Consider the following 56843-nt stretch of genomic DNA (forward strand, 5'->3'; position numbering starts at 1 on the left):
GATCCCTCAATCCCACAAGATCAGCACGCTCAACGCCCACGGTCCTCGCAACTCCCACAGATCGCGGGTGTTGCGAGGACCGTTAGAACCCAAGCCCCACGGGTTGGGGCCTTCGCGCGTTTGTCAGGCCCGAGCTCGGTCGGCCGCCGCGGGGCGGTGGGCAGGCGCCTGCACGCTCCGGTCTCGTCCGGTCCCGTCCGGCCGCGAGGCGAGCTGGTCCGCGCCGCAGGACGGGCCGGGCGCCAAGGACGTCGTGAACCGTCCCCACCTCCCGTCCGCCCGCCGTGTCCGGAGCTCCGCTCGTCGGGGTGGCGGCCCGCGACCGCCACGGCACGCCGCCCGGGCTGCGCCGGTTCAGCCGCGGGCGGGAGTCCGACCTCGGGCAGCCGACCCTTCCCGTACGTCGCCGGGGGCTCCCTGTCGCGGAGTCCTCAGGGTGTGGGTGCGGTGAGGTACCGCTGGATCGTGGGGCCGACCCAATCGACGATCTCCTCGGGGCGGAGCGCCACGCTCGCCGGGAACCGCAGGACATAGCGCGTCAGGGCGAGCCCGAGCACGGTGGAGGCGCACAGGGCCGCCCGGGCCTGGGCCTGCTCCGGCTCGGGGCTCACCCGGCGGGCCAGCGGGATCAACTGGTCGCGCAGCACGCTCTGCGTGCGGTCGGCGACGGTCGGGTCGGTGACGCCGACCCGCAGCAGTGCGGTGAGTTCCTCGTTCTCCTCCCACAGGGTGAGGAAGTGGCGCACCAGCGTCCGGCCGATCTCCTCGCGCGGCTCGACGGGCAGGCCGGGCAGGCCGGGGTCGATCGAGACGGCCGCCGCGAACAGGCCGGCCTTGTTGCCGTAGTACCGCATCACCATCGACGGGTCGATCTGCGCGTCGCGCGCGATGGCCCGGATGGTCGCCTTCTCGTAGCCGTCGGCCGCGAACCGCTCGCGGGCTGCGGCGAGGATCGTCGAGCGGGTGGCGTCGGAACGCCGGGCGGCCTGTTGGTTCTCTGTGCTGCCGGTCATGCCAACGAATGTAGGCCAACGCTTGTTGACAGTCCAGGCTTCGCGGCTCTACGTTGGCCAACAAGCGTTGGCCAACAAGTGTTGGCAACAGCGCGCCGCCGAATCCGGTGCGGCGCCGGCCGGCCTCGGTGCCGGTGGACGACCGATAGCGAGAGGAAGGACCGACCATGGCCGAGTTGCGGAGCCTGGACCCGAGCACGCCGCTGTTCGCACAGGTCGAAGAGGAGACCGGGCCGATCGTCCTGGCCAACACCTTCGTCGTCCCGGAGGAGAGAGCCGAAGCGTTCCTGGCCCTCTTCCGCAGGCAGGCGGAGTTCATGGAGGCCCAGCCGGGGTTCGTCTCCCTGCAGATGCACAAGGGGACGGCAGGCAGCCGGCTCATGATGAACGTCGCGGTCTGGGAGTCGACCCGGGCGCTCGCCGCAGCGTTCGGCAACCCCGAGTTCCAGCGCATGGCCGCCGAATTCCCCGACGGCGTCGTGTCGTACCCGCACATCTTCGAGCGGACCGACGTCTGACGCGGCGGCTGCAGCCCAGGTGAGGGCAGTCGGAGCAGCCCTGCCCTCACCCGCCCCACCCGCGTCGGCCCGCGCCACCCGGCGCGTCCTCGGCCACCCGCCGAACCGCGCCCCCGAACCGCGCCCCCGGAACGAACCCCAAGGAGAAGCACCGTGACACTGAAGAACGTCAACACCGTCCTGGTCACCGTCGTGGCCCTGTTCGTCCTCTACCTCGGGCTGATCTTCGTCCTGGCCCCCGGATCCTTCACCCAGGGCGTCGGTCTGCCGCACCCGCCCGTCGGCGACGCCGGCGGCTTCCTCGTCATGAAGGGCAACCGCGAACTGGCGATGAGCCTGGTCATCGGCATCCTGCTCGTGACGGGCCACCGCCGCGCTCTGGGCTGGGTCCTGCTGATGGAAGCCGTCGCCCCGTTCGGAGACATGATCAACGTCCTGGCCCACCACGGCTCCCTCGCCGCCGCGTTCGGCATCCACGGCCTGACCTCGGCGCTGATCACGGCCACTGGACTACTGGTTCTCCGCGAGACCGGCAGGACCACCCGCCGAGCCCCCGTCCCGGCGTCCGCCGAACCGACCCTCCGATGACAGCGGCGGCTCCCTGGTCGTCATGGGCGTCCGCGACGTCTTCCCGGCAGTTGCTCCCGCTCCCCGAGCATGGCCACTGACCGCGGTCGTGGTCTCGGTTCCGGCCTCGTCCACCCCGTCCAGCCGGGTCCGGACAACGCCTGGTCACTTGTTCCACCGCAGGTCAGGACACCGTGCGGACCCCGGCGAACACCAAGCTGGGGAATTGGAAAGCGTGTTGGGGGCACCCCCTCACGAGTTCGAATCTCGTATCCTCCGCCTTCACGAAGGCCCGGACCGCACCACGCGGCCCGGGCCTTCGTCGTTCCGCCCTCACCGGTACGTGCTGCCTCCGACCGGCTTCGGCGGGACCCGTCCGTACGGGCGGGCAGGAACCGATCACTCCGACGGCCCGTCATCTCCACGGGGAACGCCGCAGGCTCGACGCCCCTTGCGCTCTTCACCGCCGAGGTCCGAGGAGATCCATGGTCGACACCGTCAACTCACTGGTCACCCGCGTTCACGAACTGCTGGTGGCACACCTGACCAACAGCGCCGCCGGGGTGGCGCCGGGGCGGGACGCCTCCTCGCTGCTGGGCGCGTTCCTCGGTGCCCCGCGGGCCGTCGACGTCGCCGCCGGCTTCCAGGACATCGTCGGGCGCGCCACGGCGCTCGGCCCCGAGGGCATGTGGCTCGCCGCCGCGGCCCACTCGAGCCTCAGCGGCCTGGCCCTCGCCCGCGGGCAGGCGGAGCAGGCGATCCTCCACCTCGAGGCCGCGGTGGCAGCCGGCTACAACGACTGCGTGGCGCTCCACATGGCCCCGACGCTTCCGCTGCACCACGACCCCCGCTTCCGAGCCCTGTACCAGCGGATGCGCATCACCCAAGCGGACCTCGACGAACTCTTCTGGCTGCACCAGGAACTGCAGACGGCGGTGCGGGAGGCCCAGAGCGCGACCGTCGACAACATCGGCCGCCTCGACACCGGGGTGTCCCTGCTCCCGCAGGCCCCCCTGCCCACCCGCGAACCGCACACCCCCGGCGTCCTGATCACCCGCATCGACCTCGCCGCGGTCCAGACGGCGCTCCAACAGGCCGCGATCAAGGCGGAGTTCCAGCGCAGCTCCGGCAACACCAGCCTCAGTCTCATCGACGACACCTGGGACCACCCCCGCGCCCGGCTCGACGCCTGGCACGCCGAGGAGCTGGAGACCCGGCGCATGCGGGCCGCCGCGGCCCGCGCTTTCGTCGAACGCCCCGGCGCCGGATCCACGCTCCTCCCCTGCCCGCCGCTGGGCTCGATCCGCTACCCGGCCTGAGGAGCGCCGAACGGCCGCGGTCGCCGAACGGCCGCGGTCGCCGAACGGCCGTGGTCGCCGGCGGGGCTCCCCCTCAGGAGGGAGGCACGGCCCCGCCCCGGCGGGATCCGCGATCCTCGCCGGCCCGGTTGACTCGGGGCATCGACGACCGGGGAGGCAACCATGCTGCGCGAACGAATCGGACGGCTGGCGGCACAGATCACCGCGGCGGCGCTGCTGGCCGGCACGGCCGCGGTGCCCGCCGCGGCGGCACAGGAGACGGGACCGGCCGACATCCGGGCGGCCATCGAGGCGGTTCCGGGCCTGCACATCGTGGAGGAGAGGCCGGCCGCGGCCGGGTTCCGCTTCTTCGTCCTGACCCTGCACCAGCCCGCCGACCACCGGCACCCCGAGAAGGGCGGCTTCGAGCAGCGCCTCACGCTCCTGCACCGGGGCACCGACCGACCGACCGTGCTGTACACCAGCGGCTACACCGTCTCGACCGCCCAGAGCCGCGTGGAACCGGCCGAACTGCTGGACGCCAACCAGGTGAGCACCGAGCAGAGGTTCTTCGGCACCTCCCGGCCCGAACCGGCGGACTGGGACGACCTCGACATCCAGCAGGCCGCGGCCGACCACCACCGGGTGGTCGAGGCGCTGCACCGGGTCTACCGGGCGGCCTGGATCTCCACCGGCGGCAGCAAGGGCGGCATGGCCACCGTCTACCACCGTCGCTTCTACCCGCAGGACGTGGCCGGCTCGGTCGCCTACTCCGCGCCGAACAACACCGACGACCGCGAGGACTCCGCCTACCTCGACTTCCTGCGCACCGTCGGCACCCCCGAGTGCCGCGGCGCCCTCCAGGCCGCCCAGCGGGCCCTGCTGGAACGCCGCACCACCCTGGTCGCCAGGTACCAGGCGTGGGCGGACTCCCGGGGAGACGGCTTCCAGCTGACCGGGAGTGCCGACAAGGCCTTCGAGATCGCCGTGCTGCGGGCACCGTTCATGTTCTGGCAGGGCCACGGACTGGCCGCCTGCCCGGCCGTGCCCGCTCCGGACGCCTCCGACGACGCGCTGTACGACTGGCTCTCCGGAATCGCCCAACTCCCGGTCTACACGGACTCGGTGGCGAACCAGTTCGTCCCGTACTTCTACCAGTTGGGCACCCAGCTGGGGTACTTCCCGGTCGAGACGGCCCACCTGGCCGACCTGCTCCGCTACCCCGGTGCCACCGAGCCGCGCAGCTTCGTCCCCCGCGACATCCCGTTGCACTACCGACCCCAGGCGATGCGCGACGTGGACCGCTGGGTCCGCACCCGCGGCGACCGGCTGATGTTCGTCAACGGCGGCGCCGACCCGTCGGTGGCCGAGCCGTTCCGGCTGGGCCAGGGCACCCGGGACTCCTATCTGTTCCAGGTGCCGGGGGGCACCCACGCGGCCCGCATCGCCCGGCTGCCCGCCGCCGAAGCCGCGACGGCCACCGCCACCCTCCGCCGCTGGGCGGGGATCTAGCGGCCACGAGCCCGGATCGCGGCTCCCTCCCCCGGTTCACGAAGGCTCCGACCGGTTCACCGGTCGGAGCCTTCGTCCTGTCCAGCCGAACAGCGAAGCGCCGGGGCCACCCTGCCGGCAGCGTCCGGCCACAGTCCCCGGGCGTCGCGAGCATCGATTACTGGAAGAAAAGGGAGACTAGTTCTCTCGGCAAGTCAAGACGAGTCACTGGACACGAAGACTTGCGCCATGCAAATATCAGTCGTCCGCCGGACGGCGGAGACACAGGGAGGGAATGGCATGTCGCAGGAACAGCAGCAGTTCATTTCGGTGCCGGTACCGAGCCAGCACGTCACGCAGGTGTACGCGCTCCTCGCGGAGCTCGCCGGAGTGACGGCGGGGGCATCGAAGGAGGGGACCGCCGGCCTGCCGGAGGACGGCGAATGGCCGTTCGTCGAGTGGAGCGTGCAGGACCTGCGCAGACTGACGGAGGACCAGCTGGACTCCGTGCAGACGGTCACCCGCGTACTGGACATCCTGGCCGAGCAGCCGGGCGGCCGGGTCAGTTACACGTCCCTCGTCGAGGCGCTCGATGTGGACCGCAAGCGCCTGCGCGGAGTCCTGTCCGCCTTCACCCGCGTCGTGCACAAGCACTACGGCCGACGGAACTGGCCGATGACGTGGGTGGAGGCCCTCAGCGACGAAGCCGAGTTCAAGTCCGAGTTCTTCTACACGGTGAACGAGACCATCGCCACGCGGTGGCGGGAGGTTCGCGCGCAGGGCTGACGACGGCTCGCATCCCGAGGCCCGGACCGCGACGTGCGGGCCGGGCCTCGGGCCTCGGAACTTCGATGTGCCGGAAGGGGGCGAGTGCCCCGGCGGAGGTGTCCGATTCGTTCAAGACCGGGCGGGTGGGGGGTGCCTAGCGTGGCGGGCATGGACAGTACTTCTGCACCGCGGTTCGCCTTCGTCGGGCTGGCCGTTTCGGACGTGGCGGCATCGGTCTCCTTCTACCGGCGGTTGGGGGTGGAGTTCCCCGAGGGGGTCGACGGGGAGGCTCACGTCGAGGGCGCGCTGCCGGGTGGGCCGCTGCTGGTGCTCGACGCCGAGGCCACCATCCGGTCGTTCCATCCCGGCTGGCAGCCGCCGAGCGGGGGCACCCGGAGCGCGCTGGCGTTCCGCTGCGCGAGCCCCGCAGAAGTGGACGTGCTGTACGGGGAGTTGACCGGCGCCGGGTACCACGGGGAGCTGAAGCCGTGGGACGCCTTCTGGGGGCAGCGGTACGCCGTGGTGCACGATCCGGACGGCAATGGGGTGGACCTGCTCGCACCGCTCTAGCCGGAGAGCAGGGCGGTCACCGTCATACCGGCCAACTCCCTGACGTCGCGCGCGAAATGGGCCTGGTCCGCGTAGCCGGTCCGGGCCGCCGTGTCGGCCAGCGGGACGCCGGAGCGGGCGAGCGCCAGGGCGCGCTGCATGCGCAGGATCCGGGCGAGGGTCTTGGGGCCGTAGCCGAAGGCGGCCAGTGAGCGGCGGTGGAGTTGGCGCGCGCCGAGGCCGACCGCACCGGCCGTCTCGGCGACGGACCGCCCGGTGGCGAGCGAACCGGCCACCGCGCGGATCAGCGGGTCCTCGGGCGGTGATTCGGCCGCCAGGCGCAGGGCCAGGACTTCCAGGGCGGCGGCCGGGTCGGGGGCGGCGTCGATGCGTCCGGTGAGGCGACGGACCTCGGCAGCGGGCCGTAGATCGGCCAACTCGACGCGGCGGTCCAACAGTTCGTGGGCGGGGACGCCGAGCAGGGCGGGGGCGGCGCCGGGCCGGAAGCGCACGCCGGCCCAGGGGCCGAGCAGGCCGGGGCCGGGGCGGAAGGCCCGGGTGTCCGGTCCGGCGACCAGCAGCCGGCCTTCCGTCCACAGCAGGTCCATGCAGCCGTCGGGGAGGACCGGTCCGGCGCCACTCGTGGGCCGCGGGGCCCGCTTCGTCCACACGACCGCGCCGGGCAGCCGGGACGGACGCTCCAGGTACGAGGCGGACGACGACTCCATGACGCGAGGCTACGCGCCGCGGGAGGAGCGGGCACGGACGCCGGTGGCCCGGCCGCGCGGAGCGGTCGGGGCCACCGGGCCGGAGGGGTGAGGGCCGGGCTCAGCCGACCGACTCGACCGCCGGTTCCGCCGGAGCTTCGGCTCCCGCGTCGGCGGCCTTCCGGCCGTCGCGCATCAGCACCAGGGTGAGCGCCGCGGCCGCGACGACCGCGATGCCTCCCACCGTGAAGGTGGTGGAGGTGGCGGTGTTGAACGCCTCCCGGGCCGTCGCGACCAGTCCGCCGTCCCCGGTGGAGCCGGCCACCGCGAGCGCGCCGGTGATGTCGTGGCGGGCGGCGGAGGGGGCGGCGGCGGGCATCGCCCCGGTGTAGGTGCTGGAGAGCACGGTGCCGAGGATGGCCACGCCGAGCGCCGCGCCGGACTGCTGGATGGTGTCGTTGAGCGCGGAGCCGACGCCGGCGTGCTCGCTCGGGATGGCGCCCATCAGCGCGTTGGCGGCGGCCGGCATGCCGAGGCCGGAGCCGATGCCGAGCACCAGCATGGCCAGGGCGACCTTGGTGAAGCCGTCGCCGACCGAGAGGGTGGCCAGCAGTCCGAAGCCGCCCGCGATGATCAGCATGCCGATCGAGGTGAGCACCCGCGCCGGGACCTTCTTGCCGAGCACCGCGCCGAGCGCGTTGAACACCAGCGAGGCGATGGCCAGCGGGATGAAGGCGAGGCCGGTGTCGGTGGGCGAGAACTCCAGCACGAACTGGAGGTGCTGGGTGAGGACCAGCATCAGCCCGCCGGTGGCGAAGGTCAGCAGGACGAGCGAGAAGCTGGCGCCGGTGAAGACCCGGTTGCGGAACAGGTTGAGCGGGACCATCGGCGAGTCGGTGCGGACCTGCCGGACGGCGAAGCCGGTCAGCGAGGCCACCGCGAGCAGGAGCGCGCCGAGGGTGCTCGCACTGGTGAAGCCGTCCCGGGGCAGCACGATGATCGTCCAGACCAGCGCCACCATGCCGACCATCGACAGCACCATGCCCGGCAGGTCGGGGCGGCGCCACGGTCCCTTGGACTCCGGCATCAGCAGCAGCGCGGCGAGGACGGCGACCGCCGCGATCGGCACGTTGAGCAGGAAGACCGCGCCCCACCAGAAGTGCGCGATCAGCGCGCCGCCCAGTACCGGACCGCCGACCAGGCCGATCATGGCCACCGCGGTCCAGGCGGCGATCGCCTTCGGGCGCTCCTCGTCGTCGAAGACGGTGATCAGGATGGAGAGGGTGCTCGGCATGACCAGCGCGCCGCCGACGCCCATCAGGACGCGTCCGGCGATCAGCTCACCGGGGCTGTCGGCGTACGCCGCGACCAGTGAGGCCGCGCCGAACAGCGCCAGTCCGACGATCATCACCTTCCGCCGTCCGAAGCGGTCGGAGAGGCTGCCCGAGGTGAGCAGCAGGCCGGCGAAGACCAGGATGTACGAGTCGATGATCCACTGGATGTCCTGCGCCCCGGCCTTGAGGTCCTCCGCGATCGGCGGGATGGACACCGTGAGCACCATGTTGTCGATCACCAGCACCAGGCTGCTGAGACAGAGCACGACCAGAATGAGCCAGCGCTGCGGATGACGTTGCACGGCGTTTTCCCCCTTTGGACTTCTCGCTTCGGGCCCCGGCCTGCGGGCTTCGAGCCTCGGGCTGCGAGCTTCGACCTGCGGACTTCGGGCCCCGGCCTGCGGGCTGCGGGCTGCGGCGCGGGCACACCGCCCTCCGTCCCCAGGGGTACGGTGTGCGCCGCTCCGAACACTGTACGGACAACCGCACACTGTTCGCAACGCCGTACACCGTTCAATCTCCGTACGCTGTTCGCTCCCCCGTACACTGTTCGAAGCAACCTGTGACAAGCTGCGCCGGACCGGATCGCATCCGGACGATCGACGCTTGGCGATTGGCGAGGAGGGCCCGATGGCGGCCAATTCAGAGGACGGCACGACCCCGGGCATCCCCATGCCCTGGAACCGCCCCCAGCGACGACGGGAACAGCCCGCCCTCAGCCGCGAGCAGATCGTCGCCGAGGCCCTCGCGCTGCTGGAATCCGACGGCATCGAGGCGCTGAGCATGCGCAAGCTCGCCGCCCGGCTGAACGCCGGCGCGACCTCGCTCTACACCCACGTCGCCAACAAGGACGAACTGCTCGCCCTGGTCGTCGACCAGGTCTTCGGCACCCTCCCGCAGCCCGAGGCCGAGGGCTGCGAGGACCCGAAGGTCTGGCGCGCGAGGGTCATGGAGAGCGCCGAGAGCATGCGCGCGGCCATCATGCGCTACCCGTGGATGGTCTCGGTGATCGGCGACGTCGGGATGATCTACCTCGGCCCCAACTGGATGCGGCTCTCCGAATCCATGCTGGCCGTACTGGACACGGCCGGTTTCGAGCTCGGCGAGGCCAACGACGCGATGAACGCGGTGATGGGCTACACGATCGGGACCGCCTGCGTGGAGGCCTCCTGGGTGACCGCGCTGGCCCGCAGCGGCCACGACGAGCAGGAGTGGATGAACCGGCTCCTGCCCGTCGTCATCGAGGCCACCAAGGAGTTCCCGCGGCTGCACCGGCTGTACACCACCGAGGTTCCGGACGAGGTCGCGGCGGGCCGGGACAGCGGTTTCACCCGGGGCGTCAACGTCATCCTGGACGGGATCGAGGCGGCCCAGGCCGGGCGCCGCCAGAACTGAGGCGGCCCAGGCCGGGCGCCACCGGAACCGAGACGGCCCAGGCCGGGCGCCACCGGAACCGAGACGGCCCAGGCCGGGCGCCACCGGAACCGAGGCGGCCCCCGGGGTGCTCAACTCCCGCTGAGCGCCTGCACCTCCGCGTACCCCGGCACCGGACCGACCGGCTCGCCCGCCGCGACGGCAGCCGCCGCGGCCACCGCCGCCGCCAGTGCCGCGCGGTAGAGCAGCGAGCCCAGGCTGACCCGGGCCACCCCGAGCTCGGCCAGCTCGGCCAGGCCCGGGCCGGCCGGCGTCCAGAGGATGTTGAGCGGGACGGCGAGCGCGCCGACCAGCCGCCCGATGACCGCGGGATCGGACACCCCGGGGACGAACACGCCGTCCGCGCCCGCCTGCTGGTAGGCGTCCAGGCGCCGGAGCGCCTCCGCCTCGGGGGCGTCCTGTCCGCACCAGTAGGTGTCGGTGCGGGCGTTGACGAACAGCTCCGGTGCGGCCGCCTTCACCGCCGCGATCTTCGCGGCGTGGCGGGCGGCCGGGGCCAGCGTGCCGTCCGCCCGGCCGTCCTCCAGGTTGATGCCGACCGCTCCGGCCTTCGCCAACTCCACGGCCAGCTCGGCGACTTCGTCCGGGTCGTCACTGAACCCGGACTCCGCGTCGACACTGAGCAGGAAGCCTCCCCGCCCGAGCCGGCGCGCCAGCCGTACGGTCTCCGCGCGGGTGGCGGCGGCACCGTCGGGCAGTCCGGCGACGGCCGCCACGCCCAGGCTGGTGGTGCCGATCGCGGCGTGGCCCCGGGCGGCGAGGGCGACGGCCGAGGCGTGGTCCCAGGCGTTGGGGAGCAGCAGCGGGCGGCCGGGACGGTGGTGCAGGGCGGCGAAGGGGGTCATCGGGTGTTCTCCATCGGGTCGTGGGTGGGATTTCCGGTCGCGTTCGCCGGGCTGACCATGCTGTGGGCCGGATCCGTCACGCTCCGGCCTGACCCGCCAGGCTCCCGACCGAATCCGCGTAGTAGTACCCGGCCCCGGAGACGTGGCGGACGATCCGCCGGAAGCTCCACCCCGTCCCCGGCGAGTCGTCCAGCCGTTCGTCCGGCAGTGCGGCGACCCGCCGGGACCAGATCCCGGCCAGCCGGGTCAGTCGGCTGCGGGCCTCGTCCAGGTCGGCGACGGTGAACGGGGCGAGGTCGGCCGGGGTGGTGACGTTGGAGCCGTGCCAGTGGTCGGGTTCGGTCGGCTCGCCGGCCACGCGGGCCTCCAACTCGGCCAGGTGGTCGATGAGATGGTCGGTGATACGGCGAACCGCCTTGTGCGGCGTGTAGGTTCGGCCGTCGGCGTTGACGATCGGGCGACCGTCCCAAGCCGTCCAGCCGACCGCGAGGGTGAGCACGTGGTCGACCATCTCCGCTACCAGCGCGCCGAGTTCGGCCGTTCCGAGCTCCGGAGCGGACGGCGCGGACAGCACGGACGGCGCGGAATCCCCGTCCGGCGCGGAATCCCCGTCCGGCGCGGAATCCGCGTCCGGCGTGCCGGTGTCCGCCGGATCGGAGGCGCCGTACAGGATGCCCTCGGCGATGACCAGCGCCTGCGCGCGGCCCGGGCAGCTCCGGGGCGGGGCGCCGAAGGTGAGCGCGACGCCCTCCGGCGCGCCGGACTGGGCGGCCGCGATGTCGAGCAGGACCCGCGTCCCCGCCGGTACCGCGACCCCGCCGACCTCGGTCGCCCGGGCGGCGACCCTCCGCATCGTCCGGACCGGCGGATCCTCGCGCAGCACGACGGAGAGACCGCCCTCGTGCCGGCGGGCGCCCTCGACCAGCGCGGCGGTGGCGTCGCAGGCCTGGACGAGCAGGCCGATCCGGTTCGCGGCCGTCTCCTCGTCCCGGTCCCCCATCGCGGGCAGCAGCCGGGCCACCGCCGCGTCCGCCGCCGGATCGTGCGGCGCGTCGGCGAAGTACGCCCGGGACACCGTCGCGACGTCCCGCGCCACGGCCTCCGGGTCGGCCAGGCCGAGCTCCGCCGCGAGCACCCTGACCACCCGCAGCCGCACATCGGGCTCGAAGCCACCCGCGGCGGCCACGCGCAGCCGGTCCTGGTCCAGTCGCTCCAGGTCGGCGAGCACCAGCGCCCGGCGGCGGGCGTGCGGTTCGCCGGAGCTGAACCGGGCGACGGCGGACCGCAGCCAGGCCACGGTGCCGGGGGCGCCGCCGGGCGCTCCGGGCGCCACCGACCCGCCGAGCGACCCGGCAGCCGACCCGGCGGCCGACCCGGCGGGCTGCGGGACCAGTGCCGGGTCGGCCAGCGCCGCCGTCACGTCGTCGTAGCGGGAGAAGGTCATCGTCGCGGGGCCGGAGACCACCGTGGTTTCGCTCATGCCGTCATCGTGGCCCCGGGTCGTTTCGGCCCCGGCCGAAACGTGCGGGGGCGACCCTGGAGGCATGTCCCCGGCTCCGCTCCCCCACGCGGCCCCACCACCTCACCCGACCCGGCGCCCGTACGCACCCTCGTGCCCCGACCATGGAGGCATGACACTCGCCGCCCTCGCCGCCCTGCTCGCCGACCCCACCCGCGCCGCCATCTGCACGGCGCTGCTCGACGGCCGCGCCTGGACCGCCGGCGAGCTGGCCCGCCACGCGCGCGTGGCCCCGTCCACGGCCAGCGAGCACCTGTCCCGGCTGATCGCGGGAGGGCTGCTGGCCGAGGAGCGGCAGGGCCGGCACCGGTACGTCCGGCTGGCCACGCCCACGGTGGCCACGCTGATCGAGGACCTCACCGTCTTCGCCGAGTCCGGCCCGGGCCCCGCGACCGCGCCCCGCAACCTGACCGAGGCCACCCGGCTGAGTGCCGAGGCCCGCGCCCGCACCTGCTACGACCACCTGGCCGGACGCCTCGGCGTGGCCGTGTCGGACGCGCTGCTCGCCCGCGGCCTGGTCACCGAGGAGGGCGGGCTGGCCGTCACCGAGCGCGGCCGGGAGTGGCTGACCACGCAGGCGATCGAGCTGCCGCCGCGCGCCGGCCGCCGGGGCGGACGCCCGGTGGTGCGCGGCTGCCTGGACTGGACGGAGCGCCGCACCCACCTGGGCGGAGCGCTGGGCGCGGCGCTCTGCCGGGCCGCCCTGGACCGCGCCTGGGTGGAGCGGATCGGCTCCGGCCGGGCCGTTCGGGTCACCCCGGACGGTGGCCGGGCGCTGCGCGAACTCCTCGGCGTGGAGCTGCCCTGACGGCGGTCCCGGCAGCCCATCGATTCCGCTCGGTCCATCGACCCCGCTCAGCCGCTCATCGACTCCGCTCAGCCCATCGACTTCGCCCCGTCCAGCGACTCCCGGATGATGTCCGCATGCCCGGCGTGCTGCGCGGTCTCGGCGATCACGTGCAGCAGCACCCGCCGGGCCGACCAGGCCGTGCCCGGCGGGAACCAGGGGGCCGGCGGCAGCTCATGGGCGAGGTCGAGGTCGGGCAGGGCCCGGATCAGCTCGTCCGTCCCGCGCGCCACCCGCTCGTACTCGGCGAGCAGCCCGGCCAGCGTGTCGCCCTCCATCATCCGGAACTGGGCCGCCCAGGCGTCCGCGTCGTCGCTACCGTGCTGCCCCTGCCGGCCCCGCATGGCCTCCGCGCCGCCGGTCATGAACCGCGCCCAGCGCGCCTCGACCGCCGCCACGTGCTTGATCAGGCCGCCGAGGCACAGCTCGCTGACCGTGGTGCGCTCGGCCGCCTGCGCGTCGTTGAGGTCCCGGACGGTGCGCCGCAGCAGGTCGCGGTGCTTGTCCAGCGTCTCGACGAGGTCCTCGCGCTCACCCATGAGCCGTCCGCACCCGATCCGACCCCACCCGCTCCGACCTCATGGCCCCTTGGTCACGCCACCCCATCAGACGTCCTCCGTCTTCGGCTGCTCGCCGACCGTCCGCCCGATGTCGATCAGCCCGAAGGCCGCACCCTGCGGGTCACCGACCGCCGCGAACCGGCCGAACGGGCTGTCCATCGGCCCGAAGTACACCTTGCCGCCGCGCGCCGTCAGCCGGCCGATCGCGGCGTCGGTGTCGTCGACCGCGAAGTAGACGCTGATGTACGAGGGCGCCTCGGGCGGCAGGAAGTCGCCCTCCGCTCCCATCCGGCCCAGCACGATCCGATCGCCGACCCGGAACATCCGGTAGTCGAACTCCCCGCCCTCCATCTTCTTCACGCCGTACGGGAAGACCGCCGGGAAGAAGGCGTCGGCCTTCGCGGGCTCGCGGGTCACCAGCTCGGCCCAGGTGTAGGCGCCGGGCTCGCCCTGCTTCTCGAAGCCCTCGTGCCGACCGGCCTGCCAGACGCCGAACACCACCCCGGCCGGGTCCTTGGCGATCACCATCGTGCCGAAGTCACCGATCCGCATCGGCCCCATGACCACCTCGCCGCCGTTGGCGCGGATCCGCTCCGCGGTGGCGGCGGCGTCCGGCGAGGCCAGGTACAGGCACCAGGCGGACTGGGCCTCCGCGCCCGGCATCGGCGGCACGATCGCGGCGACCGCCTTCCCGTCCGAGTACGCCTGGGTGTAGTTGCCGAACTCCGACGAGCTCTCGCCGAAGGTCCAGCCCAGCACGTCAGCGTAGAAGGCCTTGGCGCCCTCCAGGTCGGTGAACATCGCGTCGGCCCAACAGGGTGTGCCCTCAGGTAGCGCAGCCATCTCTCTGCCCTCGTGTGTGGCGAAGTGCGCGCGCCGGAGGGCGCACGCCGGCCCCCGCTTCGCCAGCCTAGCCACGACGCGGCGCACCCGCGCGGGATGGCCCGCACGGGTGCGTCCCTTCGGCGTCAGCCGCCCGACGACAGGCGCAGCGAGGTCGTCCCCAGGCCGGTCGGGCCGAGCGGCACCCGGCCGGCCGAACCCGCGCCGGCCGAGGTCTCCGGCCCTGCGGGGGCCGTCGGCGCCTCGGCAGTCGCCGCCGTGGCCGTCCGCCGGGCCTGCGAGGCCTCCGCCAGGTCCCGTCCGGCGCCGAAGTGCCGCTCCAGATCGGCCGGGCCGTACCGGAGACAGCCCTCGTGCCAACCCAGGATGCCCGCGAGCCAGTTCTCCAGCTCCACCACGTATCCGTCGAGCAGCTCCCTGGCCGCCGGCTCCAGCCCGAAGTCCTCGTACATGACCGGGAGTTCCTTCTGCGCGACGTGCTGGAACTGGTCCAGTCGCGAGTGCATCAGGTCGTCGACGATCCGGACCGCCGCGTCGTAGCCGCAGTTGAAGAAGTTCTGCACCACCAGGACGACGTTGTGCAGCTCGCCCTCGTACTCGACCTCCTTCTGGTACGAGAAGAGGTCGTTCATCATGCACGCGTAGTCCATCGCGGAGTTCTCCAGCGCGCGCATCGAGCCGTGGTCGTACACCTCCTGCGGCACGGTCTTCCCGTGGCCGAGGCGGGAGAGGCTCGTGGTGAGCTCGGAGCCGAAGGTGGAACGGCGCATCTCCAGGTAGTCCACCGGGTCCGGGATCCGGTTCTGGATCTGGTTGCTCAGCTCCCAGATCCAACTGTCCGTCATCGTCTCGACCGCCACCCGGAAACGGTGCCTGGCCTCGACGTCCATCGGACGGGTGGTGCGCTCCCAGATGTCGGCGAGGCCGCGCTCCAGTGCGTTGGCGGGCTCCGGTGCGGGGGCGCCGTCCACCGGCATGAACAGCGACAGCCGGGCGTTGGCGGCCTTGGCGCCGCCGAGGTCGCGGGTGTGCCCGAAGGCCCGGGGGTAGTAGTCGTCGGCCCAGGTGCCCCAGGCCAACCAGGCCGAATCGATGTCGAGTTGGTCGGCCGTGGCGTCCGGGTGGATGCCGGCCGCGCAGAGCGGCAGGTCGTAGTCGCGCATCGACTCGGCGTCCCAGATGCCGGAGGCGAGGACGCCCGGCTCCTGCGTCAGCAGTCCCATCCGCCCGGCCCACTCGATCACCCGTTCCCGGGCCCCGTCCAGGTGCGGGCTCAGCCTGCGGTCGTACGGCAGCCGGAACTCGGGCAGCAGGGACGGCCCGACGGCCTGGTACGGCACGTGGCCGTGCGACCGCGCCCGCCGCGCGGCCGGGCCCACCGCCTCCTCGGCCGCCGGTGGCGCGGCCGGCTCCGCACCGGCGGCTCCCTTGCGCAGGATGTCCAGCGCCGAGGTGCCGATGCCGCCGATCGCATACTGGTCCCACCAGTTGCCGCCCCCGGACGCGCCCGACAAGCCGGGCAGGCCCGACAGGCCCGACAGCCCCGGAAGGCCCGCCGTCCCACCGCCCGAGCCCGGCGCCACCCCGCCGCCCGCACCGCCGGCGCGGCCCGAACCCGCCGCCGCCCCACCGCCGTTCATGTACCGACTGGACCGCAGGTGCCACTCGTGCCCGCCGGCCTGCCAGTCCTGCAGGCCCTTGACGTACGCCATCACCCGGGCGCGGCCGGCCGGGTCGAGCCCGGTCTCCGCGAACAGCACCGGCAGTTCGGTGAACACGGTGTTCTCGAACTGCTGGAGCCGCGAGGTGAGCAGGTCGTTGACCGCCTCCGCGGCCTCCTGGGTGGAGCACTCCAGGAACCGCTCCAGCACCAGGATGCCGTTGCTCAGCTCACCCTCGTCCTCCACCTCCCGCTGGTACGAGAAGATGTCGTTGCGCAGGTGCACCCCGTCGGAGAAGGCGTCCATCAGCACCCGCAGCGCCCGCGAGCCCGACACCTCCTTCGGCACCTCGGCGTCGGCCGCGTACTCGACCAGCTGCGCGGACCAGGGCGCGCCGCCGACCTTGCGGCGCATCTCGATGTACTCGACCGGGTTGGCCACCCGGCCCTCGTTGATGTTGGCGAGTTCCCACAGCGACTCGTCGAGCAGGTTCCGGGTGCTCTCGGCGAACCGGATCCGCCAGTCCTCGCCCATCGCCGGCACGGTGCGCCGCCACAGATCGGCCAGGCCGGCCTCGACCGGGTTCTCCGGCTCGGGCAGCTCGGCGGCCGGGTCGGCCGGCATGAAGAGCGGCAGCCGGTCGAGGTGGGCCTTGCCCGCCTCGCGGTCGTTGGTGCGCTTGAACATGTCGAGGAAGTGGTCGTCGAAGAAGAAGACCCACACGTACCAGTCGGTGACCAGCGACAGCGCCTCGGCGGAGGCGTCGGGGTGGGTGTACGCGCAGAGCAGTCCGTAGTCGTGGGCCTCCAGGTCGGCCTGATCCCAGATTCCGGAACCCTCCAGCATCCCCATCTCCCGGGCCCACGCGGTGGAATGGGCCCGCGCCTCGTCCAGATGGGGGTTGAGGCGTGCCGGGTGCGGCACGTAGAAGGACGGCAGTTCGAACGGCTGGGTCACGGCGGGCGAGCCTTTCTGGACGCGTCGATTGGACCAAGAATGACCCGCCGTCAGCTCGCCTCACCGACACAACCGAAATAGTCATATGAAATGACTCGCAACCCCCATTCCAAACCACCCACCCAGCCGAGCGCCCTCCCCCGCCCAACACGCCCCCTCGCGCGCCCCTCGGGCGAGCCCGGGCTCAGGCCGCGAGGGCGAGGACGAGGGAGGCGGCGGCGGGCGCCAAGTAGACGAGGGGGAAGGGGACGTGGGCGTAGGCGCGGGCGCGGAGGACGGTGATCACGGCACCGAGGAAGTAGAGGATCACGCCGACCGCGGCCGCGTAGCCGACGGCCGGGACGGCGAGGCCGGCCAGCAGGCCGAGGGCGCCGGCCGCCTTGGCGACGCCGAGCCAGGTCCACCAGCCGCGCGGGACGCCGTAGTCGGCGAGGGGCTTCACGACGTACTCGGCGCCGGCGAAGACCGAGTAGGCCGAGAAGCCGACCATGAGGGCGCCGAGGACGGTGACGACGGTGTGGGCGACGGACATTGGAGTGCTCCCATTCGACGGCTGTTCGGTTCGACACTCCCCTGACCCGGGGCGCCCTCCGGATGTGACAGGCGCGGGCAAAAAATTGTCCGTCCGGCCCAGCCGCCACGCCCGGAAACCGCTCCGCCAACGAACAATGCAGCTCTGCCAAGGCCTTGAACAGACACGACTTCCCCGGCTACGGGCGTGTTGACCGGGTACGCCAACGCCGCGTCCACCAGACTGGGCGCCGACCAGACGTCAACTCCGAGGAGGGCAAGCCCGTGAACGTCACCGTTCGGCTCGCACAACAGCCCGAGGCCGACGAACTGCTCGGACGGAGTGCGCTCGCCGCGCTCGTCGGCATGCTGCTGGACCAGCAGGTCCCGATGGAGTGGGCGTTCACCGGCCCGCTGACCATCGCCCAGCGCCTCGGCCACGACGACCTGGACGCCCACGAGATCGCCACCTACAACCCGGAGGAGTTCGTCGCGCTCCTCTCCGCGAAGCCCGCCGTCCACCGCTACCCGGCCGCGATGGCCAAACGGGTGCAGCAGCTCTGCCAGTTCCTCGTCGCGCAGTACGACGGCGACGCCGCCGCGCTCTGGAAGAACGTCCGCACCGGCAAGGAGCTGCTCAGCCGGCTCAACGCCCTGCCCGGCTTCGGCAAGCAGAAGTCGCAGATCTTCCTGGCCCTGCTCGGCAAGCAGTACGGGGTACGGCCGGAGGGCTGGCGCGAGGCGGCCGGGGTGTACGGCGAGGAGGGCGCGCACCGCTCCGTCGCCGACATCACCGGTCCCGAATCCCTCACCCTGGTGCGGGAGTTCAAGCAGGAGATGAAGCGCGCCGCGAAGGAGGCCAAGGCCGCCGCCAAGCCGCGCACCACCACCCGTACGGCCGTCGCCCCCGCCCCGACCGGCGTGCGCTGACCGACCGCCGATCCGCCCCCGACGGACAGCCGACCCACCCGGCCGAGCAGCGCCGGGCCGGGCCTCCTTCCCAGAGCGCGACGCGGGCCCCGGCCGCGCCGCGCGACCGGGGCCCGCGGACAGGACCCGTGAACAGTGCCCCCGAACGGGACCCGTGAACAGGGCCCGCGAACCGGAGCGCTCCGTCAGATCAGGACCGGCTCCTGCTTCTCCACGGTGGAGCCGGCCACGGCCCCGGCCGCCTTGCGCCGCCGCGGCAGCGCGAACATCAGCAGGAAGACCGCGAGCAGCACCCCGGCCACCCACCACATCGCGTGCACGAAGGCCCCGCCGAACGCCGTCCCGACCGCCTCCGGCGCGATCACGTCGTCCATCGCCCCGAAGAAGGCCACCGACACCAGGCCGAGCCCGAGCGCGTTGCCCACCTGCTGCACGGTGTTGATCAGCCCGGACGCCGAACCGGCGTGCTCGCGCGGCACCTCCGCCAGCACCGCGTCGGTGATCGGCGCGACGATCAGCCCCATCCCGAGACCCATCACCACCAGCGGCAGCGCCATCTGCCAGGCCGTGATCGCCGTCCCGTACCAGTCCGCCTCCCAGATGTAGGCGAGCACGCCCGCCGCCATCACCAGCGCACCGGTCTGCAGCACCTTCCGTCCGAACCGCGGCACCAGCTTCTGCACCGACAGTCCGGCCGCCGTGGAGACCGCGATCGAGAACGGGATGCCGGTCGCGCCGGCCTTGAGCGGGCTCCAGCCCAGCCCCACCTGCATGTAGAGGGTCCAGACCAGGAAGAAGATGCCGAGCGCCACGCCGAAGGCCAGCTGCACGCAGATCCCGGCCGCGAAGGACTTCACCCGGAACAGCGACAGCTCCACCAGCGGCGAGCCGTCCCGCCGCGTCTTGACCCGCTCGTACGCCACGAACAGCGCGAACACCGGCAGGCTCCCGGCCATCGACAGGTGGCCCCACAGCGGCCAGCCGGCCTCCCGGCCGTGCGTCAGCGGGTAGATCAGCATCAGCAGGCCGAGGCTGGCCAGCGCCACGCCCGCCAGGTCCAGCTTCAGCGCCTGGTCGGACTTCGACTCGTCGATGAAGCGGCGGCCGAGCAGCAGTCCGGCGATGCCGACCGGCAGGTTGATCAGGAAGATCGGCCGCCAAGCCAGACCGAACAGGTCCCACTCGGTGAGCAGCGCACCAATCATCGGACCGGAGACCGCGCCCAGCCCGACCACCGCGCCGAACAGCCCGAACACCTTGCCGCGCTCCTCCGCCGGGAAGGTCGCGTGGATGATCGACAGCACCTGCGGCACCATCAGCGCCGCCGTCCCGCCCTGGAGCAGTCGGGTCGCGACCAGCATCTCCGGGCCGGAGGCCAGCCCGCACAGCGCCGAGGCCAGCGTGAAGCCGCCGATCCCGATCAGGAACACCCGCTTGCGGCCGTGGATGTCGCCCAGCCGGCCGCCGGTGATCAGCCCGATCGCGAAGGCGAGCGCGTAGCCGCCGGTGACCCACTGGATGGCGCTGAAGGAGGCACCGGTGTCCTGCTGGATGCTCGGGATGGCGATGTTGACGATGGTGACGTCCACCAGGTCCATGAAGGAGGCCACCATCACGATCGTCAGCGCGATCCACCTCCGCCGGTCCGCTGCCGCGGCACTCATTGCGGTACTCCTCGACTTCTCTTCCGTCTGCACACCAGAACGGTAGCCGCCATGTAGGTCAGAACCTGTCCCAGTTGGTCGGGCATGCTGGGGGCATGAGTGACACCCCGGCCCGGCTGCTGAGCCTCCTGTCCCTGCTGCAGACCCCGCGCGAGTGGCCCGGCAGCGAGCTCGCCGAGCGGCTCGGCGTCAGCCCCCGCACCATCCGGCGCGACATCGACCGGCTGCGCGAGCTCGGCTACCCGGTGCGGGCCAGCATGGGCGCGGACGGCGGGTACCGGCTGGTCGCGGGCACGGCGATGCCCCCGCTGCTGCTGGACGACGAGGAGGCGGTGGCCATCGCGGTCGGGCTGCGCGCCGCGGCCGGCCACGCCGTGGTCGGCATCGAGGAGGCCTCGGTACGGGCGCTCGGCAAGCTGCTCCAGGTGCTGCCGGGCCGGCTGCGGCAGCGGGTCGGGACGCTCAACTCCGCCACCGTGCCGCTGCTCACCGGGGACGGCCCGACCGTCGACCCGGAGGACCTCACCGTGCTCGCCCGCGCCGTCACCGCCCGGGAGCGGCTGCGCTTCGGCTACCGGGCGTACGACGGCGCCGAGACCAGGCGGCAGGTCGAGCCCGAGCGGCTGGTCTCGGTCGGCCGCCGCTGGTACCTGGTCGGCTACGACCTGGACCGCGAGGACTGGCGGCTCTTCCGGGTCGACCGGCTGAACGACCCGGCCGCCACCGGCGTCCGCTTCACCCCGCGCCCGCTCCCCGCCGAGGACGCCGCCGCGTACGTGGCGGGCAAGCTGCGCCGCCCGTCACCGAGCGGCACCGTCGTCGCCACCGTGCACGCCCCGGCCGAGCTGGTCCGCCACAGGCTCCGGCCGGGCGACTCCGAGGTCGAGCCGATCGACGAGCACAGCTGCCGGCTCCGCTCCCGCACCGACTCCCTGGAGTGGACGGCGATGCGGCTGCTCTCGCTGGGCTGCGCCTTCGAGGTGCACGAGCCGCCCGCGCTGCGCGAGCACCTGAGAGGACTCGCGGCCCGCGCCGCCCACGCGGCGGATCAGCCGTAGCCGTCCCGCGCCGCCCGTGCGGCGGGTCGGCCGTAGCTCCCCGACCCGCGCCGCCCGTGCGGCGGGTCGGCCGTAGCCCTCCGGCTCAGGCCGCCACCCGGTACCAGCCGTTCCCCGAACGGAACCAGAGCACGCCGTCCCGGCCGTACGCGCGGCGCCGGTCGAGCTCGCCGGGCACGTCCGGCCTGCGCTTCCCGGTCTGCTTCCACTGCTTGCCGACCAGCAGGTGCCAGGTCAGATCCCCGCCGTGGGAGAGGAAGACGCCCTCCCTGGCGCGGACCGCGAAGCCGACCGGCTGCCGGACCGGGCACGGCACCGTGGTCGAAGCCCCGTCGGCCGCTTCGATCCGGGTGAGGTAGCTGCCCGAGGAGCTCGGGTACCAGGCCAGCCAGGTGCTGCCGCCCTCGGTCGCGCCGGCCAGGCCCTCCAGCGGGTAGCCGGGCAGTTTCCGGTGGTCGGGGCTCCACACCATCCGGCCGTGGGTGTCGGCGGCCCGCAGCCCGGCGGCGGCCATCGGGTGGTCGCCGTAGATGCCCTCGTCCCCGTAGGCCATCCAGATCCGGCCGGCCCGGTCGGTCACCAGCACGGGCATGTCGTCACCGAGGTGCAGCTCCCGGCCCGGGGTCCCGTCGGGGCCGTACACGTAGCCGTTGGGCAGCCACTCGTCCCCGTCCTGCTCGGCCCGGATCTCCACCAGCAGCAGCCGGCCGCCCGGCAGCAGCGCCAGGTGGTCCGGCGAGCGGTCGACCCCGGACAGCGGCACCCGCCACTCCCCGCGGGGGCCGATCACGACCACCTCGGCGTCGTACGGGTAGCGGACCTCCGGCCACGACCCGGCTGGTGCCACGTACTGTTCCGGCACCACCAGGACGGCCAGTTCCCCGTCCGGCCCGACCGTCCAGGTCAGGGCCCGGCGGCCGGCCTTCCACTCCTCGTCGGGCAGCCGCCAGACCTCGACCGGACGGTCGGATGTCGCCAACGCTCAGACCCCGTACTCGGCGGTCAGCAGCGCCCGGCCCAGGGTGTGGAAGGTGAGGTGGAAGCCCACCTGGGCGGGCGGGGTGTCGGCGGCGACGTCCAGCTTCTCGACGTCCAGCGCGTGCACCGCGAAGACGTAGCGGTGCGGGGCGCCGGGCGGCGGCGCGGCGCCGTCGTACCGGTTGCCCGGGAAGTCGTTGCGGCCGTGGAAGGAGGCGTCGCCGGGCAGGGTGGCGTCCGAGGAGCCGGCGCCGCGCGGCAGTTCGGTGGTGTCGGCGGGCAGGCCGAGGGCGAGCCAGTGCCACCAGCCGGAGCCGGTCGGCGCGTCCGGGTCGTAGCAGGTGACCGCGATGCTCCGGGTGCCCTCCGGCAGGCCCGACCAGGCCAGCTGCGGCGACAGGTTGCCGCCGCCGTGGATGAACTCCTGGCCCAGCGTGCCGCCTTCGGTGACGTCCTGGCTGCTCAGCGGGAACGACGGCACCTGCGGCAGGAACTCGTACGGCAGCGGCGCGCGCTTGCTCATGGGGTGACCACCTCTCACGGACGGGATGACACGGGTCACTGTAATGGGGTGCACGCACGCTCCCGGCGCCCCTACAGTCGGAGGCATGGCCGCCAAATTCGCCCAGCTGTTCGCCGACTCCCGCCGCGCGCTGTTCACCATGCTCGGCCTCCAGGCCGTCATCTGGTCCGTGCAGGTGCTCAACTGGCTGGACGACTACGGGCTTTCGCGGGATTTCGGCCTGCGCTCGGAGCAGGTGGGCGATCTGCCGGAGATGTTCACCTCGCCGTTCCTGCACTTCAGTTGGAGCCACATCGAGGCCAACTCCTGGCCGCTGTTCGTGCTCGGCTTCCTGTCCGCCTACCGCGGCATGAAGAAGTTCCTGCTGGCCAGCCTGGTGATCGCGGTGTCCGGCGGGCTGCTGGTCTGGCTGTTGGAGAGCCCGAACACCGTGACGGCCGGCGCGAGCGGCATGGTCTACGGCTATCTGGGCTACGTGGTGCTGCGCGGGGTCCTGGACCGCAACGTGCTGGACGCGGTGGTCGGCATCGTCATCGCGGTGCTCTACTCGACCATCCTGATCGGGGTGCTGCCGGTCACCCCGGGCGTCAGCTGGCTGGGCCACCTCGGCGGGCTGATCGGCGGACTGGCCGCCGCCGTCCTGCTGCGCGACCGACCGGAGGCCCAGCAGGGCCCGCGGTCGGCCGCGAAGCAGCAGGCCGCCCCGGACAGCCCCGGATCCGCCCTGCTCAAGCAGCTGGACGAGCTCGGCCTGTGAGGCCGTCCGGGGCCTCAGGTATAGACCAGTCCCACCCCTGCGGCTAGCGTGGACGGCTCACCCTCCCCCAGCTCCGGAGCCGCACCGTGGAGTCGTCCGTCCTCGCCTTCGCCACCGACCTGCTCGACGAGGGCGCCGACACCTTCTTCGGCAACCTCGCCGACCGCGCCGGGGTCGGCGGCGTCACCCTCGCCTCGGTCTACCACCAGGCCCGCGACGTCTTCCCGCACAACCCCCGCCGGGTGGTCCGCTACCTGGAACCGGGCGCGGCCTACTTCCGCCCCGACCCGGTCCGCTGGCTGGGCCGCCGCCTCGCACCCGTCCCGTCCACCGCGCTGGGCGGGCGCGACCCCTTCGCGGAGGCCGCCGAGGAGGCCCGCCGCCGCGGCCTGAAGCTGCACGCCTGGACGGTCTTCTGCCACAACGACCGGCTCGGCTTCGCCCACCCCGACTGCGCCCCGGCCAACGCCTTCGGCGACCGCCACCTCACCGAGCTCTGCCCGGCGAACCCGGAGGTCCGGGAGTACGCACTGACCCTGGTCGCCGAACTGGCCCGGTACGGCGTGGACGCGGTCCGCGCCGAGTCCCTGCACTTCCACGGCCTGCGCCACGGCTACCACCACGAGCGCTACTTCGAGGAGCTGGGCCCGACCGCCGAGGCCCTGCTCGGGGTCTGCTTCTGCCCGCACTGCCGCGCCGCCGCCACCGGCGCCGGCGTCCCCGCCGAGGAGGTGGCCGAGGCGGTCCGCGCCGAGCTGCGCCGCCGGCTGGCCGACGAGTCCGCGGCCGCCGAGCCCGCCGACCTGAGCGCCCTCGCCGGCGGCGCCTTCGCCGCCTACGTGGACGCCTCCGCCGCCACCGTCACCTCGCTGGCCGCCGAACTCACCGAGCAGGCCCGCCAGCACGGCATGCGGCTGAGCTTCATGGACGGCGGCGGCCCGGGCACGGGCTGGCTCTCCGGCATCGACCTCCCGGCCCTCGCACAGGTCACCGACCAGATCGAGACCCTCGGCTACGCGAGGACCCCGGAGGCGGTCCGGGAGAAGATCGCCGCCTTCGCCCTGCACGGCGTCCGCCCGCGGTCCATGGCGGTGATCCTGCGTCCGATGTCCTCCGACTGCGACGGTCCGGAGAACCTCGCCGCCAAGATCGCCACCCTGCGCGAACTCGGCGTCCCCGAGGTGGAGTTCTACAACTACGGCCTGATGCGGCTGTCCTCCCTGGACCGGATCGGCGCCGCGCTCTCCGGCTGAGCGCCCAGCGCGTTCCCCGGCCGGCCGCTCAGCGCCGCCGCTTGGACGTCCCGAACAGGCTGCGCGAGATCTCCTGCCCGAGCTGCTTGCCGGCCGAGCGCGCGAAGGACTTCACGGTCGGGTTGCTCAGCAGCGACCCGAGCAGCCCGCCCGCCCCCTTGGGCTCCTCCCGCCGTGGCGGGGACGGCGCTGGCCGATCCGCCGGTTCCGGCCCGGTGGGCGCCGCCTCCGGCCGGGGGGCGCGCGCCGCCAGCTTCTCGTACGCCGACTCCCGGTCGACCGCGTCCCGGTAGCGCGCCGTCAGCGGCGAGGCGTCCACCGCCGCCCGCAGGGCCGTCGCCTCGATCGGCCCCATCAGCGACTGCGGCGCCCGCAGCCTGGTCGCCGCGACCGGCGTCGGCGCACCCTTCTCGGAGAGGACGGTGACCACGGCCTCGCCGGTGCCCAGCGAGGTCAGCACCTCCCCGAGGTCGTACGAGGAGCGCGGGAAGGTCGAGACGGTGGCCTTGAGCGCCTTGGCGTCGTCCGGGGTGAAGGCGCGCAGCGCGTGCTGCACCCGGTTGCCCAGCTGCGCCAGCACGTCGGACGGGACGTCCCGCGGCGTCTGGGTCACGAAGAAGATGCCGACGCCCTTGGAGCGGATCAGCCGCACGGTCTGGGTGATCGCCTCCAGGAAGGCCTTGGAGGCGCCCTTGAACAGCAGGTGCGCCTCGTCGAAGAAGAACACCAGCTCGGGCTTGTCGAGGTCGCCCACCTCGGGCAGCTCCTGGTAGAGGTCGGCGAGCAGCCACATCAGGAAGGTGGAGAACAGCCGCGGCCGGTCCTGCACCCCCGGCAGCTCCAGCACCGAGACCACCCCCTTCCCCTCCGCGGTGGTCCGCAGCAGCTCGGCGGTGTCGAACTCGGGCTCGCCGAAGAACGCCCCGGCGCCCTCGTTCTCCAGCACGGTGAGCGCGCGCAGGATCACCCCGGCGGTGGCCGCCGAGAGCCCGCCGATGGTCCGCAGCTCCTCCTTGCCCTCGGGCGAGGCGAGGAAGGCGATCACGGCGGTGAGGTCCTTGAGGTCGTAGAGCTCCAGGCCCTTGCCGTCGGCGTAGTGGAACACCAGGCTGAGCGAGGACTCCTGGGTCTCGTTCAGGTCGAGCACCTTGGCCAGCAGCAGTGGTCCGAAGCTGGTGACGGTGGCCCGGATCGGGATGCCGCTGCCCTGCCCGCCGAGCGCGTAGAACTCGGCCGGGCAGCCCTGCGGCGCCCACTGCTGCCCCACCTCGGCGGCCCGGGCGGCGGTCCGCTCGCCCGGTGCCCCGGGCGCGGCGACGCCGGAGACGTCCCCCTTGACGTCGGCCAGGAACACCGGCACGCCCTGCCCGGAGAGCTGCTCGGCGATCAGCTGGAGGGTCTTGGTCTTCCCGGTGCCGGTGGCCCCGGCGACCAGACCGTGCCGGTTGAGCACGCCCAGCGGGATGCGCACCCGGGCGTCCGGGTACGCGGTGCCGTCCAGCAGCACGGCGCCGAGTTCGAGGGCGGGACCGGTGAAGGCGTACCCGTCGGCGATCTCCCGTACGGCCGGCGGGGTGAGGTCGGAGGACATCGGTGCACACTCCTGAGCGGATCGGAACGCTTCGGAACGCTTCGGCATCTGCGCGTAACCCGATCGGAATCGAGCGATGTTCGCGACATTTCCCATCAAACAGCCGCATTCGTCCATGCGCAGTTCACACCGGCGCGCGTGGCGGCGTCGCGGCTGCTGCGCCATCCGCCGCCCAAACGGTAGGCTTTCCGTGTGATCTTCAAGCGCATCGGCAATGGGCGGCCGTACCCGGATCACGGCCGGACGAGCACCCGCCAGTGGGCTGACGTCGCCCCGCGTCCGGTGCGGCTCGACCAGCTGGTGACCACCAAGGGTCAACTCGACCTCGAAACCCTTCTGGCCGAGGACTCCACGTTCTACGGGGACCTCTTCGCCCACGTGGTGAAGTGGCACGGCGACCTCTACCTGGAGGACGGCCTGCACCGGGCCGTCCGGGCCGCGTTGCAGCAGCGCCAGGTGCTGCACGCCCGCGTCCTCGAGATGGAGTGACGGCCCCTCCACACGGGCCGTCGGACCACCACGGGCATTCCGGACCGCCCCCTCGCCACCCGGCGGAGGGCGGTCCGCGCGTACCCCGGTACCCCCTTTCGGGTACCGGGGTACGCCAGATGATGATCGTTTAGTACCTTCTCAGCCGTACGGCACTACGCTGCTGACTACGGCCACGACCAGGGGATTCCGCCCGCACCGGGGGAGGCCCCACCCGGCCGATCCGTCATCCCGACCCCGCCCTGGTACGAGGGGGAGACAAACCGTGAGCATGTTGACTCCCCGAGGCCTCAAGGGGAAGCAGTACCGCGTCACCGGCAACACCTACCCGCGGTTGGGCCGGCCTCCGAAGAAGAGCCGCAAGGTGATCGCCGCGCTCGCCGGCCTGCTCGCCCTGGCCCTGATCGCGCTCGGCGGCGTGCAGCTGTACGACATCTTCACCGGCAGGAACAAGAACGCCTCGGCCCAGGCCTGCGCGACCCCCTCCGGCAAGGCGCTGGCCGCCCCGACGCCGGGGGCCACCCCGGGGGCCGACGCGCCCGCCGCCGCCCAGGGCGACCCGCACGCCGTCCCGCAGCCCTCGGCCGTCACCGTGAACATCTACAACGCCACCACCAAGGCCGGTCTGGCCGGCCGGACGGCGGAGGAGTTCAAGAAGCGCGGCTTCGTCATCGGCAAGGTCGGCAACGCCCCGGCCGAGCTGGACAAGAAGGTGCCCGGCACCGCCCAGGTGATCGCCGGTCCGGCCGGTGCCGGCGCGGGCACCCTGGTCGGCTCGCAGATCGCCGGTGCCGCCGTCACCGCCGACGCCCGCGCCGACGCCACCGTGGACTTCGTCATCGGCGACAGCTACAACGCCCTGCTGGACGAGACCCAGGCGGCCGCCGCCCTCGCCCTGGCCACCAGGCCCTCCCCCACCCCGACCGCCACCGGCAGCTGCTGAGCCGCCGCGGAACGAACACCGAGAGCCCCCGGCGGACGCGCTGCCGGGGGCTCTCGGTGTTCGGTGGTTCGGGCGGGGAGGGCTCAGCCGGCCGTGCCGTACAGCCGGTCGCCCGCGTCGCCCAGGCCGGGGACGATGTAGCCGTTCTCGTTGAGCCGCTCGTCCAGGGCGGCGGTGACCACGGTGACCGGCAGGTCCGCCAGCTCCCGCTGCATCACCTCGACGCCCTCGGGGGAGGCCAGCAGCACCACGGCGGTGACGTCGGTGGCGCCGCGCTCGATCAGCATCCTGATCGCGGCGACCAGGGTGCCGCCGGTGGCCAGCATCGGGTCGAGCACGTAGACCTGGCGGCCGGAGAGGTCGTCCGGCATCCGGGTCGCGTACGTGGAGGCCTCCAGGGTCTCCTCGTTGCGGACCATGCCGAGGAAGCCCACCTCGGCGGTCGGCAGCAGGCGGGTCATCCCGTCCAGCATGCCGAGGCCGGCCCGCAGGATCGGGACCACCAGCGGGCGCGGGTAGCTGAGCCGGGTACCGAGCGTGACCGCGACGGGCGTGGTGATCTCCACCTCGTCGGTGCGGACGTCGCGGGTGGCCTCGTAGGCGAGGAGGGTCACCAGCTCGTCGGTCAGGCGACGGAAGGTCGGCGAGTCGGTGCGCTCGTCGCGCAGGGTGGAGAGCTTGTGGGCGACCAGGGGGTGGTCGACGACGTGGAGACGCATGTACCGAGGTTAGCCCGGTCCTGGACGGGTGTACGACCCGCCGTGCCCCAGTCGGGCGCCGGTCCGGGTGACGTTTCCGTGACACGCCGTGACCTGCGGCGGATGTCCGGACGGAAGTGGCTCCTGTGGTATCAACCGGGCCGTTCTGGGAATGTCACCTCTTATGACGAGCAACCCGAACGCCGGGGACGGCTCGATGGACGAGCCCGTCGACGGGGCGGGCCGGAGCCCGGGCCCGCCGCACGACCACCCGGAGACCGAGGCGGAGCGCCGCAGGCGGCGGGCCGTCTTCCTGCGCGAGCTCACCGAGGCCCGCGAGCTGCGCGAGCGGGTGCAGCCCCGGCGGACCAAGGAGCGGCGGATGCGCGAAGCGATGCGGATGCGAACCTTCCGGATCTGACCCGCCCCGGCGAAGATCCGCCGGGCGAGGCCCGCACCGCCCCGACACGATCCTGACGCACGCCCGTCGGGCACCCCGACGGAGCCGGAAACGGCCCGGCGCGGCGCCGGCGGGCGTTCGGAGCAAATTTCGACCGGCTTCGGACCGCCGCGGCCCGACTTCACCGTCCGCCACCCGGTCCTTCCGACACGACCTGCAAAGACGCGCTGCCGAACACCCCCCGCGAGGGCGGGCTTTCTGTCACGATTCCGATGGGACGGTCCGAACAAGCGGACCGCCTCTGGCGCGGGGGCGGCCAGATTTCCGCGTCGCCCGTGCGCGCCGACAGCCGAGACCGATGATCTTGGGAGTGTCCCTGGTGGCGTACTTCGCTGCAGTGCTTGCTCGCACCGAGGACGGGTGGGATGTGAGCGAGACGGAGCTCGACGACGTCGAAACCCTGGCCGATCTGGCCGACCTGGCCCGCGACTGCGCCCAGGACGACGACAGCGTCCTGATCTTCATCGAACAGGAGGACGCCTGGTTCGCCATCGTCCGCGTGGACGGCGAGGAGGACCCGCGGATCTTCGTGTCGGACGGCGCCGCGGCCGCCCGCAGCTCCTACGGATCCGTCCTCACCGACGAGCTGGTCGACCAGGCCGGCGAGAGCGAGTTCGGCGACCTGGACCACCTGCTGGACGAGGCCGAGGAGGCCGAGGAGCAGGACGAGGAGGACGCCGAAGCGCGCGGCGGCGTCCCGGTCGGCCCGCTGGGCGACGCCCACCTGCTCACGGAGTTCGGTCTCGCCTCCGACGAGCTGCTCGCGCTCAGCGGCGAGGGCGCGGTCCCGGGCGACGCCCTGGAGGAGATCGCCGAGGCCCTCGGCTGCGGCGAGGTCCTGGAGGCCGTCCGGTAGCGGGGTCGGTCATGCCGGTGTCCACCACCGGATGCCCGACACTGGATGCCATGCAGCCCGCATCCACCCAGCTGACCGTCCCGCACCTCCCCCCGCTGCCCGCCCCCGTCCGCCCCGACCCGGTCCGTGACCGCTGGGCGGCGCCGATGCGCCTCGCCATGGCCGAGGCCGCGCTGGCGCCGGCCACCGGGGACGTGCCGGTCGGGGCGCTCGTCCTGGACCCGGACGGCGAGGTGATCGGACGCGGCCACAACGAGCGCGAGGCGATCGGCGACCCGACCGCGCACGCCGAGGTGGTCGCGATCCGGCAGGCGGCCGAGAAGACCGGGGAATGGCGGCTGAGCGGCTGCACGCTGGTCGTCACGCTGGAGCCGTGCACCATGTGCGCGGGCGCCATCGTGCTGTCCCGGATCGACCGGGTGGTCTACGGCGCCCTCGACGAGAAGGCCGGCGCGGCCGGCTCGCTCTTCGACGTGATGCGCGACCGCCGGCTCAACCACCGCCCCGAGGTGATCTGGGGCGTCCTCGCCGAGGAGTGCGGCGAGCAACTGCGCGCCTTCTTCGACACCCACCGCTGAGGGCCCGCCGGCCGCCGCGGCGATACGGATTTCGTGACTGCGCCACCCCTCCGGTAGAGTTCCTCTCGGTAGCGTGTCCGAGCGGCCAAAGGAGCACGCCTCGAAAGCGTGTGTGGGGGCAACTCCACCGTGGGTTCGAATCCCACCGCTACCGCTCGAAGCCCGAGGGCCCGTCCGATCCGGACGGGCCCTCGGCGTTTGTCCCGCCCCGGCGCAAGGGACCGGCGCCGGACGGGAGAAGAGAACGGCTCCGTACCCCGGGCCGATGACCACCGGTGCCCGGTCCGTACGGAGCCTGGAGGGGGAGCGGCTCGGGGGGACTGACCGCTCCCCCGGCGGAGTCCCACAACCGGCGCCGCGTCGGGGGGAAGCCGCGGCGACCGGTCCCACAGCGGGGAGCTCCGGATCCACGCACCGGGGATTCCTGCCAGATCCTCGGTACGTCCTCCATCCTGCCGCCCGGCCCGCGACGGGGCACCCGGAGAAAGGCCCCACTCACGGGGACCTTCGTCCCGCCGGCCGAACGCGTCACACACTTGATAGCCCGTCCGGGTGGATAAGCTGCCACCTGCAGGCCGCTCGGGGACCGGATGACGGCGGCCCACGGCTGGGAGGCAGGTCACCCGATGGCGCAGGCGAAGAAGATCGGCATGGCCCTCCTGCTCATCTTCGTGCTCTACTCGATCATCACCTCGCCCTCCCGCTCCGCCGAGCTGGTCCAGCTCGGGTTCGAGGGGATCTCGAACGCCGCCAAGGCGGTCGGCACCTTCATGACCGGTCTGATCAAGTGACGGACGGCTCCCACCCCTTCCGGTGGCGGCCGGCCCCCGCGCACCGGCTACGGTGAGCGGGACCCTCTGTCCCCGTCCGCGAGGAGCGGCAATCGTGATCCGCCACCTGGTCCTGTTCAAGCTCAACGAAGGCGTCAGCAAGGACGAAGAGCGTGTGCTCGCCGGCGCCAAGGCCTTCGACGCGCTCGGCGCGGTGATCCCCGAGCTGCGCGAGTGGGAGTGCGGCTGGAACACCACCGAGCGCGACATCGCGTACGACTACGCGATCAACAGCCTGGTCGAGGACCGGGACGCCCTCCAGGCCTACCTCACCCACCCGGACCACCAGGCCGCGGCCGGCCTCTGGCGCGAGTTCGCCACCTGGGTGATCGCCGACATCGAGGTCTGAGCACCCGTCCGAACCCCCGTCCGTCCGAACCGGCCCGCCCGATGCGCACCGCGGGCCCTTCCCCCGGACGGACCGCGGCGCCCCGCCCGGCCACCGGGCGGGGCGCTTCGCTCCGTCCCGGAACGACCCTTGCGGCGCTTCGCCGGCCGACCCGGGAAAGGTTGAACAGCCCACCAACACACCTCCGCCGGGTGCTTGCCCGACCTGTGCCCACCTTGTGATGCTATGACCGGTTTTGCCGGACATGGCGAGGTACCGAGCCAGCCGCGACACCCGATCCGCAGGGCCCGCCGTTGACGACTTTGGGAGGGGTGAGGTGTCGGTGGACGAAGTGCTGGCTGCGATCACCAGCCCGGCCGGCGAGCTCCGCCCGGACCGGCTGCGCGGCCCCGGCGGCCGCCCCGCCGTGGACGTCCGGACGCTGACCCGGGTGCTGTTCGAGCGGCTCGCCGAACTGCCCCCGGACGCCCCCGAGCGGGAGCGGGTGCGGGCCGCCCTGATCGAGGTCAACATCCCGCTGGTCCGCTACGCGGCCACCCGCTTCCGCAGCCGCAGCGAGCCGATGGAGGACGTCGTCCAGGTCGGCACCATCGGCCTGATCAACGCGATCGACCGCTTCGACCCCGGCCGCGGGGTCCAGTTCCCCACCTACGCGCTGCCGACGATCCTGGGCGAGATCAAGCGCTACTTCCGGGACAACGTCCGCACCATGCACGTCCCGCGCCGGCTCCAGGAGCTGTGGGTCCAGGTCAGCGGCGCGATGGAGGAGCTGACGGTGCTGCACGGACGGGTGCCCAAGGTGCCGGAGATCGCCGCCAGCCTGCGGATCCCCGAGGAGGACGTGCGGGCCTGCCTGGACGCCGGGCGGGCCTACAACGCCGCCTCCCTGGAGGCCGCGCAGGAGCACGAGGGCGGGCTCGCCCTGCTCGACCGGCTCGGCTACGAGGACTCCGCCCTGGCCGAGGTCGAGCACCGGGACATGGTCCGCCACCTGCTGGTCCAGCTCCCCGAGCGGGAGCGGCGGATCGTGATGCTGCGGTTCTTCGCCAACCTGACCCAGTCCCAGATCAGCACCGAGCTGGGGATGTCCCAGATGCACGTCTCCCGGCTGCTCTCCCGGATCCTGACCAGGCTTCGGACCGGCAACTCCTGGGAAGAGTGAGATTGCAGCCAGTTACCCGGGCGTGACATCTTGCGACGTTCGGGTTTGCCGTGGACCGTGTTCCGGTATGGAGGGGGAAGGCCCTCGCCCGGGAACCACCGCGCGACGGCCCCCGTTCAACCGACAGTCACAAGGGGGTGGGTGCATGTCCGGAGAGCTGGGCACTGCGGAGATCCACGCCGGCCGGGCCAACGGCACGGCCGTCGCCGAGGACCTGGTCCCGCGACAGCGGGTCGAACCGGTCCAGCCGCCCGGCCCCGCCGCGGGACCGGACACGCCGCCCGGCTCCGGGCTGGACACCCGGACGCTCTCCCGCTCGCTGTTCCTGCGGCTGGCCGCGCTGGACCCGGGCAGCGCCGAGCACACCTACGTCCGCGACACCCTGATCGAGCTCAACCTGCCGCTGGTCCGGTACGCCTCGGCGCGCTTCCGCAGCCGCAACGAGCCGATGGAGGACATCGTCCAGGTCGGCACCATCGGCCTGATCAAGGCGATCGACCGGTTCGACCCGGAGCGCGGGGTGGAGTTCCCCACCTTCGCGATGCCCACCGTGGTGGGCGAGATCAAGCGCTTCTTCCGGGACACCAGCTGGTCGGTCCGGGTGCCGCGGCGCCTCCAGGAGCTGCGGCTGGCGCTCACCAAGGCCGGCGACGACCTCTCCCAGCGGCTGGACCGCTCCCCCACCGTCGCCGAGCTGGCGGCCTGCCTGGGGGTCAGCGAGGAGGACGTGGTCGAGGGCCTCGCGGTCGGCAACGCGTACACCGCCAGCTCGCTCGACTCCAGCACCGGCGAGGAGGACAGCGACGGACCGCTGGCCGACCGGCTCGGCTACGAGGACCTCGCGCTGGAGGGTGTCGAGTACCGGGAGTCGCTCAAGCCGCTGCTGGCCAAGCTGCCGCCGCGCGAGCGCCGGATCATCATGCTGCGGTTCTTCGGCAACCTGACGCAGTCGCAGATCGGCGAGGAGATCGGGATCTCCCAGATGCACGTCTCCCGGCTGCTCACCCGCACGCTCACCCAGCTGCGCGAGGGACTGATCAACGAGGGCTGAGCCGGCCGGCGGGGGCCGGGCTCCACTCGGCCCCCGGGACGCCCGGCACCCTGCGAACCCGCATCGCGGACCGGCATCGCGGACCGGCGGAAGGTCGCTGAAGGTCGCGGAAGAGCGCGGAAGTGTGCGGAAGTGTGCGGAAGTCCGCTTTCCCCAGTATCAGATGATGAGATGTCACGCACCGTCGAGCGGCCGAGGCCCTCGGCGGTGACGCTGTTTCAGGCCACCTCCGCACGACGCCACCCCGCACCGCGGAATCCACCGCCCAGCCGTGCGAAACCCGCCCGGATCCCGGGCATTCGGCGCGCCGCGCAAACCGTGACCGCGTCCGACCAGCGGCGTTCCACCGCCCTCCGGTGACGCATTCCGTACGCCCGGGAATCCCGCCGACTCGGTATGCTGATCCACCACGCGAGCGCCTCCATTGCATATTCGGACTGTCACATGGCACAGCGCTGCCCGATATTGCATGAACCTGCCCAACCGGGCGGCGGGATGTGCAAGAGTGTCATGCGCAACGCCGACAGTGCAGGTGCCCCGTCCACCCCACTGAGCACACCCTCGGTAACCACGTGTAGCAGTCAGCTTCCGGTTTTTCATTTTCAATTCATTATTTGCGTCTCCGGCACGGTTCCGGTCACAATCAGCGCCTTCATGGCATCGCCATGAACGTTGGTAACAGGTTCGCTGCACTCTCGCCCAATTGGTCCCTCGCACCGCCGTCCCTCGACCAGGATGGGCCCGGGCAGCCTGCTGCCCGCGAACAGCTACACGGGCGGGCGAGCGTCGAGGAGCGCCTCGCCTGCCCCAAGGGGAGGATCACCATGGGTCGAGCGACCCGAAGAGTCGCCGCGTGCGCGGCGGCAGTCCTGCTGGCCAGCGGCTTGCAGACCACCCTGGCCCACGGCGAGACCACGCCGCCCAGGATCGACCTCACCATCCTGGTCGTCGACGACGGCGGCCCGTCCGTCGCCGCCATCACCGCCGAGCTGAAGAGCCAGGGCACGCCCTACAAGGTCGTCAGCCTCAATGACCCCAACCGTCCCGTCATCAACTCGGCTTTCCTGAGCGACACGGTGAACGGTCTGCCCCGGGGGAAGTTCCAGGGCATCGTGCTGCCCAATGAAAACCCCTTCCCCAACAGCGCCGCCGAGATGACGGCGATCGCGAGCTACGAAGCCGCATTCAGCGTCCGCCAGATCGACGCGTACACGTGGGCCAACCCGGCAGTGGGTCTGAACTACGCGCAGAATCCCGGATTCGTCGGCACTCTCGACGGATTCCAGGGCGCCACCACCGCGGCCGGAACTTCGGGCCCGTTCGGGTACCTCAAGGGCAGCGTCCCGTTCGAGGACAACGACGCGACCGTCAGCGAGAGCTACGGCTACCTGGCCACTCCGCTCGCCAGCCTGCCGGCCGGCGCCTCGTTCGTCCCTCTGGTCGACGCGCCGATACCCAACACGACCGCCCGCGGTTCGCTGGTCGGCGAGTACACCCACGACGGCCGCAAGGAACTGGTCGTCACGTTCGTCTACAACCAGTACCAGCAGCAGTACCGGCTGCTCGCCCGCGGCATGGTCGACTGGCTCACCCAGGGCGTCCACCTCGGCTACGACCGCAACTACTTCGCCACCCACGTGGACGACGTCTTCCTGGCCGACGACCGCTGGGACACCACGCTCAAGTGCACCCCCGGCGACGTCACCTGCCCGCCCGGCACCCCGGAGACCGCCAACCCGATCCGGATGACGGTCGACGACGCCGACCACCTCAAGCAGTGGCAGGCCGCCAACAACTTCACCCTGGACATGGTGTTCAACGGTGGCGGCAGCGAGGACTGGAAGGCCGATCACGAGACCACCGCCGACCCCACGGTGGACCGGATGATCGCCGACCAGAGCAGCTACCGGTGGGTCAACCACACCTACACCCACCCGTACCTGGGCTGCGTCCAGAACGTCACCGTGGTGCCGTGGGTCTGCTCCAAGAACACCGCGGGCGGCACGGTCTGGGTCGACCAGAACACCATCAACACCCAGATCAGGAACAACGCCGACTGGGCCACCGCGCGCGGCCTCCAGTTCGACCCGCAGACCCTGGTCACCGGTGAGCACTCCGGACTGCTGACCGCCCCGCAGGAGACCAGCGACAACCCGAACCTGGCGCCGGTGCTGGCCGCCAACGGCATCAAGTTCACCGCGAGCGACGCCTCCCGCGAGGCCGGCCAGCGGGCCGTCGGCACGTCCACGCTGACCGTGCCGCGGTACCCGATGAACGTCTTCTACAACGCCGCCACGGCGAAGGAGGAGACCGACGAGTACAACTGGATCTACACCAGCAAGGCCAACGGCGGCAGCGGCGTCTGCGAGAACAACGCCAACTCGACCTGCCTGTCGCAGCCGCTGGACGTCAACACCGGCTACCAGTCGTACATCGTGCCGCTGGAGGCCCGGATCGACCTCGGCCACGTGCTGAACAACGACCCGCGGCCGCACTTCGTGCACCAGTCGAACCTGTCCGAGGACCGCATCCTGTACCCGGTGCTGGAGAAGATCCTCGGCACCTACCGCTCGCTGCACGCGGACAGCGCCCCGATCGTGAACCTGAGCCAGCGCGAGATCGGCCAGGAGTTCCAGCGCCGCGCGGCCTGGAACAACGCGCTCGCCGCCGGTCAGGTCACCGCCTACCGGGTCGGCAACACCGTCACCGTGAACGCGCCGGCCGGCGTTCAGGTCCAGGCCACCATGCCGACCGGAACTGCTCAGAAGCTCGCCATCGGAACGGGCGGCTTCGGTTCGTCCTACGCCGGTACGCTCTCGGGTTGGGTGTCCCCGGGCGCGCTGCAGAGCAGCGTCACCCTGCAGCTGTCGTCCGCGCCGGCCGCCCCGGCCGCCGTCGCGCCGAGCGTCGCGGCCAAGTCCGTCCCGGCCCCGGTGCCGACGGACAAGAAGGTCGTGCCCCAGGGCGTCGCCACCCCCGTCCCGGTGGGCCCGAGCGACACCACGCGCAAGCCCGCTCCGTCCCTGGTCCCGGGTAGCGGAACCCCGGTGCCGGGCAAGGACGTCGTCGCTGGCACCATCGGTCAGGGCGGCAACGGCCACCACGGCGACACCGCTGCGACGAAGAACGGCAAGTCGTCTGGGGGGACGGCCACGCCGAGCAGCACCACCGGACGCTCCGGCAACCGGTAACCGGTACCACCCGCCGTCGGCGGGGCCGGGCCGGCACCCGGCCCGGCCCCGCCACGGCTCCCGTTCCGGCCATCCAGGCCGGAACCGACGCAAGAACAGGAGGGGGGACAGGAATGCGCGTCACCCTGCTCACCGAGGGGACGTATCCGCACCAGCACGGCGGCGTGAGCGTCTGGTGCGACCAGCTCGTTCAGGGCATGCCGGACGTCGAGTTCGACGTCATCGCCGTCACCGGAACCGGGCACGAACCACTGGCCTGGGAGCTGCCCGCCAACGTGCGGTCGGTCACCACCGCACCGCTGTGGGGGCCGGCCTCGGAAGGCCGGCCGCCCCGCGGCAAGGAGATGCGGCGCTTCCTCAACGCGTACGAGCGCTTCCTGCACTCCGTCCTCGATCCCGTCTACACCACCCACTTCGGCACCGAGCTGTACAACTTCGCCGACCTCGCCCGGCGCGGGCTGCTCAGCCCGGCGCTGCGCAGCGAGCGCGCGCTGCGCACCCTCCAGCACGTCTGGACCCGCGACTACCTGCCGACCGCCGTCTCCCGGCCCACCCTGCACGACGCCCTGAACGCCACCGACCTGCTGGAGCACGCCCTTCGGCCGCTCTCGGTCGAGCCGCCGAAGGACGGCGTCGCGCACGCGGCCAGCGGCGGGCTCGCCACCCTGCCCGGGCTGATCGCCGCCCAGCAGTACGGCGTACCGTTTCTGCTCACCGAACACGGCATCTACCTGCGCGAGCGCTACCTCGGCTACCGCACCGGCCCGTACCGCTGGCCGGTCAAGGCACTGCTGCTCGGCTTCTACCGGATGCTCGCCGAGGAGAGCTACCGGCAGGCCGCGCTGGTCACCCCCGGCAACCGGTACAACCGGCGCTGGGAGGAGCGCGGCGGCACGCCGTCCTCGCACATCCGCACCGTCTACAACGGGGTGGACCCGGCCGCGTTCCCGCCGGCCGGCCCCGAACCCGAGACTCCGACCCTCAGCTGGGCCGGCCGGGTCGACCCGATCAAGGACCTGGAGACGCTGATCCGGGCCTTCGCCATCGTCCAGCAGGAGATCCCCGAGGCGCGGCTGCGGCTCTTCGGCGGCACTCCCAAGGGCGGCGAGGCGTACCGGGACCGCTGCATAGCCCTGGCCGCCGAGCTCGGCATAGCCGAGTCGGTGGCCTTCGAGGGCCGCGTCGCCGACATCACCGACGCGTACGCGGCGGGCAACGTGGTCATGCTCTCCAGCATCAGCGAGGGCTTCCCGTTCACCCTGATCGAAGCGATGTCCTGCGGCCGCGCGACCGTCTCCACCGACGTCGGCGGCGTGCGCGAGGCCGTCGGCGACACCGGACTGGTCGTCCCGCCGCGCGAGCCCGAGCCGATGGCGGCCGCCGCGATCGAGCTACTGCGCGACGCCGAACGGCGCGCCCGGCTCGGCGAGGGCGCCCGGCTGCGGGTGATCGAGCAGTTCACCCTCCGCCAGAACATCGACGGCTTCCGCGGGATCTACACCGAACTCCTGGGCACCGCCCGCTGGATGCCCGGCGGCGTGGTCGCCGTCACCGACCAGGTCCCCAGCCCCGACTGGGACCAGCAGCTGGCCGCCGCCCGCCCCGAGCCGAGCGAGGTCGGAGCGTGAGCGGTCCCTTGCGGCTGGTGCCGGACGAAGCCGGGTCCGAGCACACCGTGCAGCTGCGCACCCTGCCGCTCAAGCGCCGTCGTCCCGCCCCGCCGGAGCCGGATCCCGAGGACTCGCTCTACCTCTCCGCGGACCCGCTGGACGAACTCGCCGAGCGCCTGCGCGACGTCTGCGCCGACGCCGTCCACCCGTACGAGATCGCGGCCTTCCTGGAGTCCGACGGCCTCTCGGACGAGCAGGCCGCCCTGCTGTACGGCCGCCCCGACGCCTTCACCGTCGCCGAGGAGCTGTTCGAGAAGGTCCAGCGCCGCTACCCCGGCCCGAGCTCCGAGTTCGCCAACCCCTGGCGGGCCGACCCCTGGCGCTGCGTGGTGCGCGGCCTGGTCTTCGCCCTGCCGGGGCTCGGCTACCTGCTCGGCGCCGGCCTGTTCGCGACCACCCGGACGCGCTTCGGCCTGCCCTCGGGCATGCTCGCGCTGTCCGTCGCCACGCTGGTCAGCTGGGGCTTCAACCAGGCGCTGGCGCACCGCGCCTACCGCTGGCTGGGCCGGGGGCGCCGCCGCGAGGCCGCGGTCTGCCTGGCTGTCGGCGCCCCTGCCGGCGCGCTGGTCGCGGCCGCCGCCGCGTACGTGGTCGGCGGGCCGCTCGGCGCGCTGTGCTTCGCCGCCGGGCAGTCCTGCTACCTGGGCGCGGCCACCGTGCTGCTGGTGCTCGGGCGGGAGAAGTTCCTGCTGCTGTCGCTGGCCCCGGCCTCGGTCGGCGCGGGCGTGGTGCTGGCGGTGGACGTCCCGCAGCTGGTCCGTACGGTCGTGCTGCTCGCGTCGGTGGCCCTGGCGGTCGGACTGGCCGTCAGGGAGCTGCTGGTCTGCGTCCGCGGCGGCGAGCGGGACTCCGTCGAGCTGAAGCTGCCGGTCCGCCAGGAGGTCCCGCACCTGCTGTTCGGCCTGGCCTGCGGCGCGCTCACGCTGATCGCCGGCCTCGGCGGGACCATCCACCAGGCCGTGCAGACCGGTGGCCACCCCGCGCAGGCCACGTCGACCACCCCGACCGGCCCGGCCATGATCGCGCTGACGCTGAGCCTGGGCCTCGCCGAGTGGCTGCTCTTCCGCTACCGGGCGCTGGCGGTCGCCGCGCTGCGCACCAGCCACACCACCGGCCAGTTCTCCCGCCGCACCGGCGCGATCCTGCTCGGCTGCCTGTTCATCTACCTCACCACCGTGGCCGCGCTGGACGCCGCCGCGACCGTGCTGTGGCCCGGCGCCCCCGCGCTCGGCGTACCGCAGCTCGGCGCGATGCTGCTCCTCGGCGGCTCGCTCTGGCTGGCGCTGCTGCTGAACGCCTTCGGGTTCAGCTGGAGCACCGCCCTCGTCTGTCTGGCCGCCGCGGTCGCCGAGAGCGCCGGGCTGCTGGCAGGTGCGGACCCGATCGTCCTGCAGCTGATCGGCTGCGGGGCGGCCGCCGTCGTCCTCACCGCACTCGCCGGGCCCGCGCTCGGCCGCACCACCCAGCACCGCTGAACACATCGAATATCCCGCACGCCTCCATTCGCGTGCACCGCCGTACCCGTTTCACCTGAGACACCCACCGGGCCAACGGCGGCCGGCCTCCGCAGGACGACCGGCCGCCCCGGCAGATCGAGAAAGCGAAATCCGCATGAGCAGCGTCGCGGTTACCGGAGCCGAGGGCTTCATCGGCTCCCACCTCGTCGAGACCCTGGTCGCCGACGGGCACCACGTCCGCGCGATGGTCCAGTACAACTCGTTCTCGTCCTTCGGCTGGCTGGAGACCCTGTCCGAGGAGGTGCTGGACTCGGTCGAGATCGTCCTCGGCGACGTCCGGGACCCGGGCTCGGTCAACGGCCTGGTCAAGGGCACCGAGGCGGTCTACCACCTGGCCGCCCTGATCGCGATCCCCTACTCCTACCGCGCCCCCCACTCGTACGTGGACACCAACGTCACCGGCACCCTGAACGTGCTGGAGGCCGTGCGCCACCTGGAGGTCCCCCGCCTGGTGCACACCTCCACCAGCGAGACCTACGGCACCGCGCAGACCGTGCCGATCACCGAGGACCACCCGATCAACACCCAGTCCCCGTACGCCGCCTCCAAGGCCGGCGGGGACCGGCTGGCCGACAGCTACCACGCCAGCTTCGAGACGCCGGTCGTCACCCTGCGCCCGTTCAACACCTACGGCCCGCGCCAGTCGATGCGCGCCGTCATCCCCACGGTGATCGCCCAGGTCGCGGCCGGCCAGACCGAGATCACCCTCGGCGACCTGCGCCCGACCCGCGACTTCATGTTCGTCAAGGACACCGCCAACGCCTTCCGCACGGTGGGCACCGCGCCCGCCGAGGCGGTGGTCGGCCGGACCTTCAACGCCGGCACCGGCGGCGAGATCTCGGTCGGCGACCTGGTCACCCTGGTCGGCAAGCTGATGGGCGTGGACCTGGTGGTGAAGGAGGACGAGCAGCGCATCCGTCCGACCAACTCCGAGGTCATGCGCCTGGTCGCGGACGCGACCCGGCTGCGCGAGGCCACCGGCTGGGCCCCGGACTTCAGCCTGGAGCAGGGCCTGGAGCAGACCATCGAGTTCTTCCGCGACCCGGCCAACCTGGCCCGCTACAAGACCGACATCTACAACGTCTGATCCGCCGCAACCGATCTTGCTCGTCCTGGTAACCAAGGTTCGTGTCCTGCACATCCTTTCCGTGGGGGAAACACCATGCACGCAGTGATCCTGGCCGGCGGTAAGGGCGTCCGTCTCCGCCCGTACACCACCGCGCTTCCCAAGCCGCTCGTCCCGATCGGCGACCAGCACGCGATCCTGGAGATCGTGATGCGCCAGCTCGCCGCCGCGGGCTTCCAGAGCGTCACCCTGGCCATCGGCCATCTCGGCCACATCATCCGCGCCTACGTCGGCAACGGTTCGCAGTGGGGCCTGCGGGTCGGCTACGCCGTCGAGGACAGCCCGCTCGGCACCATGGGCCCGCTGCTCACCATGCAGGACCGCCTGCCCGAGCACTTCCTGGTGATGAACGGCGACATCCTGACCGACCTGGACTTCGCCGGGGTGCTCAAGCACCACGAGGCGTCCGCCGCCCCGCTGACCATCGCCACCTACGCCCGCCAAGTCAAGATCGACTTCGGTGTGCTGACCACCGCCGAGGGCAGCGTCACCGGTTTCCAGGAGAAGCCCAGCATCGACTACCGCGTCTCGATGGGCGTGTACGGCGTGTCCCGCTCGGCGCTCGCCAAGTACACCCCCGGCCTGCCGCTGGGCTTCGACGAGCTGGTGCTGGACCTGCTGGCCGCCGGCACCCCGCCGTCCGCGTACGAGTTCGGCGGCTACTGGCTGGACATCGGCCGGCCCGACGACTACGACCGGGCCAACGCCGAGTTCTCCACCATCCGCCCGGTCCTGATGCCCTTCGAGTCGACCCCCCTCACGCCGAGCGTGGCGGAGCTGCCGATCCCGGCCGCCCGCACCGCCCCGGACGACGAGCCCGCCGAGCCCGCCACCGCGGGCGTCAAGAGCGACGGACGGGCCGCGTGAGAATCCTGCTCCTCGGCGGCGACGGCTTCCTCGGCCGTCACGCCACCGCCGTCCTGCGGTCACTGCCCGGTGCCACCGTGCTGACCGCGGGCCGGCGGCCCGCCCACGATCTCCGGCTGGACCTGGCCACCGCCCAGGCCGGCCCGCTCGGCGAGGAACTGTCCGCGCTGGCCCCCGACGTGGTGGTCAACTTCGCCGGCGCGGTGGCCGGCAGCGCGGTCAAGCTCGCCGAGGTGAACGCCCGCGGCCCGGCGGTGCTCTGCGAGGCGCTCTCCCTCGGCGCCCCGAAGTCCCGCCTGGTGCACATCGGTTCGGCCGGCGAGTACGGCGTCTGCGCGCAGGGCGAGTCGCTCGCCGAGGATGCGGACGCGCGTCCGGTCGGCGTGTACGGCGCGACCAAGCTGGCCGGCTCCCTCGCGGTGGCCGGCTCGCCGCTGGACGCCGTGGTGCTGCGGGTGTTCAACCCCGTCGGCCCCGGCGCCCCGGCGGGCTCGCTGCCCGGACGGCTGGCCGCCGAACTGCGCCGGGTGGCGCCCGAGGGCGCCGACGGCGTGATCACGGTCGGCGACCTCTCCGCCTACCGCGACTTCGTCGACGCCCGGGACGTGGCCGGGGCCGTCGGCCTGGCCGTCACCGCCGACCGTCCGCTCCCCCGGGTGCTCAACCTGGCCTCCGGGCGGGCCCGGCGGGTCCGGGAGATCGCCGACGGGCTGGTCGCCGCGGCCGGCTTCACCGGCCGGATCGACGAGAGCGGGGCGGGCTCCGAGCGCTCGGCCGCGGTCTCCTGGCAGCAGGCCGACGTGTCGGCCGCCGCCCGGGAGCTGGGCTGGCTGCCGGAGACGGACCTCGCCGACACCCTGCGCGACCTGTGGCTCGGCACCGCCGCGCCCGCGTCCGACCCGGTGGTCGCATGACCGCCGGGCAGACCCCCGACGGCCGCCTGCTGGTGCCGCTGTACGTCCACCCCGCGGTGGACCCGGCGGCCTGGCAGGCGGTCGCCGCCGCCGACCCGGACCGGATCGCGGCCGTCGTGCTCAACCTCGCCGACGGCCCCGGTGAGTTCCCGGACCACGTCTTCTCCGAGGCGGCCGACCGGCTCCGCTCCGCCGGCCTGCCGTTGGTCGGCTACGCCGACACCGACTACGGCCGCCGCCCGCACTCGGCCGTGGTGGCCGACATCCTGACGTACCGTCAGCGACACGGCATCACCGGCGTCTACCTCGACCAGGTCACCACCCACCCGGGCGCGCTCGCGCACTACCGGCGGCTGGCCACGGCCGCCCGCGCGGCCGGCTGCGGCACCGTGGTGTTCGGCCACGGCGAGCACCCGGACCCGGGCTACGCCGAGGTCGGCCTGGCCGACCTGCTGGTGACCTTCGAGGGCGACTGGGACGCCTACCGCGACATGGCGATGCCGCTGTGGACCGGCCGGCACGCGGCCTCCCGCTTCTGCCACCTGGTCTACGACGTCCCCGCCGAACACGCCCAGGACGCCGCCGCCCTGATCGCCGCCCGGCGAGCCGGCGTCGGCTGCGCCGTACCGGGAGCCGGGGAGAACCCCTGGCGCACCCTGCCGTACGGCCTGAACGCCGCTGAACTGACCTGACCCGATCCGGAGTCCGACTACCGTGAACCGTCGTAACCGGCTGCTTCCGGCCGCCCTGGCCCTCGCCACCGCCACCGCCCTGCTGGTCAGCTCGTGCAGCAGCTCGGGTTCGGAGGACGACCAGGACTCTGCCGAGGGCACCCCGAGCAACTCCCCCGCGGCCACCGCGCCGAGCACCCCCGGCACCCCCGACGCGACCACCACCGCCCCGGGCACCCCGGTCCCCGGCGCCACCGCCCCCGGCACCACCGCGCCGGCCCCGGGCACCCCGGCCGGCAGCCCGCCGCCCGCCACGACGCCGGGCACCGGCACCCCGCCGGGCAGCCCGGCACCGCCGCCGGCCGGCGCCCGCTGGCAGCCCACCCCCGGCCTGGCCTGGCAGTGGCAACTCGGCGGCGGCGTGGACCAGTCGGTGGACGTCCCGGTCTACGACATCGACGGCTTCGAGAACGACGCCTCGGTGGTGGCCGCGCTGCACGCCAAGGGCCGCAAGGTGATCTGCTACATCAACGCCGGCTCCTGGGAGGACTTCCGCCCCGACTCCGCCGCCTTCGCCAAGTCCCTCCAGGGATCGGACACCGGCTGGAAGGGCGAGAAGTGGTTCGACATCCGCAAGCTCGACCAGCTGAGGCCGCTGATGGCCACCCGCTTCGACATGTGCCGGAGCAAGGGCTTCGACGCCGTCGAGCCGGACACCATCGAGGCCTACAACCAGAACAGCGGCTTCCCGCTGACGGCCGACGACCAGCTCAGGTACAACCGGATGCTGGCGCAGCTCGCCCACGAACGCGGCCTGGCCATCGGCCTGAAGAACGACCTGGACCAGATCCCGGCGCTGCTCCCGGACTTCGACTTCGCGGTCAACGAGGAGTGCGCGCAGTTCGACGAGTGCGACCGGGTCGCCCCCTTCGTCAAGGCGGGCAAGGCGGTCTTCCACGTCGAGTACAAGCTCGACACGGACCGGTTCTGCGGCAAGGCCAAGTCGCTGGGCTTCAGCTCGATGCGCAAGAAGCTCGAACTGGACGCCTGGCGCAAGCCCTGCTGACGCGTTCCTCTCCCGTCGCGCGGGTGACCCGGACGAGGGCCACCCGCGCGAGGGTCACTTGACCGCCAGCCAGATCACGCCGCCCAGGACGACCAGCGCGACGACGGCGACCAGCGCGATCACGCCGGTGCGGCTGCCGCTCTTGCCGCTGCTGTAGGTGGAAACGTTGCCCGGGGCCTGGGGGGCCGGGCTCTCGTCGACGAACGCCCGGAACATCTGGGTGCTGCCGGCGGAGTCGTAGTCGTTGTCAGCCATGGCACGGACTCTAACGAATCGGCCCACCTCGGGCACACCCCGGACCCCCGTCGCACGGAACACACCACCCCCACGTGCGACGGCGGTGCGACGGCTCCGTGAACACCGCGCGGTTCCGGAATGACCGGCCGCGCCATCCGGTTGACTTCCCCCATGACCGGAAACCACAGCCGGGTGCGCCTCGGCACCTCCGACCTGTCCGTCTTCCCGCTCTCCCTCGGCGGCAACGTCTTCGGCTGGACGGCCGACGAACAGCAGTCCTTCGCCGTCCTGGACGCCTACGCGGCCGCGGGCGGCAACTTCGTCGACACCGCCGACGTCTACTCCTCCTGGGCCCCGGGCAACACCGGCGGCGAGTCCGAGACCGTCCTCGGCAACTGGCTGCGCAGCCGCGGCAACCGCGAGGACGTCGTGATCGCCACCAAGGTCGGCATGCACGCCGAACGCAGCGGCCTGGGCGCCGCCAACGTCAAGGCCGCGGCCGAGGACTCGCTGCGCCGCCTGGGCGTCGAGCGGATCGACCTCTACTACACCCACCGGGACGACGACACCCCGGTCGAGGAGTTCGTCACCGCGCTGGACGAACTGGTCCGCGAGGGCAAGGTCCGGGCGGTCGCCGCCTCCAACATCTCCGCCGAGCGGCTCACCGAGGCGCTGGCCTTCGCCGAGCGCGAGGGCCTGGCGAAGTACGTCGCCGTCCAGCCGCACTACAACCTGGTCTCGCGCGGCACCTTCGAGGGCCCGCTGGCCGACGTGGTCGCCGAGCACGGCCTGGCCACCGTCCCGTACTACGCCCTGGCCTCGGGCTTCCTGACCGGCAAGTACCGTCCGGGCGTCGACGGTGTGGACAGCGCCCGCGCCGAGGGCGCCGCCCGCTACCTGGCCGAGCCGCGCGGCCCCAAGGTGCTGGAGGCGCTGGACACCGTCGCCGCCGAGCTGGAGGTGGAGCTCGCCTCCGTCGCCCTGGCCTGGCTCGCCGCACGGCCGACGGTCGCCGCGCCGATCGCCAGCGCACGCACCGTCGAGCAGCTCCCGCCGCTGCTGGCCGGTGCCGCCCTGGAGCTCACCCCGGAGCAGACCGCCCTGCTGGACGCCGCCTCTGCCTGAGCCCGGAACCGCACCGTTCCCCCGCGGGCCGCGAACTCGCCCACCCGGGCGCCGTTCGCGGCCCGCTGCGCTCCCGATCGTCCGCTGGTCCGGGAACCATCGGCGGGGCTGACAAGTCATGGTCAATGAACGATCAAGCACTGACCAAGACTTCATGACCACGACGTCAATACGGGGGACGCTTTGGCCGACAATCCTGCCTGGGACGGTCTGTTCGACGACGAGGACCGGAAGAAGTACGCGAGCATGCGACTCAACTCCGCCGGCGGGGGCGGGGGCGGTGGTGGCGGCAAGGTGACCGTCACCCCCGCCGACCTGAAGGCGCGGGCCGGCACCGTCGACGAGATCAGGGGCAACTTCCACACCGTCGACGACAACGCCCAGGAGAAGACCACCAACGCCTATGCCTCGCTGACCAGTTGGCAGACCGGTCCGGAGCTGCGCAACCGCTCCATCCGGTGGGACAGCCAGGTGTCCACGCTCGGCAACCTCCTCTACGACCTCGCCCAGCGGCTACGGAAGACCGCCGACCAGTACACGGCGACCGAGAACGCCAACAAGCAGAACCTGTCCGGCGGGAACTGAGGGGGCCACCACCGTGCTGACCTACGAGATCGTCCGCAACGCCAAGTTCGACGCGCTGCACGCGGCCGCCGAGGAGTGGAAGACCCTCCAGGCCCGCTACACCGGCTTGAAGGACCGGCTGACCAACGAGGTCGCCAACAAGCTGGCCGCCGGCTGGGAGGGCGAGGCCGCCACCCAGGCCCGCGCGCAGATCCAGAAGGCCGCCGAGCAGATCGACGCCGCCGGCAAGGAGTCCGCCGACATCAGCGGGCTGCTCGCCGACGCCGCCCAGCAGTTCGCCGCCGCCCAGGCCCGGCTGAAGAAGATCGCCGACGAGGACGGCCCGGCCAATCACCTCCAGGTGGACGGCACCGGGAAGGTCACCGACGTCCATCCGCTGCTGAAGGACAAGACCGCCCACAACGACCCGGACTACCAGACGGTGTTCCTGCCGCAGCGCAAACGCGCGGTGGAGGACCTGGTCCACAGCCTCGAAGCGGCGCTCCAGCAGGCCGCCGACGCGGACCAGGCCGCCGCCTGGGCACTGCGCTCGGACCCGAACGGCGCGAACGACTACTCGTTCAACGCGAACGGCTACAAGAGCCTCACCGAGGCCACCGAGGCCCGCAAGGACCTCGCCGACGCGCTCACCCTGGCCGGAAAGGGCGGTGGCAACCTCTCGGTCGAGGAACTGACCAGGCTCAACGCCCTGCTGGAGAAGCGCAAGAACGACCCGACCTTCGCCGAGCAGTTCGCCACCACGCTCGGCCCGCGCGGCACCCTGGACTTCTGGCGCGACGCCAACGACCCGACCAAGTTCGGTGCGTACAGCAAGGAACGCAACGAGGCCATGAAGAAGCTCCAGACCTCGCTGGGCGTGACCCTGGGCACCGCCACCCAGAGCCACTCCCAGTCCATGCAGGACTGGAAGAACGAGATGATCAAGCTCGGTCCCCAGCTCGTGACGCGCGACCACGGTGGCCCGCTGCCGCGGGGCTACCAGCTGATGAGCAGCCTGATGCGCTCCGGCGAGTACGACACCGACTTCCTCAACTCCTACGGCGAGAGCCTGCTCAAGTTCGAGCGCGACGCCGACATGCGTCCGCAGGGGCTCTGGGTGCCGATGTCCACCGACCCGAGGTGGGACCACCTCACCGAAGGCCGTGGCGGCGATCCGGTGGCCGGGTTCCTGGAGTCGCTCAGCCACAACCCGGTGGCCTCCACCCGCTTCCTGGACCCGGGCGATCCGCGAACCAACGACAACCTCAAGTACCTGCTGGACGACCGCCATTGGCCGGACGAGATCAGCCGCCAGGCCAAGTACGTCCAGGACAAGCACTCGCTCGGCCTGGCCATCGAGGCCGCCGCCACCGGCGACCGGGCGGGCCAGGAGGACGGCGTCCGGCACCACAGCGAGGCCCAGGCCCGGGTCATGCGCGACTCCATCAACATGCTGGACGGCGGCATCAAGAACGAAGGACTCCCGGACGGCATGCAGCGCCCGATCGCCAACGCGCTGGCCGACTACGCCGCCGACACCCACGACATCCTCTCCGGCACCAACCGCGCCGCGAAGGACCACTCGGGCGAGGACGCCAGCGGCGTCTGGGTCGACCCGGTCACCGGGGAGGCCAGGATGGCCACCGACAAGGGCTCGCTGATCCGGGTCCTGCGCGGCGTCGCCGACGACCCCGAGTCCCACCACATCGTCCAGCAGGCCGAAATGGTGCACGTCGCCCAGCAGCTCGCCGAACTCCCGCCGAACGTGGGCGAGAAGGAGTGGAAGGGCGTGATGGCCAACTCCTCGGTCGCCCTCGGCGTGTACGACGCCGTCCAGGCCGACGCGATCCTCGACCAGCGCGACGACGACACCAAGGTCGCGGCCTGGCGGGCCAAGGGCATGTACCAGGGCATCGGCACCCCGCTGAAGCTGGTCCCGATCCCCGGGGTGGCGGACGTGGCCCAGAGCCTGCTCGGCAGTGGGATCATGGGCTGGCAGATGAACGCCACCGAGGAGATCAACGCAGCCGCGGCCGGCAAGATCGAGGCGAACACCCTTACCGGCGCCAACGGCCGCAGCGGACACGAGGGGATCAGCGCCATGGTCGAGAAGTGGCAGCAGCAGCGGGCCGGCCTCAACCCCGACGCCCCGGCCGTCGACTGGGACGAGCAGCAGATGCGGACGATCTACAACACCGGTCGCAGCGACGCCGCCTCCGCCCTCGGCCGCGGGGGCGAGAACAAGTGACGCCCGATCCCGCGGAACCGCGCGGGGCGCGTCGGCGGTGGCGGCTTCCGGTCGCCGCCGCCGTCGGGCTGGTCCTCGCCGCCGGCGCCGTGTTCTACCTGGGCGGCGGGTACGACCGCTGGCAGGACGGCCGCTCGCTGGCCGGGCTCTGCCACGGCAGCGTGGACACCTCCGAGGTCAGGGCCCTGCTCGGGGTCGACCGGGTGCGCGGCAAGGACGCCGAGGCGCCGGAGGGCCTGGCCGCCTGCTCCGTGGACAGCGCCGGACATCCCGGCAACGGCTATCTGGACGTCCGGATCGACCGGGGTCCGGAGGGGATCGGCAAGGCACTGCACACGCTCGGCCGGGACCGTCCGAGCCTCGCCACCACCATGGTGATGCCGCTCGGCCACGGCCGCCGGGGCGTGCTGGACCTCCAGGGCCGGGCCGGCGCGACCGCCGTGGTCGCCCTGGCCTGCCCCGATCGGGGCAAGGAGGAGCTGCTGGTCACCGTCCACACCATCCCCGCCGACGGCAACTACCTCCTCGGCGACCCGGCCCAGCGGGCCCGGTTCGCCCGGATCGCCGCCCGGGCCGCGGACGGTGCCGCCCGGGTCTGGGGCTGCACCGCGCCCGCCGGACCGGAGATCACCGAGGTCCCCGCGGACACCCGGTACGCCAAGGTCCCGGACGGCGCGGCGAGCGGCACCTGCGCCGGACTGCCCGGTCTCACCAACGAGTCGCCCGCGGACCCGAACGCCCCGGTCGAGGACTGCTTCCTGTACGCCGGCCAGGACACCCCGCGCTTCCGCCTGGGGGCGTACTACCCGCCGTTCGCGGACGTCCTCCCCTCGGTGGCCGACTACCCGGTCACCGGCCCGGCCGGTGGCAAGGACGGACTGGCCTGGGCCACCGCCACCTGCCCGGGCGGCGCCACCGCCCTCTTCACGGTGGACACGGTGTTCGACGGTGACCGGGCCGGCGCACCCGACCCGGCCCTGGAGAAGGACGCCCTGCGCACCTTCGCCACCCGCTCCGCCCAGCGCCACGGCTGCTCGGCGCCGCAACTGCCCTGAGAACACGGAAACGGGCCCCCGGCAGCGCGATGCCGGGGGCCCGTTACGGCTTTCGCGGCTACGGCCGCCCGAAGTGGGTCGGGTAGTAGCCCGAGTTGAGAGTGGAGACCCGGACGGTCTTGCCCGGCCGCGGTGCCTCCACGAACGTGCCGCCGCCCAGGTAGATCCCCACGTGGTGGATCCCCGAGGCCCGGCCGCTGTCGGACCAGAACACCAGGTCGCCGCGGCGCAGCTGCCCGGCGGTGATCGGCGTGGTCGCCGCGTACTGGTCGTCGGCCACCCGCGGCAGGCTGATCCCCGCGCGCCGGTAGGCCTGCTGGACCAGCCCCGAACAGTCGTAGCCGGACGGGCCGTTGCCGCCCCAGACGTACGGCTTGCCGAGCTGGGCGAGCGCGTAGTCGATGGCCGCCTCCATGCTCCCGGAGGCCGGCGCGGGGTTCGCCGAGGGACGGCTCGCGGGGGGCGCGGGCTGCGCGGGGGCCTGGGCCGAGCCGCCGGCGGACTGCCCGGTGCGGCTCGCGTAGACGTCGTGGTGGCTGGTCCAACGCCACTCGCCACTGCCGTTCTTGAACCAGTACTTCGATCCGTCCCAGCCCTGGCGCATCCCGGCGGAGGAGGCCGAACCGTTGGAGGCGGCCCGGGCGGTGGCACCGGCCGAGCCGCCGCCGGACTGCCCGGTGCGGCTCGCGTAGACGTCGTGGTGGCTGGTCCAACGCCACTCGCCACTGCCGCTCTTGAACCAGTACTTGGAGCCGTCCCAGCCCTGCTTCCCGGCCGCGGCGTGCGCCGATCCGGCGCCGGCCGTCAGGCCGACGACGCCGGCGCCCGCCAGCACGGTGGTGGCCAGACAGGTGCTCCGCACGGCCCGGTGTATTCGGCCGCCGTCGGCCGCCGCCGAGGAGCGGGCGGGGCGTGGACGGACGACGCAGTTCGGGCAGCCGCAGCCCGCGATCGCGGGGATGCTGCCGAGGCGTTCCTCGAAGCCGATCAGCCCGGGATCACCGTCGGGGCCCCCTGAGCCGACGGTGACGGCGGGTTCGGCGTACGCGCCGGTGGCTATCCTCATGCGGGTCGTCCTTCCTTCCGCCCGGCACGGGCGGCCGGGGACGGTACCGAGGCGGTCACTCCGGCCGGGGCGACGAACGCGACCAGCAGCTGTTCCATCAGCGCGCTGCGGGCGGCCTCGTCCAGTTCGTGCGCGGTCGCCCGCTCCAGGCGGCGCACGGCGAGCGCCGCCGCCTCCACCGCGTCGTCCACCAGCACCGTGCGCAGGCCCGCGTCCAGATCGGCCAGCCGGCGCCGGCGCATCGACTCGGCCACCTCGGGCGCGTAGTCCAGGGCCAGCGGCTGCACCGAGTAGACCTCCAGGCCGGCCGGGACGACCTCGGCGGCCAGCGCCCTGGTCATCTCGTCGGCGAACCACTGCCCGTCGCGCAGCGCGGGACCGGGGGCCGCGTTGCTGTCGCAGGGGAGGGTGGACGCGGTGCGGGTGAGCACGGCCTGGATCTGCTCGCGCAGGTAGCTCTCGTGGTCCTCGATCGCCAGCAGCGCCCGTGCGGTGTCCTTGACCCGCCAGACGATCAGCAGCCGGACCACGATCGGCGTGCCGGTGCGGTCCACCACCTTGACCGGCTCGCTGCGCCAGTGCCGCAGCCGCACGTCCACACGCCGGCGGCGCAGCAGCGGGTTGACCCAGACCAGGCCGGCCCGGCGGACGGTGCCCCGGTAGCGGCCCCAGCGGGTGAGCACCCTGGTCTCGCCCCCCGCGTTGGCCAGCAGCCCGGCGAGCGCGACCACCACCAGCAGACCGGCCGCGGCCGCCGCGCCGATCCACTGCGCGTCCACGGACACCTGGCCGCTCTCCCGTGCGGCGGTGCCGCGCAGGTCGGGCAGCACGTCCCAGTACGGGATGACGCCGGTGCGCAGCAGCACGAACAGCACGCCTGCCACACCGAGCAGCACGGCCAGCAGGGCGATCCAGCCGGGCTGCGCGGCGGCGCGCTGCTCGCGCAGCGCCTGGTCGGCGCGCGGCGGGCGCCGGGAGGTGGTGGCGGTCGGGGCTTCGGCCGCCGTGGGGTCCGGCAGTTCGACGGTCTCCGGGGCGGCCGTCTCCACCGGGTCGCGCAGGTCCGCCGGGCCGGCGTGCGCCGGGCCCGGGACGACGGCCAGCGGGGTGGTCGCCGGTCCGCTGTCGGCCGGGCCTCCCGGCTTGACGGTCCGGACGGCCGTGGCCCTGACCAGCGGACTGGAACCGGAGGCGGAACGTTCCGGCGGTACCGGCGGAAGCGCCTTGGGCAGGTTGTCGGGTCGCTGCGAAGAATCGCGGGTGACGTCCATGCACGGATCCTCTGGGTCGGTGTGTCGCGCAACGGGCGGCCCGGATCTGACGGGCAGTGCCAGGGTCAGGCTAAGTTCATACGTCATCAAATGCGACATTTGAACCGAGGTGTGTCGACATTTACTGACGAATCATCCAAAGCCGACCTGACGCGCAGGCACATGAACGGATGGTCGGGACAGTTCGGCGCCGATCAGCGCCGAGGAGCACCGGCCCTGCGGGCGACCACCCGACGGGTGATCAGTCCGAGACCGGTGAGCACCAGCAGGACTCCGGCGAGTCCGCCGCGCCAGCCGGCCTCCCCGGGCCGCCCGGACGTACTCCGCACCGCCTCCGCCGGCGGCGCCGCCAACGGCCGGGCCGCGTCCCGGCCGGACTCGGTGGGCTCGGCGGATCCGGCGGAACCGGCGGAACCGGCGGAACCGGCCGGCGGGGACACGGACTTCACCGTGGCGACGGTGGCCGGCGAGGCGCCCCCACCGGTGGCCGGGGAGGGGGTGACGGCCGCGGTGGTCGAAGGGATCGGGAGGGCGGACCTGGTGGAAGCGACGGACCCGCTGGTCACGTGGGCCGTCGCCCGGGCCGAAGCGATCGGACGGGCCTTCGGAGCCCCCGACGACGCCGCCGACGGGCCGGCCGCCACCGACGTCGCCGTCACCGGATCCACCGTCATCGGCCGGGCTCCCGCGGGCTGGAACGCGATCGGGACCGCCGGGGCGGACGGACTCGCCGAAGCCATCGCCGAGCGGAGCGCGCTCGGGCGCGGTTCGGCGGGCTTCGACGGCGCCGCCAACCCACCGGACGCCGCCGGGCTCTGCGCCGCCGGACCGGGTGCCGCGTGGCTCGCCGCGGAGCTCGCCGCCGGGCTGGACACCGGACCGGACACCGGACCGGACACCGTCGCCGCCGCCGGGCTGGGCTTGGCCGAGGCCGGCCGCGTCGGGCTCCCGGCCGCCGGGCTCGACGCCCCCGAGGCCGAAGCCGAGGCCGTCGACCCGGCTGCCGGCGAACTCTGCACCACCGGCCCCTGCACCACCGATCCCTGTACCGCCGGGCTCTGCGCCGTCGGCACCGGCGGCACCGAGCCCGGCATCGCCGGACCCGACACCACCGGGCCGGGCACCGCCCCCGCGGTGGCGACCCGCACCGGCACCGGTTCCGCCGAGACCGCGTTCCCCGCCGGGTCCGTCGCCGTGACGAGCAGCCACTGGTCCCCGTCCGCCAGGTCCCGGTTGGCCGTGCAGGTCCAGCTCCCGTCGAACGCCGCCGTGGCCCCGCACAGCACCGTCCGCCGTTCCGCCTCCGAGTCCGCCCCGCCCTCCACCGTGACCAGCACGTTCGAGCCCGGCTCCGCCCGGCCCGTCAGCTTCGGCCGGCCGACCCGCACCGTCTCCTCCGGGGCCGGCGAGACGAGCTCCGGCCGCGCCGGCAGGCCGGTGTCGACGACCAGTTCCACCGGCGGCCCGGCCGTCCGGTTCCCCGCCACGTCGACCGCGACCGGGGTGAGCAGGTGCTTCCCCTCCGTCAGGTTCTCGACCGGCAGGCAGGACCACCGGCCGGCCGCCGGCACCCCCGTGATGCACAGGTCGTCGCCCGAGCCCTGGTCGACCACCCAGACGGTGCTGCCCGCCTCCCCGGTGCCGGTGATCCGGAGCCCCGGGTCGTTGGTGTACGCGGGAACGGTGAACGCGGGGGTTCCCGGCGGCACGGTCTTCACGCTGACCCTGACCGGCTCGCCGCGCAGCACCACGCCGCCGCTGGTGGTCTCCACCGGGGCGAGGGCGTGCGGACCGGCGGCCAGCGCGTTGCCGGGGCGGCAGGACCAGTCGCCGCCGTCCTGGACCCTGGCCTCGCAGAGCGAGGTGTCGCCCTCGCGGACCTCCACCGTGGCGCCGGACACCGCGCCCGCGCCGCTGATCCGCGGGCGGGCGTCGGCGAGGACGGCGCCGTCGAGCGGCTCGGCGATCTCCGGCCGGGCGGCGCCGACGGTCAACTCGATCCGCTGGTCGGAGACCTGTCCGGAGTCGGCGAACCCGCCGGAGGAGACGAGTTGCCCGGCGTCACGGCCGATCCGCAGCCTGGCCCAGGTCCCGCCCGAGGCCGCACCGGACGGGACGGTCCACTCCAGGGTGGCGGTGTCGGCGCCGGGCGGTACCTCGGTCTGCACCCGCTCGGCGGGGTCGAACCCGCCGGTGTGGTCGAAGTCGATCCAGCCGGCCAGGGTCGCGGGCTCGTCGCCGACCGCGACCGGGACGGTGAGCCGGTAGTAGCGGCCGATCGCGGCCTCGGCGGGGAAGGCGATCGACGGGTCGGCGCCCCGGTACTCGGCACGGCCGGGCTGGAGCCTGGACTGCGGGCCGGCGAACGGGCTGCGCGGGCCCGCCCCGCGGTCGAGCCGGACCAGCGGCCCGCCGCCCGGGGCCTCGACGGAACTGCCACGGGCGGTGCGCGCCCCGGCCGCGTCGGAGCCCTGGACCGCGTCGGAGCCCAGGAAGAGGTCGGAGACCACGTGCGAGGCGTTGCCGTAGTCCTGCGGGGCGGTGCCCAGGCCCTCGTCGACGGTGACGGTGTAGGCCTGGTGCAGGACGGGCGGGGCGGTGGTGCTGCCGGCCCGGGCGACGGAGCGCTGCTCGACCCGGAACACCGCGGTGCGGACCGTCCCGGCCAGCTCCAGCGAGCCCTCGGTCGCCGAACCGGGATCGCCGTCGGTGGCTCCGTCCGGGCTCGCGGGGGCGAGGGCGTTGCCGTCGACCGTCCAGCCGGGCCAGTCGGTGCGGTCGACCAGGGCGGGGGCGGCCGGCGAGCCTCCGGTGAGGGTCAGCCGGGCCGCCGTGCTGGTGTTGCCGGAGTCCCCGGTGGCGAGCGCGGCCAGGCCGCTGAGGTGCAGCCGGGGGTTGCGGACCGGCCGGGAGAAGTCCAGCCGGAGCGTGCCCACGGTGCGCCAGGAGCCTTCCGCCTGCGGACGGTCGGGGACGAGGCCGAAGGTCTGCGCGGCATCTCCCGGCCGCATTCCGTCGGCGTAGCGGGCGGCGGGGCGGCCCCCGTCGGAACGGTCCGCCAGCTCGCCCGGCTCGGCGGTGACGCCGGTGCCCGGGGCCGCGTCGAAATCGAACCGGACCGAGAGTCCGGAGGGCAGCACCGCCCGGTGCTCGGCGGACCAGGCGTCGGGGAACTGCCGGGCCACCGAGAGCGGGGCGTTCCACGTGGTCAGCAGCCCGGTGGCGAGGACGGCCAGGGCGGCAGCCGTACGGGAAAACTGTCGGCTCATCCGGCTCTCCTTACGCGGTCGGCTGCCGGGTGGTGGGCAGTCTGCACAAGATCCGACAAAAAGGAACCACGGCCCTGAGCCGGGCATACGGCGACACCTGTGCTTTTGGCCGAGTCCCACCCGATCGGCGGTCATCCGGGCGGCAGGACGGGATGTACCCGAAACGGCTGCATTTCATCCATTAGGCGGCAATCGACACCACCCGAACGGACGCGGGAACGGAACGTCCGGTCCCATCCGGGGGACACCGGCCTCCGGGACGGAACCATCCACCGGAAAACGCCGTTCGCCTCACTCCCCGGGCTTCCCGGAGAACGGAAGAAGCCCCCGGCCGACGGCCGGGGGCTTCTCGATGGTGCGCTCAGCAGGATTCGAACCTGCAACCTCTTGATCCGTAGTCAAGTGCTCTATCCGTTGAGCTATGAGCGCAAGGAACGGGCGAACCCGATCTTGCGGAGTTTGGTGCGCTCAGCAGGATTCGAACCTGCAACCTCTTGATCCGTAGTCAAGTGCTCTATCCGTTGAGCTATGAGCGCTCGCCCTGGTGAACGTTGCCGCCGGGGCGTTGCGGGGACAACATTACATGACCTGCGGCGTAGGACGAAATCGGTTGATCCGGGCCCCGTCGGGCCGCTGCCGGGCCGCTGCCGGGCCCCTCCGGCGGCTTCGGAGCGACCCCCGAGCCCGCCCTCCGGCCCCGCACGGCGACCCGGCCGGGACCGAGCCCGGGAACGCGAAGAGCCCCCGTCGACGAGATCGTCGACGGGGGCTCCCGACTGGCGGAGGCTGAGGGATTTGAACCCTCGATCAGGAATAACCCCGAAACCGCATTAGCAGTGCGGCGCCATAGACCGGACTAGGCGAAGCCTCCCCACATGAAGCGCATCCGCGCGAGCGGATCCGTTCCGTGTGTCAGAGATGATGCCACAACCGTGGGGCTCGGCACCAACCACCGCCAACGTTACTAGGCGGGTCGACCCCGCCGCAAAGAAGAATGAGATACTGCCGTCTCCGGAGGAGCTGCCCCGAGCCGAGGAGACCTGTCGACGTGAGCAGCAGGCCGATCCGAGGCGCTGCTCGCCTCGCCGCCATACTCGACGCCCTGCCCGACGCGTTGTTGCTGGTGAACAGCAACGGCACCGTCGTGGACGCCAACAGCGCGGCGGTCCAGGCGTTGCAGGCGCCGGGCACCTCACTGGTCGGCATGGGCGTACTGGGTCTCCTGCCCGAGTTCGACCCCAGCCGCATCCCCGGCTCGATGCGCCCGGCCACCCGCGACGACGAGTCCCTCGACCGCCCGGTCCGGATGACCGCCCACCGCACCGACGGCACCACCTTCCCGGTCGAGGTCTCCGGCAACGACTTCGCCGACGACGGCGACGGCCGCGGCTACGC

51 protein-coding genes, 4 tRNA genes and 1 pseudogene (1 of these 56 running past the window's edge) are annotated in these 56843 nt (G+C 72.8%); 35 read left to right on the plus strand and 21 right to left on the minus strand.

Features of this window, described 5'->3' with window-relative positions:
• Positions 1–431: 431 nt before the first annotated feature.
• Positions 432–1013 carry a TetR family transcriptional regulator gene (locus tag ABZ449_RS28090; protein ID WP_360351483.1) on the minus strand — a complete coding sequence of 194 codons (582 nt, stop codon included), beginning with the start codon at positions 1011–1013 and terminating at the stop codon, positions 432–434.
• Positions 1014–1180: 167 nt separating this feature from the next.
• Here ABZ449_RS28090 and ABZ449_RS28095 point away from each other — a divergent pair, with 167 nt between their 5' ends.
• The 6 genes from ABZ449_RS28095 (at position 1181) to ABZ449_RS28120 (ending at position 6225) form a co-directional block, all read left to right on the plus strand.
• Positions 1181–1531, plus strand: coding sequence for an antibiotic biosynthesis monooxygenase family protein (locus ABZ449_RS28095; protein WP_360351486.1), 351 nt, complete (start codon positions 1181–1183; stop codon positions 1529–1531).
• A gap of 153 nt (positions 1532–1684) precedes the next feature.
• Complete coding sequence (locus ABZ449_RS28100; RefSeq protein ID WP_360351489.1) at positions 1685–2119, plus strand: DUF4267 domain-containing protein; 435 nt, start codon at positions 1685–1687, stop codon at positions 2117–2119.
• 464 nt (positions 2120–2583) lie between these two features.
• Positions 2584–3417 carry a hypothetical protein gene (locus ABZ449_RS28105; protein WP_360351491.1) on the plus strand — a complete coding sequence of 278 codons (834 nt, stop codon included), beginning with the start codon at positions 2584–2586 and terminating at the stop codon, positions 3415–3417.
• Positions 3418–3579: 162 nt separating this feature from the next.
• Positions 3580–4908, plus strand: coding sequence for a S28 family serine protease (locus ABZ449_RS28110; RefSeq protein ID WP_360351494.1), 1329 nt, complete (start codon positions 3580–3582; stop codon positions 4906–4908).
• Between the two features lie 279 nt (positions 4909–5187).
• Positions 5188–5673, plus strand: coding sequence for a hypothetical protein (locus ABZ449_RS28115; RefSeq protein ID WP_360351497.1), 486 nt, complete (start codon positions 5188–5190; stop codon positions 5671–5673).
• A gap of 150 nt (positions 5674–5823) precedes the next feature.
• The gene (locus ABZ449_RS28120; RefSeq protein ID WP_360351500.1) at positions 5824–6225 is read left to right on the plus strand and encodes a VOC family protein; all 402 of its coding nucleotides are present in this window, start codon (positions 5824–5826) and stop codon (positions 6223–6225) included.
• Here the strand turns inward: ABZ449_RS28120 and ABZ449_RS28125 are convergent.
• Together ABZ449_RS28125 and ABZ449_RS28130 are read right to left on the minus strand one after the other, a co-directional pair.
• Positions 6222–6932 (minus strand): helix-turn-helix transcriptional regulator, encoded by a 711-nt coding sequence (locus ABZ449_RS28125; RefSeq protein ID WP_360351502.1) that lies wholly within the window; start codon positions 6930–6932, stop codon positions 6222–6224. The two genes, ABZ449_RS28120 and ABZ449_RS28125, sit on opposite strands and share 4 nt — an antisense overlap.
• A 100-nt stretch (positions 6933–7032) precedes the next feature.
• Complete coding sequence (locus ABZ449_RS28130) at positions 7033–8547, minus strand: MFS transporter (protein ID WP_360351505.1); 1515 nt, start codon at positions 8545–8547, stop codon at positions 7033–7035.
• A 328-nt stretch (positions 8548–8875) separates the two neighbouring features.
• On the opposite strand from ABZ449_RS28130, the gene ABZ449_RS28135 reads away from it, so the two are divergent.
• Positions 8876–9640 carry a TetR/AcrR family transcriptional regulator gene (locus ABZ449_RS28135; protein WP_360351507.1) on the plus strand — a complete coding sequence of 255 codons (765 nt, stop codon included), beginning with the start codon at positions 8876–8878 and terminating at the stop codon, positions 9638–9640.
• A gap of 110 nt (positions 9641–9750) precedes the next feature.
• On the opposite strand, the gene ABZ449_RS28140 is transcribed toward ABZ449_RS28135, so the two are convergent.
• The gene (locus tag ABZ449_RS28140; RefSeq protein ID WP_360351510.1) at positions 9751–10524 is read right to left on the minus strand and encodes an isocitrate lyase/phosphoenolpyruvate mutase family protein; all 774 of its coding nucleotides are present in this window, start codon (positions 10522–10524) and stop codon (positions 9751–9753) included.
• A 76-nt stretch (positions 10525–10600) separates the two neighbouring features.
• Complete coding sequence (locus ABZ449_RS28145; RefSeq protein ID WP_360351512.1) at positions 10601–12004, minus strand: hypothetical protein; 1404 nt, start codon at positions 12002–12004, stop codon at positions 10601–10603.
• A gap of 151 nt (positions 12005–12155) precedes the next feature.
• Here ABZ449_RS28145 and ABZ449_RS28150 point away from each other — a divergent pair, with 151 nt between their 5' ends.
• Positions 12156–12851 (plus strand): winged helix-turn-helix domain-containing protein, encoded by a 696-nt coding sequence (locus ABZ449_RS28150; protein WP_360351514.1) that lies wholly within the window; start codon positions 12156–12158, stop codon positions 12849–12851.
• 68 nt (positions 12852–12919) lie between these two features.
• Here ABZ449_RS28150 and ABZ449_RS28155 read toward each other — a convergent pair whose 3' ends face one another.
• The 4 genes from ABZ449_RS28155 to ABZ449_RS28170 form a co-directional block, all read right to left on the minus strand.
• On the minus strand, positions 12920–13429 hold the full coding sequence (locus tag ABZ449_RS28155; RefSeq protein WP_360351517.1) for a DinB family protein: 510 nt from the start codon (positions 13427–13429) through the stop codon (positions 12920–12922).
• Positions 13430–13495: 66 nt separating this feature from the next.
• Entirely contained in the window at positions 13496–14293 is a 798-nt protein-coding gene (locus ABZ449_RS28160) for a VOC family protein (protein ID WP_360351520.1), read from the minus strand.
• Between the two features lie 125 nt (positions 14294–14418).
• On the minus strand, positions 14419–16911 hold the full coding sequence (locus tag ABZ449_RS28165) for a terpene synthase family protein (RefSeq protein WP_360351523.1): 2493 nt from the start codon (positions 16909–16911) through the stop codon (positions 14419–14421).
• Positions 16912–17095: 184 nt separating this feature from the next.
• Positions 17096–17443 carry a DoxX family protein gene (locus ABZ449_RS28170; RefSeq protein ID WP_360351526.1) on the minus strand — a complete coding sequence of 116 codons (348 nt, stop codon included), beginning with the start codon at positions 17441–17443 and terminating at the stop codon, positions 17096–17098.
• Positions 17444–17706: 263 nt separating this feature from the next.
• Between ABZ449_RS28170 and ABZ449_RS28175 the strand changes: the two genes are divergently transcribed.
• Entirely contained in the window at positions 17707–18351 is a 645-nt protein-coding gene (locus tag ABZ449_RS28175) for an HhH-GPD-type base excision DNA repair protein (RefSeq protein ID WP_360351529.1), read from the plus strand.
• A 185-nt stretch (positions 18352–18536) separates the two neighbouring features.
• On the opposite strand, the gene ABZ449_RS28180 is transcribed toward ABZ449_RS28175, so the two are convergent.
• The gene (locus ABZ449_RS28180; protein ID WP_360351531.1) at positions 18537–20015 is read right to left on the minus strand and encodes an MFS transporter; all 1479 of its coding nucleotides are present in this window, start codon (positions 20013–20015) and stop codon (positions 18537–18539) included.
• Between the two features lie 95 nt (positions 20016–20110).
• On the opposite strand from ABZ449_RS28180, the gene ABZ449_RS28185 reads away from it, so the two are divergent.
• On the plus strand, positions 20111–21073 hold the full coding sequence (locus tag ABZ449_RS28185) for a YafY family protein (protein ID WP_360351534.1): 963 nt from the start codon (positions 20111–20113) through the stop codon (positions 21071–21073).
• An 85-nt stretch (positions 21074–21158) separates the two neighbouring features.
• Here the strand turns inward: ABZ449_RS28185 and ABZ449_RS28190 are convergent, their stop codons facing one another.
• Positions 21159–22052: a hypothetical protein gene (locus ABZ449_RS28190; protein WP_360351537.1), complete on the minus strand. Its 894-nt coding sequence runs from the start codon at positions 22050–22052 to the stop codon at positions 21159–21161.
• 3 nt (positions 22053–22055) lie between these two features.
• Positions 22056–22574 (minus strand): YbhB/YbcL family Raf kinase inhibitor-like protein, encoded by a 519-nt coding sequence (locus ABZ449_RS28195; protein ID WP_360351539.1) that lies wholly within the window; start codon positions 22572–22574, stop codon positions 22056–22058.
• Between the two features lie 85 nt (positions 22575–22659).
• On the opposite strand from ABZ449_RS28195, the gene ABZ449_RS28200 reads away from it, so the two are divergent.
• Positions 22660–23331, plus strand: coding sequence for a rhomboid family intramembrane serine protease (locus ABZ449_RS28200; protein ID WP_360351542.1), 672 nt, complete (start codon positions 22660–22662; stop codon positions 23329–23331).
• Between the two features lie 86 nt (positions 23332–23417).
• Positions 23418–24584: a hypothetical protein gene (locus ABZ449_RS28205; protein ID WP_360351545.1), complete on the plus strand. Its 1167-nt coding sequence runs from the start codon at positions 23418–23420 to the stop codon at positions 24582–24584.
• 28 nt (positions 24585–24612) lie between these two features.
• Here the strand turns inward: ABZ449_RS28205 and ABZ449_RS28210 are convergent, their stop codons facing one another.
• Positions 24613–26175, minus strand: coding sequence for a helicase HerA-like domain-containing protein (locus ABZ449_RS28210; RefSeq protein ID WP_360351548.1), 1563 nt, complete (start codon positions 26173–26175; stop codon positions 24613–24615).
• Between the two features lie 192 nt (positions 26176–26367).
• Between ABZ449_RS28210 and ABZ449_RS28215 the strand changes: the two genes are divergently transcribed.
• Complete coding sequence (locus ABZ449_RS28215; RefSeq protein ID WP_030061387.1) at positions 26368–26664, plus strand: type II toxin-antitoxin system VapB family antitoxin; 297 nt, start codon at positions 26368–26370, stop codon at positions 26662–26664.
• A 271-nt stretch (positions 26665–26935) separates the two neighbouring features.
• The gene (locus tag ABZ449_RS28220; RefSeq protein ID WP_360351607.1) at positions 26936–27607 is read left to right on the plus strand and encodes a LytR C-terminal domain-containing protein; all 672 of its coding nucleotides are present in this window, start codon (positions 26936–26938) and stop codon (positions 27605–27607) included.
• 83 nt (positions 27608–27690) lie between these two features.
• Here ABZ449_RS28220 and upp read toward each other — a convergent pair whose 3' ends face one another.
• Positions 27691–28326 (minus strand): uracil phosphoribosyltransferase, encoded by a 636-nt coding sequence (upp, locus tag ABZ449_RS28225; protein ID WP_360351550.1) that lies wholly within the window; start codon positions 28324–28326, stop codon positions 27691–27693.
• Positions 28327–28522: 196 nt separating this feature from the next.
• Here upp and ABZ449_RS28230 point away from each other — a divergent pair, with 196 nt between their 5' ends.
• From ABZ449_RS28230 to ABZ449_RS28305, 16 genes and pseudogenes are all read left to right on the plus strand, one after another.
• Positions 28523–28726: a hypothetical protein gene (locus tag ABZ449_RS28230; protein ID WP_360351610.1), complete on the plus strand. Its 204-nt coding sequence runs from the start codon at positions 28523–28525 to the stop codon at positions 28724–28726.
• Between the two features lie 337 nt (positions 28727–29063).
• Positions 29064–29621 (plus strand): tRNA adenosine deaminase-associated protein, encoded by a 558-nt coding sequence (locus tag ABZ449_RS28235; RefSeq protein ID WP_360351553.1) that lies wholly within the window; start codon positions 29064–29066, stop codon positions 29619–29621.
• A 50-nt stretch (positions 29622–29671) separates the two neighbouring features.
• Positions 29672–30199: a tRNA adenosine(34) deaminase TadA gene (gene tadA / locus ABZ449_RS28240; protein WP_360351555.1), complete on the plus strand. Its 528-nt coding sequence runs from the start codon at positions 29672–29674 to the stop codon at positions 30197–30199.
• A gap of 67 nt (positions 30200–30266) precedes the next feature.
• Positions 30267–30353, plus strand: a tRNA-Ser gene (locus tag ABZ449_RS28245).
• A gap of 436 nt (positions 30354–30789) precedes the next feature.
• Entirely contained in the window at positions 30790–30990 is a 201-nt protein-coding gene (locus ABZ449_RS28250; RefSeq protein ID WP_360351613.1) for a hypothetical protein, read from the plus strand.
• 94 nt (positions 30991–31084) lie between these two features.
• Positions 31085–31378 (plus strand): Dabb family protein, encoded by a 294-nt coding sequence (locus tag ABZ449_RS28255; protein ID WP_360351558.1) that lies wholly within the window; start codon positions 31085–31087, stop codon positions 31376–31378.
• A 379-nt stretch (positions 31379–31757) separates the two neighbouring features.
• Positions 31758–32540 (plus strand): RNA polymerase sigma factor SigF, encoded by a 783-nt coding sequence (locus ABZ449_RS28260; RefSeq protein WP_049650155.1) that lies wholly within the window; start codon positions 31758–31760, stop codon positions 32538–32540.
• A 145-nt stretch (positions 32541–32685) separates the two neighbouring features.
• On the plus strand, positions 32686–33591 hold the full coding sequence (locus ABZ449_RS28265) for an RNA polymerase sigma factor SigF (protein WP_360351561.1): 906 nt from the start codon (positions 32686–32688) through the stop codon (positions 33589–33591).
• 824 nt (positions 33592–34415) lie between these two features.
• Entirely contained in the window at positions 34416–36782 is a 2367-nt protein-coding gene (locus ABZ449_RS28270; RefSeq protein WP_360351564.1) for a hypothetical protein, read from the plus strand.
• 113 nt (positions 36783–36895) lie between these two features.
• Entirely contained in the window at positions 36896–38410 is a 1515-nt protein-coding gene (gene pelF / locus ABZ449_RS28275) for a GT4 family glycosyltransferase PelF (RefSeq protein ID WP_360351567.1), read from the plus strand.
• Positions 38407–39927, plus strand: coding sequence for a hypothetical protein (locus ABZ449_RS28280; RefSeq protein WP_360351569.1), 1521 nt, complete (start codon positions 38407–38409; stop codon positions 39925–39927). The genes pelF and ABZ449_RS28280 overlap by 4 nt, the downstream gene beginning before the upstream one ends.
• A 136-nt stretch (positions 39928–40063) precedes the next feature.
• Positions 40064–41056 (plus strand): SDR family NAD(P)-dependent oxidoreductase, encoded by a 993-nt coding sequence (locus ABZ449_RS28285; protein WP_360351572.1) that lies wholly within the window; start codon positions 40064–40066, stop codon positions 41054–41056.
• 75 nt (positions 41057–41131) lie between these two features.
• Positions 41132–41833: pseudogene (locus tag ABZ449_RS28290) on the plus strand (sugar phosphate nucleotidyltransferase); the annotation flags it as partial.
• A gap of 125 nt (positions 41834–41958) precedes the next feature.
• The gene (locus ABZ449_RS28295) at positions 41959–42876 is read left to right on the plus strand and encodes an NAD(P)-dependent oxidoreductase (protein ID WP_360351575.1); all 918 of its coding nucleotides are present in this window, start codon (positions 41959–41961) and stop codon (positions 42874–42876) included.
• Positions 42873–43568, plus strand: a complete 696-nt coding sequence (locus ABZ449_RS28300; protein ID WP_360351578.1) for a spherulation-specific family 4 protein — start codon at positions 42873–42875, stop codon at positions 43566–43568. The genes ABZ449_RS28295 and ABZ449_RS28300 overlap by 4 nt, the downstream gene beginning before the upstream one ends.
• Positions 43569–43590: 22 nt before the next feature.
• Positions 43591–44613 (plus strand): endo alpha-1,4 polygalactosaminidase, encoded by a 1023-nt coding sequence (locus ABZ449_RS28305; RefSeq protein WP_360351580.1) that lies wholly within the window; start codon positions 43591–43593, stop codon positions 44611–44613.
• Positions 44614–44667: 54 nt separating this feature from the next.
• Here the strand turns inward: ABZ449_RS28305 and ABZ449_RS28310 are convergent, their stop codons facing one another.
• Entirely contained in the window at positions 44668–44868 is a 201-nt protein-coding gene (locus tag ABZ449_RS28310; protein WP_360351583.1) for a hypothetical protein, read from the minus strand.
• 153 nt (positions 44869–45021) lie between these two features.
• Between ABZ449_RS28310 and ABZ449_RS28315 the strand changes: the two genes are divergently transcribed.
• The 4 genes from ABZ449_RS28315 (at position 45022) to ABZ449_RS28330 (ending at position 49842) form a co-directional block, all read left to right on the plus strand.
• Complete coding sequence (locus ABZ449_RS28315; RefSeq protein ID WP_360351586.1) at positions 45022–45975, plus strand: aldo/keto reductase; 954 nt, start codon at positions 45022–45024, stop codon at positions 45973–45975.
• A gap of 183 nt (positions 45976–46158) precedes the next feature.
• Positions 46159–46560 carry a type VII secretion target gene (locus ABZ449_RS28320; protein ID WP_360351589.1) on the plus strand — a complete coding sequence of 134 codons (402 nt, stop codon included), beginning with the start codon at positions 46159–46161 and terminating at the stop codon, positions 46558–46560.
• A gap of 13 nt (positions 46561–46573) precedes the next feature.
• Positions 46574–48787, plus strand: coding sequence for a hypothetical protein (locus ABZ449_RS28325; protein WP_360351591.1), 2214 nt, complete (start codon positions 46574–46576; stop codon positions 48785–48787).
• The gene (locus ABZ449_RS28330; RefSeq protein ID WP_360351594.1) at positions 48784–49842 is read left to right on the plus strand and encodes a hypothetical protein; all 1059 of its coding nucleotides are present in this window, start codon (positions 48784–48786) and stop codon (positions 49840–49842) included. Before ABZ449_RS28325 ends, ABZ449_RS28330 begins: the two co-directional genes overlap by 4 nt.
• A gap of 58 nt (positions 49843–49900) precedes the next feature.
• Here ABZ449_RS28330 and ABZ449_RS28335 read toward each other — a convergent pair whose 3' ends face one another.
• From ABZ449_RS28335 to ABZ449_RS28360, 6 genes are all read right to left on the minus strand, one after another.
• Entirely contained in the window at positions 49901–50908 is a 1008-nt protein-coding gene (locus ABZ449_RS28335; RefSeq protein WP_360351597.1) for a C40 family peptidase, read from the minus strand.
• Positions 50905–52179 carry an SPFH domain-containing protein gene (locus ABZ449_RS28340; protein ID WP_360351599.1) on the minus strand — a complete coding sequence of 425 codons (1275 nt, stop codon included), beginning with the start codon at positions 52177–52179 and terminating at the stop codon, positions 50905–50907. The genes ABZ449_RS28335 and ABZ449_RS28340 overlap by 4 nt, the downstream gene beginning before the upstream one ends.
• 194 nt (positions 52180–52373) lie before the next feature.
• Complete coding sequence (locus ABZ449_RS28345) at positions 52374–55448, minus strand: Ig-like domain-containing protein (RefSeq protein WP_360351602.1); 3075 nt, start codon at positions 55446–55448, stop codon at positions 52374–52376.
• A 353-nt stretch (positions 55449–55801) separates the two neighbouring features.
• Positions 55802–55877 (minus strand) — tRNA-Arg (locus ABZ449_RS28350).
• 31 nt (positions 55878–55908) lie between these two features.
• A tRNA-Arg gene (locus ABZ449_RS28355) sits at positions 55909–55984 on the minus strand.
• A 241-nt stretch (positions 55985–56225) separates the two neighbouring features.
• Positions 56226–56319: transfer RNA gene (locus ABZ449_RS28360), tRNA-Ser, on the minus strand.
• Between the two features lie 177 nt (positions 56320–56496).
• On the opposite strand from ABZ449_RS28360, the gene ABZ449_RS28365 reads away from it, so the two are divergent.
• On the plus strand, positions 56497–56843 hold the beginning of the coding sequence (locus ABZ449_RS28365; protein ID WP_360351605.1) for a PAS domain-containing protein. Its footprint extends 3178 nt past the window's final position; only the first 347 of its 3525 coding nucleotides appear in the window; the start codon lies at positions 56497–56499; the stop codon falls past the right edge of the window.

Source organism: Kitasatospora sp. NPDC005856, from assembly GCF_040629945.1.
GTDB lineage: Bacteria > Actinomycetota > Actinomycetes > Streptomycetales > Streptomycetaceae > Kitasatospora.

Bases quoted from the DNA above. Each gene is read 5' to 3' on its own strand.
- ABZ449_RS28090 (WP_360351483.1), bottom strand. From the start codon at position 1,013: ATGACCGGCAGCACAGAGAACCAACAGGCCGCCCGGCGTTCCGACGCC.
- ABZ449_RS28095 (WP_360351486.1), top strand. From the start codon at position 1,181: ATGGCCGAGTTGCGGAGCCTGGACCCGAGCACGCCGCTGTTCGCACAG.
- ABZ449_RS28105 (WP_360351491.1), top strand. From the start codon at position 2,584: ATGGTCGACACCGTCAACTCACTGGTCACCCGCGTTCACGAACTGCTG.
- ABZ449_RS28110 (WP_360351494.1), top strand. From the start codon at position 3,580: ATGCTGCGCGAACGAATCGGACGGCTGGCGGCACAGATCACCGCGGCG.
- ABZ449_RS28115 (WP_360351497.1), top strand. From the start codon at position 5,188: ATGTCGCAGGAACAGCAGCAGTTCATTTCGGTGCCGGTACCGAGCCAG.
- ABZ449_RS28120 (WP_360351500.1), top strand. From the start codon at position 5,824: ATGGACAGTACTTCTGCACCGCGGTTCGCCTTCGTCGGGCTGGCCGTT.
- ABZ449_RS28125 (WP_360351502.1), bottom strand. From the start codon at position 6,932: ATGGAGTCGTCGTCCGCCTCGTACCTGGAGCGTCCGTCCCGGCTGCCC.
- ABZ449_RS28135 (WP_360351507.1), top strand. From the start codon at position 8,876: ATGGCGGCCAATTCAGAGGACGGCACGACCCCGGGCATCCCCATGCCC.
- ABZ449_RS28140 (WP_360351510.1), bottom strand. From the start codon at position 10,524: ATGACCCCCTTCGCCGCCCTGCACCACCGTCCCGGCCGCCCGCTGCTG.
- ABZ449_RS28145 (WP_360351512.1), bottom strand. From the start codon at position 12,004: ATGAGCGAAACCACGGTGGTCTCCGGCCCCGCGACGATGACCTTCTCC.
- ABZ449_RS28150 (WP_360351514.1), top strand. From the start codon at position 12,156: ATGACACTCGCCGCCCTCGCCGCCCTGCTCGCCGACCCCACCCGCGCC.
- ABZ449_RS28155 (WP_360351517.1), bottom strand. From the start codon at position 13,429: ATGGGTGAGCGCGAGGACCTCGTCGAGACGCTGGACAAGCACCGCGAC.
- ABZ449_RS28160 (WP_360351520.1), bottom strand. From the start codon at position 14,293: ATGGCTGCGCTACCTGAGGGCACACCCTGTTGGGCCGACGCGATGTTC.
- ABZ449_RS28170 (WP_360351526.1), bottom strand. From the start codon at position 17,443: ATGTCCGTCGCCCACACCGTCGTCACCGTCCTCGGCGCCCTCATGGTC.
- ABZ449_RS28180 (WP_360351531.1), bottom strand. From the start codon at position 20,015: ATGAGTGCCGCGGCAGCGGACCGGCGGAGGTGGATCGCGCTGACGATC.
- ABZ449_RS28185 (WP_360351534.1), top strand. From the start codon at position 20,111: ATGAGTGACACCCCGGCCCGGCTGCTGAGCCTCCTGTCCCTGCTGCAG.
- ABZ449_RS28195 (WP_360351539.1), bottom strand. From the start codon at position 22,574: ATGAGCAAGCGCGCGCCGCTGCCGTACGAGTTCCTGCCGCAGGTGCCG.
- ABZ449_RS28200 (WP_360351542.1), top strand. From the start codon at position 22,660: ATGGCCGCCAAATTCGCCCAGCTGTTCGCCGACTCCCGCCGCGCGCTG.
- ABZ449_RS28210 (WP_360351548.1), bottom strand. From the start codon at position 26,175: ATGTCCTCCGACCTCACCCCGCCGGCCGTACGGGAGATCGCCGACGGG.
- ABZ449_RS28220 (WP_360351607.1), top strand. From the start codon at position 26,936: ATGTTGACTCCCCGAGGCCTCAAGGGGAAGCAGTACCGCGTCACCGGC.
- upp (WP_360351550.1), bottom strand. From the start codon at position 28,326: ATGCGTCTCCACGTCGTCGACCACCCCCTGGTCGCCCACAAGCTCTCC.
- ABZ449_RS28230 (WP_360351610.1), top strand. From the start codon at position 28,523: ATGGACGAGCCCGTCGACGGGGCGGGCCGGAGCCCGGGCCCGCCGCAC.
- ABZ449_RS28235 (WP_360351553.1), top strand. From the start codon at position 29,064: ATGATCTTGGGAGTGTCCCTGGTGGCGTACTTCGCTGCAGTGCTTGCT.
- tadA (WP_360351555.1), top strand. From the start codon at position 29,672: ATGCAGCCCGCATCCACCCAGCTGACCGTCCCGCACCTCCCCCCGCTG.
- ABZ449_RS28250 (WP_360351613.1), top strand. From the start codon at position 30,790: ATGACGGCGGCCCACGGCTGGGAGGCAGGTCACCCGATGGCGCAGGCG.
- ABZ449_RS28265 (WP_360351561.1), top strand. From the start codon at position 32,686: ATGTCCGGAGAGCTGGGCACTGCGGAGATCCACGCCGGCCGGGCCAAC.
- ABZ449_RS28270 (WP_360351564.1), top strand. From the start codon at position 34,416: ATGGGTCGAGCGACCCGAAGAGTCGCCGCGTGCGCGGCGGCAGTCCTG.
- pelF (WP_360351567.1), top strand. From the start codon at position 36,896: ATGCGCGTCACCCTGCTCACCGAGGGGACGTATCCGCACCAGCACGGC.
- ABZ449_RS28285 (WP_360351572.1), top strand. From the start codon at position 40,064: ATGAGCAGCGTCGCGGTTACCGGAGCCGAGGGCTTCATCGGCTCCCAC.
- ABZ449_RS28300 (WP_360351578.1), top strand. From the start codon at position 42,873: ATGACCGCCGGGCAGACCCCCGACGGCCGCCTGCTGGTGCCGCTGTAC.
- ABZ449_RS28310 (WP_360351583.1), bottom strand. From the start codon at position 44,868: ATGGCTGACAACGACTACGACTCCGCCGGCAGCACCCAGATGTTCCGG.
- ABZ449_RS28315 (WP_360351586.1), top strand. From the start codon at position 45,022: ATGACCGGAAACCACAGCCGGGTGCGCCTCGGCACCTCCGACCTGTCC.
- ABZ449_RS28335 (WP_360351597.1), bottom strand. From the start codon at position 50,908: ATGAGGATAGCCACCGGCGCGTACGCCGAACCCGCCGTCACCGTCGGC.
- ABZ449_RS28340 (WP_360351599.1), bottom strand. From the start codon at position 52,179: ATGGACGTCACCCGCGATTCTTCGCAGCGACCCGACAACCTGCCCAAG.
- ABZ449_RS28345 (WP_360351602.1), bottom strand. From the start codon at position 55,448: ATGAGCCGACAGTTTTCCCGTACGGCTGCCGCCCTGGCCGTCCTCGCC.